This is a genomic window from Stenotrophomonas sp. HMSC10F06 (genome assembly GCF_001807865.1).
Taxonomy (GTDB): Bacteria; Pseudomonadota; Gammaproteobacteria; order Xanthomonadales; family Xanthomonadaceae; genus Stenotrophomonas; species Stenotrophomonas bentonitica_A.
Genome location: NZ_KV791279.1, coordinates 111,417 through 157,671, shown reverse-complemented (window position 1 = coordinate 157,671; position 46,255 = coordinate 111,417). Strand labels below are relative to the sequence as shown.

Annotated in this window: 39 protein-coding genes and 1 pseudogene (1 of these 40 running past the window's edge); 9 read left to right on the top strand and 31 right to left on the bottom strand. The window is 67.5% G+C overall.

The annotated features are described in order from the left end of the window. The 6 genes and pseudogenes from HMPREF3113_RS18795 to HMPREF3113_RS10100 form a co-directional block, all read right to left on the bottom strand. A pseudogene (locus HMPREF3113_RS18795) lies at window positions 1-1,874 on the bottom strand (autotransporter outer membrane beta-barrel domain-containing protein); the annotation flags it as partial. A gap of 118 nt (window positions 1,875-1,992) precedes the next feature. After that, complete coding sequence (locus HMPREF3113_RS10120) at window positions 1,993-3,060, bottom strand: acyltransferase family protein (RefSeq protein WP_070471986.1); 1,068 nt, start codon at window positions 3,058-3,060, stop codon at window positions 1,993-1,995. Continuing rightward, the gene (gene nagA, locus HMPREF3113_RS10115; RefSeq protein WP_070471984.1) at window positions 3,057-4,205 is read right to left on the bottom strand and encodes an N-acetylglucosamine-6-phosphate deacetylase; all 1,149 of its coding nucleotides are present in this window, start codon (window positions 4,203-4,205) and stop codon (window positions 3,057-3,059) included. Before nagA ends, HMPREF3113_RS10120 begins: the two co-directional genes overlap by 4 nt. Then, window positions 4,205-5,233 carry an SIS domain-containing protein gene (locus HMPREF3113_RS10110; RefSeq protein ID WP_070471982.1) on the bottom strand — a complete coding sequence of 343 codons (1,029 nt, stop codon included), beginning with the start codon at window positions 5,231-5,233 and terminating at the stop codon, window positions 4,205-4,207. Before HMPREF3113_RS10110 ends, nagA begins: the two co-directional genes overlap by 1 nt. 6 nt (window positions 5,234-5,239) lie before the next feature. Continuing rightward, a complete protein-coding gene (locus HMPREF3113_RS10105) occupies window positions 5,240-6,307 on the bottom strand; it encodes a LacI family DNA-binding transcriptional regulator (protein WP_070471979.1) in 1,068 nt (355 codons plus the stop codon). Between the two features lie 42 nt (window positions 6,308-6,349). Continuing rightward, a complete protein-coding gene (locus HMPREF3113_RS10100) occupies window positions 6,350-7,642 on the bottom strand; it encodes a sugar MFS transporter (protein ID WP_070471977.1) in 1,293 nt (430 codons plus the stop codon). Here HMPREF3113_RS10100 and HMPREF3113_RS18790 point away from each other — a divergent pair. The 4 genes from HMPREF3113_RS18790 to HMPREF3113_RS10085 all read left to right on the top strand — a co-directional run bounded on the left by HMPREF3113_RS18790 (window position 7,584) and on the right by HMPREF3113_RS10085 (window position 14,235). After that, window positions 7,584-7,856, top strand: coding sequence for a hypothetical protein (locus tag HMPREF3113_RS18790; RefSeq protein ID WP_175440342.1), 273 nt, complete (start codon window positions 7,584-7,586; stop codon window positions 7,854-7,856). The genes HMPREF3113_RS10100 and HMPREF3113_RS18790 overlap by 59 nt on opposite strands. A 153-nt stretch (window positions 7,857-8,009) precedes the next feature. Next, window positions 8,010-9,038, top strand: coding sequence for a glucokinase family protein (locus HMPREF3113_RS10095; protein WP_261798218.1), 1,029 nt, complete (start codon window positions 8,010-8,012; stop codon window positions 9,036-9,038). A 135-nt stretch (window positions 9,039-9,173) separates the two neighbouring features. Next, window positions 9,174-11,804, top strand: coding sequence for a TonB-dependent receptor (locus HMPREF3113_RS10090; RefSeq protein ID WP_070471975.1), 2,631 nt, complete (start codon window positions 9,174-9,176; stop codon window positions 11,802-11,804). A 94-nt stretch (window positions 11,805-11,898) separates the two neighbouring features. Next, window positions 11,899-14,235: a family 20 glycosylhydrolase gene (locus tag HMPREF3113_RS10085; RefSeq protein WP_070471972.1), complete on the top strand. Its 2,337-nt coding sequence runs from the start codon at window positions 11,899-11,901 to the stop codon at window positions 14,233-14,235. A 65-nt stretch (window positions 14,236-14,300) separates the two neighbouring features. Here HMPREF3113_RS10085 and HMPREF3113_RS10080 read toward each other — a convergent pair whose 3' ends face one another. Further along, window positions 14,301-14,675, bottom strand: a complete 375-nt coding sequence (locus HMPREF3113_RS10080) for a VanZ family protein (RefSeq protein ID WP_254665272.1) — start codon at window positions 14,673-14,675, stop codon at window positions 14,301-14,303. 16 nt (window positions 14,676-14,691) lie between these two features. Beyond that, complete coding sequence (locus tag HMPREF3113_RS10075) at window positions 14,692-15,876, bottom strand: class I SAM-dependent methyltransferase (protein ID WP_070471992.1); 1,185 nt, start codon at window positions 15,874-15,876, stop codon at window positions 14,692-14,694. 56 nt (window positions 15,877-15,932) lie between these two features. Between HMPREF3113_RS10075 and HMPREF3113_RS10070 the strand changes: the two genes are divergently transcribed. Next, entirely contained in the window at window positions 15,933-16,670 is a 738-nt protein-coding gene (locus HMPREF3113_RS10070; protein ID WP_070471968.1) for a pteridine reductase, read from the top strand. A gap of 58 nt (window positions 16,671-16,728) precedes the next feature. On the opposite strand, the gene folK is transcribed toward HMPREF3113_RS10070, so the two are convergent. Further along, window positions 16,729-17,220 (bottom strand): 2-amino-4-hydroxy-6-hydroxymethyldihydropteridine diphosphokinase, encoded by a 492-nt coding sequence (gene folK / locus HMPREF3113_RS10065; RefSeq protein WP_046274262.1) that lies wholly within the window; start codon window positions 17,218-17,220, stop codon window positions 16,729-16,731. An 84-nt stretch (window positions 17,221-17,304) separates the two neighbouring features. Between folK and HMPREF3113_RS10060 the strand changes: the two genes are divergently transcribed. Continuing rightward, window positions 17,305-18,039, top strand: coding sequence for a proteasome-type protease (locus HMPREF3113_RS10060; protein ID WP_070471966.1), 735 nt, complete (start codon window positions 17,305-17,307; stop codon window positions 18,037-18,039). Here the strand turns inward: HMPREF3113_RS10060 and HMPREF3113_RS10055 are convergent, their stop codons facing one another. The 4 genes from HMPREF3113_RS10055 to HMPREF3113_RS10040 form a co-directional block, all read right to left on the bottom strand. Beyond that, entirely contained in the window at window positions 18,040-19,554 is a 1,515-nt protein-coding gene (locus HMPREF3113_RS10055; RefSeq protein ID WP_019186023.1) for an ATP-binding response regulator, read from the bottom strand. It abuts the gene before it with no gap. A gap of 4 nt (window positions 19,555-19,558) precedes the next feature. Further along, window positions 19,559-19,999: a response regulator gene (locus HMPREF3113_RS10050; RefSeq protein WP_019186024.1), complete on the bottom strand. Its 441-nt coding sequence runs from the start codon at window positions 19,997-19,999 to the stop codon at window positions 19,559-19,561. Next, a complete protein-coding gene (locus HMPREF3113_RS10045) occupies window positions 19,996-21,816 on the bottom strand; it encodes a sensor histidine kinase (RefSeq protein ID WP_070471964.1) in 1,821 nt (606 codons plus the stop codon). Before HMPREF3113_RS10045 ends, HMPREF3113_RS10050 begins: the two co-directional genes overlap by 4 nt. A gap of 207 nt (window positions 21,817-22,023) precedes the next feature. Further along, window positions 22,024-22,401 (bottom strand): BON domain-containing protein, encoded by a 378-nt coding sequence (locus HMPREF3113_RS10040; protein ID WP_019186026.1) that lies wholly within the window; start codon window positions 22,399-22,401, stop codon window positions 22,024-22,026. Window positions 22,402-22,571: 170 nt separating this feature from the next. Between HMPREF3113_RS10040 and HMPREF3113_RS10035 the strand changes: the two genes are divergently transcribed. Next, a complete protein-coding gene (locus HMPREF3113_RS10035; protein ID WP_070471990.1) occupies window positions 22,572-23,612 on the top strand; it encodes an oxidoreductase in 1,041 nt (346 codons plus the stop codon). A 93-nt stretch (window positions 23,613-23,705) separates the two neighbouring features. Here the strand turns inward: HMPREF3113_RS10035 and gnd are convergent, their stop codons facing one another. From gnd to HMPREF3113_RS10000, 7 genes are all read right to left on the bottom strand, one after another. Further along, window positions 23,706-24,608 carry a phosphogluconate dehydrogenase (NAD(+)-dependent, decarboxylating) gene (gene gnd / locus HMPREF3113_RS10030; RefSeq protein WP_070471962.1) on the bottom strand — a complete coding sequence of 301 codons (903 nt, stop codon included), beginning with the start codon at window positions 24,606-24,608 and terminating at the stop codon, window positions 23,706-23,708. 3 nt (window positions 24,609-24,611) lie between these two features. Then, on the bottom strand, window positions 24,612-25,895 hold the full coding sequence (locus HMPREF3113_RS10025) for a hypothetical protein (protein WP_070471958.1): 1,284 nt from the start codon (window positions 25,893-25,895) through the stop codon (window positions 24,612-24,614). A 22-nt stretch (window positions 25,896-25,917) separates the two neighbouring features. Further along, window positions 25,918-26,544, bottom strand: a complete 627-nt coding sequence (locus tag HMPREF3113_RS10020) for a DUF2242 domain-containing protein (protein WP_070425951.1) — start codon at window positions 26,542-26,544, stop codon at window positions 25,918-25,920. A gap of 128 nt (window positions 26,545-26,672) precedes the next feature. After that, entirely contained in the window at window positions 26,673-28,850 is a 2,178-nt protein-coding gene (locus HMPREF3113_RS10015) for a carboxy terminal-processing peptidase (protein WP_070471956.1), read from the bottom strand. Window positions 28,851-29,088: 238 nt separating this feature from the next. Beyond that, entirely contained in the window at window positions 29,089-30,102 is a 1,014-nt protein-coding gene (gene lipA / locus HMPREF3113_RS10010) for a lipoyl synthase (protein ID WP_070471954.1), read from the bottom strand. An 18-nt stretch (window positions 30,103-30,120) separates the two neighbouring features. Beyond that, window positions 30,121-30,828 (bottom strand): lipoyl(octanoyl) transferase LipB, encoded by a 708-nt coding sequence (lipB, locus tag HMPREF3113_RS10005; protein ID WP_070471951.1) that lies wholly within the window; start codon window positions 30,826-30,828, stop codon window positions 30,121-30,123. Next, on the bottom strand, window positions 30,816-31,094 hold the full coding sequence (locus HMPREF3113_RS10000; RefSeq protein WP_019186034.1) for a DUF493 family protein: 279 nt from the start codon (window positions 31,092-31,094) through the stop codon (window positions 30,816-30,818). The genes lipB and HMPREF3113_RS10000 overlap by 13 nt, the downstream gene beginning before the upstream one ends. A gap of 193 nt (window positions 31,095-31,287) precedes the next feature. Between HMPREF3113_RS10000 and HMPREF3113_RS09995 the strand changes: the two genes are divergently transcribed. Next, on the top strand, window positions 31,288-32,352 hold the full coding sequence (locus tag HMPREF3113_RS09995; RefSeq protein ID WP_019186035.1) for a lipid A deacylase LpxR family protein: 1,065 nt from the start codon (window positions 31,288-31,290) through the stop codon (window positions 32,350-32,352). Window positions 32,353-32,558: 206 nt separating this feature from the next. On the opposite strand, the gene HMPREF3113_RS09990 is transcribed toward HMPREF3113_RS09995, so the two are convergent. The 9 genes from HMPREF3113_RS09990 to HMPREF3113_RS09950 form a co-directional block, all read right to left on the bottom strand. Further along, window positions 32,559-33,776: a D-alanyl-D-alanine carboxypeptidase family protein gene (locus HMPREF3113_RS09990; RefSeq protein ID WP_070471949.1), complete on the bottom strand. Its 1,218-nt coding sequence runs from the start codon at window positions 33,774-33,776 to the stop codon at window positions 32,559-32,561. A 106-nt stretch (window positions 33,777-33,882) separates the two neighbouring features. Next, window positions 33,883-35,199: a septal ring lytic transglycosylase RlpA family protein gene (locus tag HMPREF3113_RS09985; RefSeq protein ID WP_070471947.1), complete on the bottom strand. Its 1,317-nt coding sequence runs from the start codon at window positions 35,197-35,199 to the stop codon at window positions 33,883-33,885. Beyond that, window positions 35,196-36,341, bottom strand: a complete 1,146-nt coding sequence (mltB, locus tag HMPREF3113_RS09980; protein ID WP_070471946.1) for a lytic murein transglycosylase B — start codon at window positions 36,339-36,341, stop codon at window positions 35,196-35,198. The genes HMPREF3113_RS09985 and mltB overlap by 4 nt, the downstream gene beginning before the upstream one ends. A gap of 596 nt (window positions 36,342-36,937) precedes the next feature. Next, window positions 36,938-38,038, bottom strand: a complete 1,101-nt coding sequence (gene rodA, locus HMPREF3113_RS09975; protein ID WP_070425955.1) for a rod shape-determining protein RodA — start codon at window positions 38,036-38,038, stop codon at window positions 36,938-36,940. A 166-nt stretch (window positions 38,039-38,204) separates the two neighbouring features. Further along, window positions 38,205-39,317, bottom strand: coding sequence for a rod shape-determining protein RodA (gene rodA, locus HMPREF3113_RS09970; RefSeq protein WP_019186040.1), 1,113 nt, complete (start codon window positions 39,315-39,317; stop codon window positions 38,205-38,207). After that, a complete protein-coding gene (mrdA, locus tag HMPREF3113_RS09965) occupies window positions 39,314-41,374 on the bottom strand; it encodes a penicillin-binding protein 2 (protein ID WP_070471943.1) in 2,061 nt (686 codons plus the stop codon). The genes rodA (HMPREF3113_RS09970) and mrdA overlap by 4 nt, the downstream gene beginning before the upstream one ends. A 1-nt stretch (window position 41,375) precedes the next feature. Beyond that, a complete protein-coding gene (gene mreD, locus HMPREF3113_RS09960; RefSeq protein ID WP_019186042.1) occupies window positions 41,376-41,861 on the bottom strand; it encodes a rod shape-determining protein MreD in 486 nt (161 codons plus the stop codon). Continuing rightward, window positions 41,858-42,964, bottom strand: coding sequence for a rod shape-determining protein MreC (mreC, locus tag HMPREF3113_RS09955; RefSeq protein WP_070471942.1), 1,107 nt, complete (start codon window positions 42,962-42,964; stop codon window positions 41,858-41,860). The genes mreD and mreC overlap by 4 nt, the downstream gene beginning before the upstream one ends. Before the next feature lie 153 nt (window positions 42,965-43,117). After that, on the bottom strand, window positions 43,118-44,164 hold the full coding sequence (locus HMPREF3113_RS09950; RefSeq protein ID WP_019186044.1) for a rod shape-determining protein: 1,047 nt from the start codon (window positions 44,162-44,164) through the stop codon (window positions 43,118-43,120). A 275-nt stretch (window positions 44,165-44,439) separates the two neighbouring features. Here HMPREF3113_RS09950 and HMPREF3113_RS09945 point away from each other — a divergent pair, with 275 nt between their 5' ends. Then, the gene (locus tag HMPREF3113_RS09945; protein WP_019186045.1) at window positions 44,440-45,378 is read left to right on the top strand and encodes a carbohydrate kinase family protein; all 939 of its coding nucleotides are present in this window, start codon (window positions 44,440-44,442) and stop codon (window positions 45,376-45,378) included. Window positions 45,379-45,460: 82 nt separating this feature from the next. Here HMPREF3113_RS09945 and HMPREF3113_RS09940 read toward each other — a convergent pair whose 3' ends face one another. Together HMPREF3113_RS09940 and HMPREF3113_RS09935 are read right to left on the bottom strand one after the other, a co-directional pair. Next, window positions 45,461-46,033: an HAD family hydrolase gene (locus HMPREF3113_RS09940; RefSeq protein WP_083298764.1), complete on the bottom strand. Its 573-nt coding sequence runs from the start codon at window positions 46,031-46,033 to the stop codon at window positions 45,461-45,463. A gap of 35 nt (window positions 46,034-46,068) precedes the next feature. Beyond that, window positions 46,069-46,255: the final stretch of a hypothetical protein gene (locus HMPREF3113_RS09935; RefSeq protein ID WP_070471939.1), read on the bottom strand. The gene runs 545 nt beyond the window's last position; 187 of the gene's 732 nt are visible here — the last part of the coding sequence; its start codon lies beyond the right edge, outside the window; the stop codon is at window positions 46,069-46,071.

Below are 46,255 nucleotides of genomic sequence, written 5' to 3'. Positions count from 1 at the left end.
TCGGGCGCGGCCGGGTTCGGATCATCCGGCGGATTGACGTCCGGCGGCGGGGGCGGCGCGGGTGACAGCTCCGCCGGCGGGGTCCCGGCGCCCTCCGGCGGCGGGGGCGGCGGCGTGGTGACTCCACCCGGCGGCGGTGCGGGCGCCGGGGTCACGCTGGCCACCAGGGTCGAGCGCAGATACCAGTTTTCGCTGGTGCCGCCGCTGACGCCGCCCTTGAACAGGAAATACTCGTAGGCACCAACAGCGACCGGGTTGTACAACGCGAACGCGGTGGGCGCGGTGGTCGCACCGTTGATCGCCTGCACCACCAGGATGCCGTCAGCCACCGTGGACGCGCCGGTGCCGCCGGCGTTGAGGATGCCCACGCCGGTGGTGCCAGTGGCGCTGCCGGTGGAGATCACCAGTTTGTCCGACAGCGAGCTGTCGTCGCCCAGCACCGTGTTGAGGTACAACGCGCCACCGTTGCCGACATAGTTGCCCACCACGGTGAAGGTATCGCCGACGCCGCCCCCATTACTGAGATCGATGCGGCCGGCATTGGTGAGCGTGGCCAGCTGCCCGGCCACGAACGGGGCGAGGACGCCGTTGCTGCCGCCGCCGAACACCGCGCTGGTGGCATCGATGTCCAGGCTGCCCGTGCCGCTGCCGCTGTCGCCCAGCACCCACGTGCCATCGAACGTCAGCTGGGTATCGTCGCGCAGCGCCACCTGTTCCCAGTTGGTGAAGCGCGCCACGCCATTGGTCTTGACGTTGTCCAGGCCGAGCACATCGTTGCCCAGCCCGCCATCGAAAGACGGCAGCGCGCCCAAGTGGGCGTTGTTGAGGTTGCTCAGCTGCGCGACATCATCGCCTTCGCCGAAGTCGATCGCTCCGTGCACCACGCCGCCGCCGTTCCAGGTCAGGCTGTCGTTGCCGAAGCTCAGCCGGATTTCGCCGCGCACGGTGCCGCCGGTGATGGTCACCGCGTCATCGCCGCCACTGACGCTGATGTTGCCGCCGATGTAGCCGTCGGACAGCACGATGGTGTCGCGGCCGAAACCGGTGACCAGGTTGCCGTCGATGGTGCCGCCGGACATCAGGAAGGTGTTGTCGTCCAGCTTCATGTTGACCCGGCCGATACGGCCGCCGGTCATTTCGGCGTAGTCGCCATCGTCGAACGCGCCGACGATGCGGCCGCCGGTCATGCGGAAGCGGTCCAGCGCATCGCCCTGCAGCAGGGCGCCGATGCTGCCACCGGTCATCAGGAAGGTGTCGATGCCCGAGCCCTGCTGCACGGTGCCGGTCACGCTGCCGCCGCTGATCTCCAGGCTGTCCTGCCCATCGCCCTGGTCGACGCTGTCGATCACGCCGTCGCGGATCACCAACGTGTCGTTGCCCGCGCCCTGCAGCACGCCGCCCTGGATGCTGCCGCCGAGCATATCGATGCGGTCGTTGCCGGCACCGGACACGACGCCGCCGGTACTGCCGCGGATCGTGCCGCGGTTGACCAGGTAAGTGGCGCCGTTGAGCTGCAGGGCGCGGCCGGCGTTGGCGATGATGCTGCCAGTGTTGTTGATGACGTGGCCGCTGCCGGCCTGCACGGTGATCGCGTTGCCGCTGGCGACCGCGAGCTGCGCGTTGGCCAGCACGTTGATGGTGGTGTTGGACGCACCGGCAGCGGTGACGATCGCGACCGGGTCCGGATTGGGCGCTGCCGCCGAGCAGGTCACCGTCTGGTCCTGGCCGGGAGCGGGGTTGTCGCACCCCGCCCAGGCTGGCGCGGCACCGGCCAGCAGGACCGTGCCCAGTGCCCCTCCACAGCCTCGGCGCAACCACTGCGAAATACGGACGGCCAGCACAGTGCGTGACGGCGAAGCGGGCATGGAGCGCATACACCTTTCCTGTTCAACAAGAGGGGAGTAAGGCAACGGCCCCAGTGCTTCTACGCAGACCGGCGACCGTACTCTTACTGCTGCAACGTGATGGCCGGGTAAAAGGTGAGCGTCGGCGCTAGATTTTCAGGTAGATGCGGCGGCTGTCCAATGCCCACACCACGAACCACCACACCGTCACGAACAACAGCGCGCACAGCAGCGAGGCCAGCGCGGGTGTGGCCGGCAGCAGCGCCGAAATGCCCTGGTACAACCACGCCCATGCCCCGCTGGCGATCAGCAGCAGGGCCATCACCGAGGACCCGACGTAGGCGGCGATGGCGTTGACACCGAAGCGCCGGCCCAGTGCCGGCAGGCCGGCACGATCGACCAGTTGATGCGCCAGCAGCAGTGCCGCCACCGACAGCCCACCGCTCCACAGCACGAAGCTGGGGGTCCACAACTGCTTGTTCAACGGCAGCAACGGGGTGCAGAGCAGGCCCAGCAGCAGGCAGGCCAGCGCCAGGCCGCCCAACGCGCGCAGCCTGCCGGCGCGCAGCCAGCCCCCCGCGATCAGCCCCAGCAAGGTGGTGGCGATCGCCCCTGCGCTGCTGAGCAGGCCTTCGGGATCATGGCCCAGGCCGGTCAGCGCGTCGTACCGGTACAGGAACGGTGCGAACAGCACGGTATCCAGGCGACTGGCCGGGTTCTGCCACGGGGCCAGCGACTCGGCCCCCAGCAGGACCAGTGCATAGCCCGCCAACACGCCCAGCAGCACCATCCACTGCGTGCGTGCGCGGGTGCCGATGGCCAGCACACCGACCACGGCCACGCACAGGGCGATCCGCTGCAGCACACCCCACAGGCGATACGCCGGCAGTTCGAACAGCCACCACGCCAGCAGGTGCAGCAACGCCCCGGCGATCAGGATGCGCAGCGCGCGCTGCAGCACGCCACGCACCAGCGCCGGGCGCGCGGCCGGGTTGGTCGCGCGTGGCGCCAGGCTGAAGGCCATCGAGACGCCGGCGATGAACAGGAACAACGGGAAGATCAGGTCGGTCGGGGTGAAGCCATGCCACTGCGCATGCAGCAGCGGCGCGTAGACATGACTCCAGTCGCCCGGGTTGTTGACCAGCAGCATCGCTGCGACGGTCAGGCCGCGCAGCGCGTCGATCGAGCCCATCCGTCCCGGCGGCGCGGCACTCATGTGTCTTCGCGCTGCCCGGCGATCCAGGTGCTGCGCACCTGCAGGGCATCATCGAGCAGGACCAGATCGGCGTGATGACCTTCGGCGATGTGTCCGTAACGGTCATCCAGATTCAGGAACTGCGCCGGATAGGTCGAGGCCATGCGCGCGGCTTCCGCCAGCGACACGCCCAGCAGCTGCACGCTGTTGCGCACCGCCGTGGCCATGTCCAGCGCCGAGCCGGCCAGCGAGCCGGCGCCATTGCGCACCACGCCGTCGATGGCGGTGATGACCTCGCCATACAGTTCGTAGCTGGGGTCTTCCGCACCCACCGGCGGCATCGCATCGGTGACCAGCATGACCTTGCCGCGGGGCTTGGTCGCCAGCGCCACGCGCAGGCTGGCCGGGTGCACGTGCACGCCGTCGGCGATGATGCCGACCCAGCTGTCGCGATCTTCCAGTGCCGCACCCACCGCGCCCGGCTCGCGACCGGTCAGCGGTGACATCGCGTTGTACAGATGGGTGAACCCACGGATGCCGGCCTCCAGGCCCGCACGCGCCTCTTCGTAACTGGCCGCGGTGTGGCCGGCCGCCACGACCACGCCACGCTCGACCAGCGCGCGGATGCTCTCCAGCGGCACGCGCTCGGGTGCCAGCGTCAGCAGGGTGACGCCGTTGTCCAGCGAGGCGGCCAGCGCGATCTCCGCAGCATCAGGCACGCGGAACTTGTTCGCATCGTGCGTGCCCTTGCGCGCCGGCGCGATGTACGGGCCTTCCAGATGGATACCGAGCACGCCCGGTACGCCTTCGCTGATGGCCTGGCGGGTCGCAGCGATCGCCGCACGCATCACCTGCACATCGTCGCTGATCAGCGTCGGCAGCAGGCCGGTGGTGCCGAAACGGCGGTGCGCCTGGGCCAGCGTGCGCAGCGTGGCGACATCGGGGCTGTTGTTGAACAGCGCGCCGCCGCCACCGTTGACCTGGGCATCGATGAAGCCTGGCAGCAGCCAGCCACCGCCCAGGTCCACCTGCTCGTCGGCCTGGCCGAGCATCGGTGCGGCATCGGATACCAGCGCGGTGATCCGGCCACTCTCGATCACCAGCGCCAGGTCGTCGCGGAAGTCGTCGCCAGCCAGGATGCGCGCGTTGCGCAGGACAGTTTTCATCAGACGGTTTCCGTCACCTTGTTCAGATGCGGCGGCAGGTCGGGGTTGTGGCCGCGGCGCAGCGCCAGCGCGTTGATCGCGCGGTAGAAGCTCTGGATGGTCAACAGTGGCGCGCACGCCGGGTGCGGGGCGACCGGCAGCGGCAGATCGCCGCCGACATCGGCCAGCCACACCTGTGCATCGCGCGCAGCGAACTCGCTCAGCACCGCGCGGGTACCGGCGCCGGTTTCATCCGGCTGGGCAAAGGCCAGCACCGGGAAGCCCGGGCCGACCAGTGCCATCGGCCCGTGCTTGACCTCGGCCGAGCTGTAGGCCTCGGCGTGCAGGCCGCAGGTTTCCTTGAACTTCAGCGCTGCTTCCTGCGCGGCGGCCAGGCCCAGGCCACGCCCCAGCACGAACAGATTGTGGGCCGGCACCAGGCCCTCGGTCAGCGACGACCAATCGTTGTTCCAGGCCTGGCGCAATGCATCGGGCAGCGCCCGCAGCGCGGCGATCAGTGCCGCGTCCTGGCTCCAGTAGGCCACCAGCTGCAGGATCGCCGACAACGAGGCCAGGTAGCTCTTGGTCGCCGCCACGCTGCGCTCGGCACCGGCCCCCAGCGGGATCACCGTTTCGGCCAGCTGCGCCAGCGGTGAATCCTCCACGTTCACCAACGCGACCACGCGCGCACCGGCCGCACGCGCGGCCTCCGCGTTGCGCAGCAGGTCCGGGCTCTTGCCCGACTGCGAAATGACGATGTACAGCGCGCCCCGCAGTTTCAGCGGCGCTTCGTACACCGAGCCCACCGACGGCGACGCCGAGGCAGTCACCAGCCCGAGGCGCGTTTCCAGCAGGTACTTGGCGTAGGTGGCGGCATGGTCCGAGCTGCCCCGCGCGCAGGTCACCACGAACGGCGGCGGGGCCGCACGCAGGCTGGCGGCCAGCGTCTCCACGGCCACCTGGTTGCGCGCGAACTGCGCGGCGATCACATCGGCGGCCTCGGCGGCTTCGCGGTACATCAGGGTGTCGTGGGGAGCAGGCAGGGACATGGGAACTCAGGTCGTTTCGGGAGAAGGAAGCCGAGCACCCTGTGGGCGCATCGGCGCAGTGGAACCACGCACCACCAGCTGTGGCACGAAGCCCTGGTTCTGCAGCTGCAGCGGCGCGTCGTCGTAGGCATCGCTGCGCAGCTGCGCGATCAACAGCCGCGCAGCGTGCCGGGCAATGTCTTCCGTGGCCTGCTTGGCCGTGGTCAACGGCGGCCAGGACTGGCGCGAGAACGGGCTGTCCTCGAAACCGGCAATAGACAGGTCGTAAGGCACGTTCATGCCGGTGGACTTGGCCGCCGCTAGCACGCCGGCAGCGATTTCGTCGTTGGAGCCGAAAATGGCGGTAGGCGGTTCGCGCAGCGCCAGCAGCCGGCGCGCACCGCGGAAGCCGTCATCGAAGGTGTAATCACCCGGTACCACCAGGTGCTTGTCGATGCTCATGCCGTAGTCGCGCAGCGCCGCTTCATAGCCGGCATAGCGTTCGCCACTGGAGCGGTGTGAGGTGCCGCCCCACAGGAAGCCGATGCGCTGATGGCCGAGCTGGATCAGATGCTCGGTGATTTCATAGGCGGCCTCGCGGTCGTCGACGAACACACAGGCGCCATCCTCTGGATCGGCGGTGGCGGCGATGATGCGCACCAGCTTGATCCCCCGCGCGGTGAGCGCGGCCACCAGATCCTTGCGCTCGGACATCGGTGCGGTCAGCACCAACCCTGCCAGGCGCGAACGCTGCACCCAGTCGGCCAGTTCCTCGGCCAGCATCGGTGAGCTGGAGTCGCAGGGATGGATCTGCAGCCCGAACCCGGTCTCGCGGCAGGCCGCAAGCACGCCGTTCTGCACGCCGATGATGTGGTACGGATTGGGGTTGTCGTAGACCAGCCCGACCACCAGCGTGGTGCCGGTGCGCAGGTTGCGCGCGGCCGGATCCGGCTCGTAGTCCAGCTCGGCGATCGCACGCAGCACGCGCGCGCGCGTGGCCTGCATCACCGAGGGCTCGTTGTTGATGACCCGCGAGACCGTCTTCAGCGATACCTTCGCCCGTTCGGCGACATCCTTGATGGTCGCTCTGCGCATCGTCTTTTCCTGGCTGACCGGTTGAGCGTCCATGATCGCCGATCACTGCCCGTCGCGGGACAGCCCGACGCGGTGGCCGCGCATCGAATAGAACAGGATGTACAGGTAGCAGGGCACCATCAGGCCGGCGAAGACCCACTGGAAGTCGAAGTGCTGCTTGAGCACGGCAAACAGCTGGGGAATGATCGCGCCACCGGCAATGGCCATCACCAGCAGGGCCGAGCCGGTCTCGGTGAAGCGGCCCAGACCGCGGATCGCCAGCGGGAAGATGGCCGGCCACATCATTGCGTTGGCGAAACCGAGCGCGGCCACGAAGCCTACGGATACATAACCGTGGGTCAGCAGCGCGCCAATGCAGAACAGCACACCGAGCACCGCCGAGATGCTCAGGTAGCGCGACTGGGACACCATGTGCGGAATCAGCGCCAGCCCGGCCAGGTAGCCGATCAGCATCGCCCCGAGGGTGATCGAGGTGAACATCTTGGTCTGGTCCAGCGGCAGATCGAAACCGTGGCCGTAGGTGCCGATCGCATCGCCGGCCATCACTTCCACGCCGACGTACACGAACAGGCACAGCACGCCCAGCCACAGGTGCGGGAACTGGAAGATGCTGGTGCGCTCGGCCACGCCCGGCGCGCGGGCAGGCGTGGCGTTGGCTTCAGCGGTCTTCAGCTCGGGCAGTGGCGAGAACAGCACCGCGACCGCCAGCACCACCAGCAGCCCGGCCATGGCCATGTACGGCAGCTGGATCTTGGCGGCGAACTCGTTGAGCAGCACCGTTTTGGCCGCCGCGTCGGCCACCTTCACCTGGGCATCCAGATCGCCGATGCCATGCAGCACCAGCGTGCCGATCAACACCGGCGCGAGCATGCCGGCGATCTTGTTGCAGATGCCCATCAGCGCGATGCGCCGGGCCGCGGTCTCGATCGGGCCGAGGATGCTGATGTACGGATTGACTGCCGTCTGCAGCAGGGCCAGCCCGCTGCCGATCACGAACAGGCCACTGAGCGCGCCCGGGTACCAGCGCTGCTGCGCGAAGTGGGCGAACACCACTGCACCGGCCGCCATCACCAGCAGGCTCAGGCTCAGGCCCTTCTTCATGCCGGTGCGTTTGAGGATCCACGAGGCGGGCAGCGCCAGGAAGAAATACGACAGGTAGAAGACCATCAGCACCAGGAAGGCACCGACCTCGTCCAGCTCGAAGGCGAGCTTGACGAAGGTGATCAACGGACCGTTGAGCCAGGTGAAGAAGCCGATCAGGAAGAACAGCACGCCGATGATCAGGATCGAGGTAAGCACGCTCGAACGCGCGGAGGCAGCAGGCACGGCAGACATCAAGAAGGCTCCTGCATCGACGGCGCGCGATGCGGCGTCGGAAGAGTGGCTGGGAACAACGTTGTCACATTTATTCGTCTTCACCGCAGGGTTTGTCAACAGCTGGTTTCCCGCGGCTGCGGTGAATACCCCGTGCTGCATCTGCGCAAAAACCCGCTGCGGCGTGCATGACGAACGCTGGGTGGCTGTTTCCAAGCCATTTTCAAAAACATGACGGCCGTTGGATGAAAACGTTTTCCGGTGGCAGGGCCCGTTGCGGCGCAGCATCGAAAGTGTGAGGTTATCGTTGACATCGTTGTCAGAACGATTACAGACTCCGCCTCAATCGCCGGGCCAGCCCTGGCCATGCCCAACCGATGGAGTCCGTGTGACCAACGCCGCCCACGCTGTACCGGCCCATGCCCCGTCCGCTGCGATGCCGCCGTTCCTGGCCGCCGACGTGGGCGGCACGCATGTGCGGGTGGGCCGGGTCCAGGCCAGTGCGGATCCGGACCACCCGGTGCAGCTGCTGGACTACCGCAAATTCCGCAATGCCGATTACGCCGGCCTCAGCGCGATCCTGACCGAGTTCCTGGCCGATGGCCCGCGCCCGGCGCACTGTGTCGTCGCCACCGCCGGGTATGCGCGTGAAGACGGCACGGTGATCACCGCCAACCTGCCCTGGCCGCTGTCGGCGCGACAGATCGAGAGGGACGTCGGCCTGGACCAGGTCTACATCGTCAATGACTTCGAGGCCGTGGCCTACGCCGCTGCCCAGGTCGATGCCAGCGGCGTGCTGCAGCTGACCGGCCCGGCTACGGCGCCGCGTGGGCCGACCCTGGTGGTCGGCCCCGGCACCGGCCTAGGCGCGGCGGTGTGGATCCCGACCCCGCACGGCGCCGTGGTCCTGGCCACCGAAGCCGGCCAGCCGACCCTGGCCACCACCACCGAACTGGAGATGGCGATCGTGCGGCAGATGCTGCGCGAGCGCTCGCACGTCTCGGTGGAGCAAGCGCTGTCCGGACCCGGCCTGATGAATTTGTATCGCGCCCTGTGTGCGTTGAACGGCCACGCACCGACGTTGACCACCCCCGATGCGATCACCGCCGCCGCCGTGGCCGATCAGGACCCGCTCGCGCGGCAGAGCCTGGACGTGTTCTGCGGCCTGCTCGGCAGCACGATCGGTGACATGGCGCTGCAGTACGGCGTCACCGGCGGGGTCTACCTGGCCGGCGGCATCCTGCCGCAGATCCGCGATTTCCTGTTGAACAGCACCTTCGTCGAGCGGTACCTCAACAAGGGACCGATGCGCGAGGCGCTGGAACGCATTCCCGTGAAGGTGGTCGAGCACGGGCAGCTGGGCGTCATCGGCGCCGCCAGCTGGTACCTGGGACATAGGGACCACCCGAACGCCTGACGGCGCGCAGGGAAAGGCAATACGCAGTACGTGGCACCCATTGCGCGCCCCGTCCAGGGCGCGCGGCAAAGTCGTACCAGACGCAAGAAGACACGCCGTCGCCGGCGAACCATCGGATTGATGAGGAGAGACATCATGAACCACCGCAAGAGTCTGCTTTCGGCAGCCATTTTCAGCTGTCTGGTGTTCGGCGCGCAGGCGCAGGAAACCTCGATCACCCCCACCGACCTGGACACGGTCAGCGTGGTGGGCATCCGCGCCAGCCTGGAAAAGTCGCTGGATACCAAGCGCAATAACGTGACCATTTCCGAGGCGATCACCGCCGAGGACATCGGCAAGTTCCCCAGCACCAACGTGGCCGAGGCGCTGTCGCAGCTGCCAGGCATCTCGCTGGACCGTCGCTTCGGCCAGGGTGAGCGGGTCAGCATCGACGGCACCGACCCCAGCCTCAACCTGTCCTTCCTGGATGGCCACCCGGTCGCGCAGGCGATCTGGCTGTACGGCGAGCAGCCCAACCGCGGCTTCGACTACACCCTGCTGTCGCCGTTGATCCTGGGCCGCATGGAAGTCATCAAGTCCTCCGAAGCGCGCCTGACCGAAGGCAGCCTGGGCGGCACGATCCTGATGCACACCCGTCAGCCGCTGGACATGCGCGCCAATGAAGTGGCCGCCTCGATCGGCTACAGCTACAGCGACCAGGCCAGCAAGGGCAAGCCGAACGCCTCGGCGATCTACAGCTGGAAGAACGACGAGGAAACCTTCGGCATCAACGTGGCCGCGCAGCACTATGAAGAGCGCGTGGACCGCCAGGGCATGGAAGTGTTCGGGTACGCCAAGGCCTCTACCTTCACCAATGCGCCGGGCGTGGACCCGAACGCGGATGTGCCCAACTCGGTCAATGCGGCGTGGTTCCAGCAGGACCGCAAGCGCGACAGCGCCGTGGTCAACCTGCAGTTCAAGCCCACCGATGAGCTCGAGTTCAACCTGAGCGGCCTGTACATCAAGGAAAACTTCGACAACTACAACCAGTCGATGTACTCCTTCCTGACCTGGAATCCCGGCACCATCGGTGCAGTGAACCAGCTCGGCGATGTGCGCAACGGCGTGGTCAACAGCGGCCACTCCAACGCCAGTGCCACCGCCAACAGCGGCACAGTGATCTACGACAACAACGTGCGCGAATCCGAAGTGACCACCAAGGGTCTGGACCTGCGTGGCGCCTGGAAGGGCGAGGGCTGGGGCATCAGCGGCCAAGCCGGCCAGAGCAAGTCCGAGAACAAGGAGCTGGCCCAGTACTTCATCGAGCCGTTCTACAACGGTGGCTTCAGCTGGAACCTGGACAAGGGCATCACCTTCGACAACCCCGATGCGGCCCGCAATCCGGCCAACTGGGGCTCGGCCGGTGGCTGGTTCGGCAACAACGGCATCTTCTCCACCGACAGCAAGGACACCTACGCACAGCTGGACTTCAATGTGCAGTTCGACAGCATCTTCAACCAGCTGCAGTTCGGCGTTCGCCACGGCAAGCACGAAGAGAGCTTTGATCTGAACGTGTATGGCGGCGTGCGTCCGGGCACCCTGGCCGACGTCGGCACCATCGGGCTGACCGACATCCAGGGCTTCGCCGATGGCCAGGGCCGCCATATCCAGGTTGGCCGTGACAACGTGCTGAACTGGGTCAAGGGCAGCCCGCTGGACTTCGCCAACCCGGATCCGGCCAGCTATCTCAACAACAGCTGGGCGCTGGAGCAGACCAACAATGCCGCCTATGCGCAGTTGAACTTCTCCAACGGCCCGGTACGCGGCAACGTTGGCGTGCGCTACGTGGATTCCAAGACGGCCGGCAGCGGCTTCGTCTACGGCGGCACCCCCACCCTGACCGACCTGGACAGCAAGTGGCAGACCCAGACCAAGAAGGAAGACTTCCTGCTGCCCTCGGTCAACCTGGTCTACGACACCGACAGCGACTGGGTGTTCCGCTTCGGCGCCAGCAAGGTCATCGCGTGGGCGCCGTACAACCAGATGGTGAACAACACCTTCCTCAACGACACCACCCTGACCGGCAGTGGCGGCAATGCGGCCCTGTCGCCGTATGAGTCCTGGAACTACAACCTGTCGGCCGAGTACTACTTCGCTCCGCAGTCGGTGGTGGCCTGGTCGCTGTTCTACAAGAAGATCGACAACTACATCGATACCAGCGCCGTCACCGAGCGCCAGTACAACTCGATCCGCGATACCTCGCCGGCCACCTGGGCCAACATCGTGGGCACCAACGGCTGTGCGGCCGACGGCTACTGCGACTACAGCATCCAGCGTCCGCGCAATGCCGGCAGCGGCCACGTCAAGGGCTTCAACCTCAGCTACCAGCAGCCCTTCGGCGAGAGCGGCTTCGGCTTGACGGCCAACTACACCTACGCCAACGGTGAGAACAACTCCGGTGATGCGCTGCCCTACCAGTCGCGCAACTCGATCGCGTTCAGCCCGTACTACGAAAAGGGTCCGATCAACGCCCGCCTGACCTACAACTGGCGCGACAGCTATCTGGCCGGCGGCTACGTCGCAGGCTCGGCACCGGCCAGCGTGGACGACTACGCCGAACTGGGCGCCAGCTTCGGGTACACCTTCAACGAGAACTGGTCGGTCACCATCGACGCCCAGAACCTGCTCGATGAAGAGTATTTCCAGTATCTGGGCGACAAGGACCACCTGGCTTCGCGTTACAAGAGCGGCCGCCGCTACATGGCGACCCTGCACTTCAAGTTCTGATTGCCCCGGTAGTACGCTGCACACCTGAAACGGGCCCGGATCTCCGGGCCCGTTTTCACAGGTGGAACCCGAATCGCTACAAAGGAATGACCCGATGCACACCCGCACCCGTCGTACCTCGCTGTCGCTGCTGTCCTTCGCACTGGCACTCTCGCTCGCACCGCTGGCCCAGGCCACCGACGCGCAGGCACCGGACGGCCCGCATGCCCTGCCCGGTTCGCTGATGCTGATCCCCGCACCCGCCAAGGTCGACCGCCTCGAGGGCGCCGGCTACACGGTGACGGCCGCCACGCAGGTTCATGCACAAGGCCAGCCCGCGCAACGCGTTGCTACACAGTTCGCTACCCTGCTGCGTGACAGCGGTGGCCCGGCCGTGACGGTCAGCGAAGGACGCGAAAAGCACGGCATCCGCTTCGTGCTCGACGCCGCGCTCAAGACCGGTGCCGAGGGCTACCAGCTGCGTTCCGACGCGCTTGGCGTGACCGTGCAGGCCGCCACCGAAGCCGGCCTGTTCTACGGTGCGGCCACGCTCTCGCAGCTGCTCACCGGCGGCAGCGATGGCAAGCTCCCGGCGCTGCGTATCGACGACGCGCCCCGTTTCAGCTGGCGCGGCCTGATGCTCGATTCGGCCCGCCACTTCCAGAGCCTGGATGAGATCAAACAGGTGCTGGATGCGATGGCCGAGCAGAAGCTCAACACCTTCCATTGGCATCTCACCGATGACCAGGGCTGGCGCATGGAGATCAAGCGCTACCCGAAACTGACCGGCGTCGGCAGCTGCCGCATTCCGGCCGGCGATGGTGGCCGCGATCCGGTCACCGGCGCCGAGCGACCGTACTGCGGCTTCTATACGCAGGACCAGATCCGCGAGGTGATCGCCTATGCCGCCGCGCGCCATATCCAGGTGATTCCCGAGATCGACGTCCCCGGCCACGCCACCGCAGCGATCGCGGCCTATCCGGAACTCGGCACGATCGACACCCCGCTCAAGCCGCTGAGCGAATGGGGCGTGTTCCCGAACCTGTTCAACACCGACGACAGCACCCTTGAGTTCCTCGAGAACGTGCTGGAGGAGGTCATCGCGTTGTTCCCGGCCACGTACGTGCACGTCGGTGGCGATGAAGCGGTCAAGGACCAGTGGGAAGCCTCCGCGCGGGTGCAGGCGCGCATGCGCGAGGTCGGCGCCAATGATGAGATGGAGATGCAGAGCCACATCATCAAGCGCCTGGAAACCTTCCTGGAAAAGCACGACCGGCGCCTGATCGGCTGGGATGAAATCCTTGAGGGCGGCCTGCCGCCGGAAGCCACGGTGATGTCCTGGCGCGGCACCGAAGGCGGCCTGAAAGCGGCCAGCGAAGGCCACGACGTGGTGATGTCGCCGGTGACCGACATGTACATGGACTACCTGCAGACCAATTCGGAGAACGAGCCGCCGGGCCGCCCGGCGACGATTCCGCTGGCGCGCGTGTACGGCTTCGAACCGGTGCCCGACGCGCTGGCCAAGGACAAGCAGCACCACATCCTCGGCCTGCAGGCCAACATGTTCACCGAGCACACGCGCAGCTACGCGCGCCTGCAGCACAACCTGTTCCCGCGCCTTGCGGCCGTGGCCGAGACCGGCTGGTCGCCGCGCGAGCGCCGCGACTATGCGGACTTCCTGGCGCGCCTGCCGGCACAGCTGCAGCGGTACCAGGCAATGGGCATCGCCTACGCGCAGACGCCCTTCCAGGTGGAATTGGACAGCCGTGACGATCGCAGCGCCGGCACCGCAACGCTGGCGTTGAGTACGCCGCTCGGCTACGACATCCACTACAGCGTGGACGGCAGCGCGGTCACCGCGCAGTCCCCTCGCTATACCGGCCCGCTGCAGCAGCCGCTGCCGGTCGCCCTACAGGCCGCGACGTTCTTCAACGGCCAGGCGTTGGCCAAGGCTGCCAGCCGCTTCGATGTCACAGCCACGTCGCTGCTGTCGCGCACCGACGAACATCTCGCGCAGTGCCCGGGCGAGGGCCAGCTGTTGCTGCGCCTGGAAGACGACGGCCCGGCCGACGGCGAGCGTGCGATCTTCAACGTCGACATCTTCAACCCGTGCTGGCTGTGGAAGGGCGCGGATGTGGACGGCATTGCCAGCGTCCGCATTCGCGCCGGACGGATCCCGTACTACTTCCAACTGGCCCACGACGAGCCCAACCGCCGCTTCGCGCCCAAGCGCAGCGCACACGGCGAGATGGACATCCTCGGCGGGCAGTGCACTGGCAAGCCGCTGGCCAGCGTGAAGCTGCCGGCCGCACCAGGCGCCGATGGGTTCATCACGCTGGAGGCGGCGCTGCCGCGCTCGCTCAAGGGCACCCAGAATCTGTGCGTGCGCTTCACCGGCGATACCCGGCCGACGATGTGGGTGCTGGATGAGATGACGCTGTTGCCGCGCTAATTCGGGCACCGGGGTGCCGGCCAGCGGCCGGCACTACCGGTCGTGCGTCGCCGGCGTCACACGCATCAACCGCGCAGGCGCAGCAGCAGATCGCGCAGCGGGGTGAACACGATCGCCATGCCGGCCAGCACGCCAACGCTGTTGGCCAGCGCATCCATGGGGTCGGCCATGCGATTGACGGTCAAGGCACCCTGCGCGAATTCGATGCCGATGCCCAGCGCGACCAGGCCGACTGCCGCCCAGATCAGCGCCGCGCGGCGCTGGTAGATCTGCACCGCGGATGCGGCCAGCAGGAAGTAGGCGAGGAAGTGCTCCACCTTGTCGCTGTTTTCCGGCAATGGGATCGGCGGCGGCGGGATCAGGCAGACCACGATGGTCCCCAGCACCGCCAGCCACCACAGCGCCAGCCAGCATCGCGGCCAGCGCAATGGCTTCAACAGCGTTGTCGCCGTCACCTTACAGACGCCAGGTCAGATCGCCGAGTTCGAACGCCGCTTCGAAATCGACATCACGCTGGAAGCCCATCACCTGGAAGCGCTCGCCCATCTCGGTGGGCAGCGTCAGCTTCTTGACCTGATCGCGCAGGCGCACGCGGCCGATCTCATCGGTACGCGCATCGGCCTTTTCCAGCAGCGCGTCCAGCCCGTTGCCGAGCAGGAAACTGGCCTGGGTGCAGTAACCGGCCAGCTCGAAACCGGCGCCCGTGCCGGCTTCGGCCAGCGCGGTGAAGTCCACCGAGGCGGTGAGGTCCTGAAGGCCCGGCCAGCGATACAGGTCGTTGTGCACGTGGTGGCGGTAGAACGCGCGCACGGTGCCGTCGTCGCGGTCGTCCTGGTAATACTCGTTGCGCGGGTAGCCGTAATCGACGAACAGCATCGCGCCGCGCTTCAAGCCGCCGGCAATGGCCTGGATCCAGTACGGCAGTTGCGGCAGCAGTTCGGAACGGTAGCCGTCGGCGAAGGGCTTTTCGCGGTAATGCTCGACGTGGCGGACCGCGGCACTGAGCATCGCATCGGCCGGCTGCGCGCCACGCACGAAGGCGCCGTCGGCATCCAGTTCGACGGTCTCTTCATAGACCATGCCGTCGCGCGCCAGGAAGCGCGGCGTCGGCAGCGCGTCGATCACTTCGTTGGCGAAGACCATGCCATCCCAGTCATCATCGAACGGGCCGTTCAGCCATTCCACCAGGGCGAACACCGGTGGAATCAACGCCTTTTCCAGGCGCTCGCGCTGGCGCTGCCGCAGGTCCGCGCTGGGTTCCAGGATCGCGTAGCGCTCGGGCAGCGCGTCCAGTTCCAGCATGCGCTTGAGCATCACTTCGGCAAACGCGCCGCTGCCGCCACCGACCTCCATGAAGCGCGCCTGCGGCCCGAGCTGCTGCATCACCGGGGCGATCGCATTGGCCAGCGTGGCGGCGAACAGCGCGCCGATTTCCGGCGAGGTGGTGAAATCGCCGGCGGCCCCGAACTTGCTGGCACCGGCGCTGTAGTAGCCCCAACCGGGCGCGTACAGGCTCAGCTCCATGAAGCGGGAGAACGGCATCGCGCCGCCGTTGGCAAGGATTTCAGCGCGCAGCGCCGCAGCCAGCTCGTCGCTGTGGGCCAGGGCGTCGGATTCGGGGAGGGGCAGTGGGGAATGCATGGCGCGGGCGATTGCGGTGACAATGCACAGCATAGCCTGAGCAGGGAGTACCCCCGATGACCGATACCGCGCCCGTGGCGCTGATCACCGGCAGCGCGCGCCGGATCGGCGCGGCCATCGCCCGCCAGTTCCACGCCTGTGGCTGGTCGGTGGTGCTGCACGCCCACACCTCCACCAACGAGCTGCAACAGATGGCCTTCGACATGGACATGCTGCGCCCGGGCAGCGTGCTGGCGCTGCAGGCCGACCTGCGCGATGCCGAGGCCCTGCCCGATCTGATCGACCAGACCGTGGCCCAGTTCGGCCGGCTGGACACGCTGGTCAACAATGCCTCCAACTTCTACCCCACCCTGCTTGGCCAGATCACCGCCGCCCAGTGGGATGACCTGTTCGCGGTCAATGCGCGTGCCCCGCTGCTGCTGGCCCAGGCCGCCGCGCCGCACCTGCGCCGCCAGCAGGGCAGCATCGTCAACCTGACCGATCTGCATGGTACCCAGCCGATGCGCGACCACCCGGTGTACGCGGCCGCCAAGGCGGCGCTGGAAATGGTGACCCGCTCGCTGGCGCTGGAACTGGCGCCCAAGGTACGGGTCAACGCGGTCGCGCCCGGGGCGATCCTGTGGCCGGAACAGGGCAAGGATGATTTCGCCCAGCAGGCGCTGCTGGCGCGTACTCCGCTGGCCCGCACCGGCACCGTGGAGGAGATCGCCGAAGCGGTGTACTGGCTGGCCACGGATGCGGCGTTCGTGACCGGGCACACCCTGCGCGTGGATGGCGGGCGCACGTTGTCCTGAACACCCGTTGGACCGCCCCGGTAGTGCCGGCCAGCGGCCGGCACTGCCCGGTGCATGATTACGCGGGCAACAGGTCCATCGTGTCGAACGGCTCGCCGAACTGCCGGTGGGCACGCCACAGCGCCTCCAGGGTCAACCCGCTGACCGGATCGCGGAACGCCGGCGCGATATCGGCCAGCGGCTTGAGCACGAAAGCATGCTTGAGTTCGGGGCGCGGAATGCGCAGATGGCCGGGGCCCTCCACGATCAGGTCGCCGTAGAACACCACATCGATGTCCAGGGTGCGGTCGCTGAAGCGCGGGCCGCTGCGGTCGCGCCCGTGGGCGTCTTCCAGCGCATGCAGCCAATCATCCAGCGTCTGCAATGGCAGGTCGGTCTCGATCGCCACCGCATTGTTGAGGAAATCCGGGCCATCGAAGCCCACCGCGGCGGTGCGGTAGGCCGGCGAGACCGCGATCGTGCCGAAGCGCGCGCGCAGGGCCTCCACCGCGGCGTGAAGGTGCTGTTGCGGCTGCAGGTTGCTGCCCAGGCTCAGGAGCGCAGTGGTCATGGTATTCAGCGTACGTGGGGCGATTCCACACCGGGCCAACAGGGCCAGCGCATAGAATCGGGGTGCACATCATAGGACACCGACATGACCTATTGCGTCGGCATCGAGGTGGACGAAGGCCTGGTCTTCGCCGCCGATACCCGTACCAACGCGTCGCTGGACGACGTGCGCGTGCACCGCAAGCTGCACGAGTTCGAGTTCCCCGGGGAGGCGGCCTTCGTGATCATGGCCGCCGGCAACCTGGCGACCACCCAGCTGCTGATCTCGCGGCTGCGCCGTGACGTGGAAGAGCAGCGGCCGCAAAACCTGCGCGCCTACCGGCATCTGTTCGAAGTGGCCGAGTACGTGGGCCGGGTCCTGCTCGACAGCCAGGTCAAATCCAGCACGCATGAGGCGGGCCAGGACGGCATCGTGACCCAGGCGACGCTGATCCTCGGTGGCCAGATCGGCGGCGAGCACCCCGGGCTGTACATGATCTATCCGCTCGGCAATGCCATCGCGGCCTCGCCGGAAACCCCGTTCCTGCAGATCGGCGAATCCAAGTACGGCAAGCCGATTTTGGACAGGATCCTGCGCCCTCAGACCCGCCTGGAAGATGCCGCGCGCACCGCCATCGTCTCGCTGGACTCCACGATCCGGTCCAATCTCTCGGTGGGCTTGCCGGTGGATCTGGTGCTGATCCGCAAGGATGAACTGCGCATCACCCAGCGCATGCGCCTGGCCGGCGACAGCCCGCTGTATGCCGAGATCCACGGCAACTGGTCGTACAAACTCGAACAGGCCGTGGCCAGCCTCCCACGCTTTCCGTGGGAAGGCTGATCAGGCGGTTTCCAGCGCCTCGGCCACCGAACGGAATACCTGCTGCATTTCCAGCGGCTTGCGCAGTACGTGCACGTTGATGCCGGGCGGGAACACCGCCAGCGGCACGGTGACATCGGCTTCTTCCAGCACCAGCGCCGGACCGCGATAGCCCAGCGTGGCCATCTCGCCCAGCAGGTGGCTGGCCGAGAGCAGCTTGGAACCGGCATCGGCGATCACCAGCGCGGGCATGCTTTCCTGCTGCATCCAGCGCAGCGCGGCCGCGCCATCGGAGGCCAGCTGCAGGTGGTAACCCTGGCTGGAGAGCGCGTTGCCCAGCAGCGACAGGCGCGTCGCCTCACCATCCACGACCAGGATCGACTGGCCGGCACCAGCGGCGATCGGCCCATCCACGGCGTCGGCGGTGTCGGTGATCTCGCGCATCGGCAGCAGCAGATCGAAGCGCGTGCCCACACCGGGCTGGCTGTCGACGTGGATGCTGCCGTGCGCGCCCTCGATGATGCGCTTGCACGAGATCAGGCCCAGGCCGGTGCCGGTCGCCTTGGTGGTGAAGAAGGGATTGAACAGGTGCGACAGCGTGTCCGCATCCATGCCGATGCCCTCGTCGGTCACCGAGATGCGCAGCCAGTCGTCGCCATGGGTATCGGCCGCAGGGGCGGCACGCAGGGTCAGACGGCCGCCATTGGGCATGGCCTGGATGGCATTCAGGGACAGGTTGAGCAGTACCTGCTGCAGCTCGGTGTAGTTGGCATCCACCGCCAGGCCGTCGGCCACCTCCAGGTGCAGGGTGACCTTGGCCGGCAGGTTGCTGCGCAGGAGCAGCTCCACGCCTTCGAACAGGTGGACCAGGCAGATGTGTTCGCTGGGCTTGCGCGACCCGCGCACGAAGGACAGCATCGACTCGGCCATCTCATGACCACGCCGGCCGCACTCGGCGATGATGTCGGCCAGGTGGTGCAGCTGCGGGTCTTCGGTCCGCGCCTTCATCAGGTCGGGCATGATCAGCAGCGGCTGCAGGATGTTGCGCAGGTCGTGGCTGAGCCCGGCCGCCAGCAGCGACAGGCTTTCCAGCCGCTGGGCACGCATCAGCTCGGCTTCCACGCGCTGGCGGTCGATCGCGCTGCGCGCTTCGCGCACCGCACGGGCCACCGCCGAGGGCAGGCGCGCCGGCTGGTGTTTGATGATGTAGTCGTTGGCGCCCTGGTGCAGGGCCGCCACGGCGTTTTCCTCACCCATCGTGCCGGACACGAAGATGAAGGGCACCTCGGGCAAGGCAGCGCGCACGATCTGCAGCGCCTCGTTGCCGGAGAAGCCGGGCATGCTCAGGTCGGAGAGCACGATGTCCGGCGCGGCGCGCTCGAGCGCCTCACGCAGTTCCTGCGCGCTCTCCACCCGCTCGAAGCTGGCTTCCAGGCCAGCGTCGAGCATCTGTTCGCACATCAGTTCGGCGTCTTCCGGCGAATCCTCGATCAGCAGGATCCGCAGGGCACCCAACGCAGGGCCGGTCAGCGGCATGGGCTTACTCGATCTCCGGTGCCTGGTTGATCAGGCCCCAGAACTTGCCCAGGGTCTGCACGGCGCCGAAGAACTGGTCCACGTCCACCGGCTTGACCACGTACGCGTTCACGCCCATGTCCCAGCTGCGCGCCAGATCGCTTTCTTCGCGCGAGGAGGACAGGATCACCACCGGCAGCCGCTTGAGCTCCTCGGTGTTGCGGATTTCCTTGAGCACTTCCAGGCCGTCCATGCGCGGCATCTTGATGTCCAGCAGCAGCACCGCCGGCAGGCCTTCGTCGCGGTTGGCGAAGGCGCCACGGCGCAGCAGGTAGTCCATCGCTTCCACGCCGTCTTCGACGTGCACGATCGGGTTGGCCAGGCGGGCCTCCTTCAGGGCGTCGATGGCCATCTCGGCGTCGGCGGGGCTGTCCTCGGCAAGGAGGATGGTACGGAGAGCGGTCATGCGGCGGAGCCCTTGTTGATTGCGTCGAGCGCGGGTGGAAGAACGAAGTGGAACGTGGCGCCTTGATCGACCGCCGATTCGGCCCAGATGCGACCGCCGTGGCGGGTCAGCACCCGGCGGACACTGGCCAGGCCGATGCCCGTGCCCGGGTAGTCGCTGGCCTTGTGCAGCCGCTGGAACACCCCGAACAGCTTGCCGGCATAGGCCATGTCGAACCCGGCGCCGTTGTCGCGCACCGTGAACAGGTGGCTGCCGTCAGGCTGCAGCTTGTAGTCGACCTCGATCCGGGCCGGCTCGCGGTTGGAAGAATACTTGATCGCGTTGCCGAGCAGATTCAGCCAGACCTGGCGCATCATGTTTTCATCGGAAACGATGATCGGCAGCGGCGCGATCTTCCAGTCGACATGGTGCGGCACGCCGCTGCTCTCGGCCTCGCTCTGCTGGTTGGCATCGAGCATGGCGCGGGTATCGGCGACCAGCGACTGCATGTCCACCGCCTGCAGCCGCATCGCCGCCCGGCCCAGGCGCGAATAGACCAGCAGATCGTCGATCAGCGCGGCCATGCGCCGGGCGGAATTGGAAATCACGCCCAGGTAATGCAGGGACTTCTCGTCGGCCTCGTCGCCCAGGTGGCGGGTGAGCTTGTCGGAGAAGCCGGCCACGTGGCGCAACGGCGCGCGCAGATCGTGCGAGACCGAGTAACTGAAGGCTTCCAGTTCGCGATTCACCTCCGAGACCTGCTCGACCTTGCCTTCCAGCTGGCGGTTCAGTTCCTCCACCCGCAGCTGTACGGCGCGCTGCACGGTGACATCGCTGACCGTCATCAGCACCACTTCATCATCCTTGTCCGGCAGCGGCATGCGCCGCGCGTTGATCAGCATGATCCGCACCACGTCATCGGCGGTGCGCTGTTCGTGTTCGTAATCCCACAGCTCGCGGCCGCGCAGCAGCACGTCGGTCAGGCGCTGGCGGACCACCGCATCGGCCCAAGCCCCGTCGCCGATGCTGTCCAGCGGCAGCCCTTCGGCCGAGGTTTCCTCGTCCAGCCCGTACAGTTCGGCGAACGCGGGATTGTGCATCTGCACGCGCAGGCTGCGGTCCAGCAGCACGATCGGCTCGCGCACCGTGTGCAGCACCGACGCGGCACGTCCGGCCGCGCGCAGCGAGGCGCGTTCGGCGCTGAGACGATGGCGGATCTGGCGTTGCAGCAGCCACAGCACCAGGCCGAGCAGCAGCAGCTGCACCACCAGCGCCGACCAGGAAATGAACTCGCCCTGGCGCTGCTGGGCCGCGAACAGCGCCGAGCGCTTGGCGAGCAGCTGCTCTTCGGTGGCCTGCAGTTCTTCGACCAGGTTGCGGATCGGATAGCGGGTGGTCAGGTCGGCCACCAGCTGCCGCTGGTCGGCATCGGGCGCCGAGCGGGCCAGCTGCTTGGCCAGCTCCATGCGGCGTTCGAGCATGGACTGGATGCGACCGATGCGGATCAGCTGATCCGGATTGTCACGGGTCAGCTCGGCCAGCCGGGCCAGCCGCCCGGGGATATCGTCGGCCTGGGCCAGGCGTTCGCGCAGGCCAGGCGCATCGATGCCCTTGGACATGGTCAACGCGGCCGATTCGACATCGCGCACGTCGGCCTGCAATTGGTATACAGCCACGCCGACATCCTGGGTGTGGGTGACCCAGTTCATCGCATCGATGTTGTCATCGGCCAGCTTGCGCAGGGTGAGCCACGGCACCACGATGATGGCTACCGCCGCCAGGGCCAGTGCCGGCAATCGCCAGCGGTCCCAGATTTGATCACTGAACACCAGCGCCATAGTCCCTCTTCAGCTCGGTGCCACACCCGGTCCTGCCCATGCGCGTACAGCCGGCATGCGCACCGCACGGCGATGGCGAAGCGCTGAATATACTCCACCCCTTTGTGAATACGCGCTCGCTCACCTGACTGAACAGCGCGCGGGCCCGGCAAGCGCGCACAAAAAAGCGCGCCCGAAGGCGCGCTCTGTTCAACGGTGCAGCAGGACTCAGCGCTTGGCGGCGGTCGCGGCGACCTTCAGGCCAGCGGCGTCGACACGCTTGACGCCCTTGATCTGCTGGGTTACACGGACGGCCTTGTCATGCTCGGCCTGGCTGGCAACGGTGCCGGTGAGGGTGACCACGCCATTGACGGTCTCCACCTTCACTTCGGTACCCGGGACGTTCTTGCTGGTCAGCAGGTCGGTCTTGACCTTGGTGGTGATCCAGCTGTCGGTGACCGGCTCAGCCGAATCGTGGGTATCGGCGTGGGTCATCGCGGCATGATCGGTGGTCTTCGGCGGATCCTTGGCCATGGCGGAAGAGGTGCCCAGCACCATGCCCAGGGCCAGCGAAGCAGCAAGCAGATTACGGGTCGTGTTGGTCATGTTCGAATTCCTTTGCGGATGTGCAGCCAGTGTCCGTGCCGGGCCGTGGACGGGACGTGGGCGCCGCATAACGCTGCCGTGAACCACTCAGCTTCCTGCCGAACCGTTCAGATTTCCGCCGCGCACGCCCAGCCGTTACGCTGTCCTGCCCCGTTATGTTGGAGCGCACCATGGCCGCCGTACTGCAGGTGGGATTGATCGGTTATGGCTTGGCCGGCAGCGTCTTCCATGCGCCGTTGATCCTGCACACGCCGGGCCTGGCGTTGCACAGCATCGTCAGCTCGCAGCGCGACCGGTTGCTGCGCAGCTTCACCGATGTGCGCATCTGCGCGGACCCGCAGCAGCTGTTCGACGACCCGGCGGTGGATGCGGTGGTGATCGCCACGCCGAACGATGCGCATGCCCCTCTGGCGCGCGCTGCACTCGCGGCGGGCAAGCATGTACTGGTCGACAAGCCGTTCGCGCTGTCCGTTGCGGAGGCCGAATCGGTGGTGCGGGCGGCGCAGGCGGCCGAACGCGTGGTCACCGTCTTCCAGAACCGCCGCCATGACGCCGACTTCCTCACCCTCAAGCAGGTGATCGACGAGGGCCGGATCGGTCGCGTCGCCGAATGCCATTCCCACTTCGACCGCTTCCGCCCGCAGGTGCGCGAGCGCTGGCGCGAAAGCGATGCGCCCGGCAGCGGCCTGTGGATGGATCTGGGCCCCCATCTGCTGGATCAGATGCTGCAGTTGTTCGGCTGGCCCGGCGCGATCAGCGTGGACCTGATGGCGCAGCGTGAGCACGCGCTGGGCAACGACTATTTCCACGCGGTGCTGCACTACCCGCGGCACCGCGCGATCCTGCACGCCGGCTCGCTGGTGGCCGCCTCCGGCCCGCGCTTCATCGTGCATGGCGATGCCGGCAGCTATCTGAAAGACGGGCTGGACGTGCAGGAAGACCAGCTGCGCCGCGGTATCGCACCGGGTGCGCCGGGCTGGGGCCTGGACCCGCAGCACGGGCATCTGGTGCGGGTCGACGCCGATGGTCACACCCAGCGCAGCACCGTGGACAACGTGCCCGGTGATTACCGTGCGTTCTATGCGCAGTTCCGCGATGCGATGCTGGGCGTGGCAGAGGCACCGGTCAGCACCGAGCAGGCGCTGCAGCTGATGCGCCTGCTGGAGGCCGGTGCGGAAAGTGCGCGCAGCGGGCGACGGATAACGCTCTGAGGCAACGCCCTGGCTCACTTACTCTGGCCGGGGGATCCAGCGCTGGCGGCCACGGGCCGGACGATCACCTTCGCCGGCCCGCATTGGTCCGGCTTACGTGGTCTTGATCGCGTGACCACCGAACTCATTACGCATCGCCGCCAGCAGGCGGTCGCTGAAGGAATTCTTCTCGCGCGAGCGCAGGCGTTCGAGCAGGGACAGCGTGATCACCGGCGCCGGCACGTCCAGATCGATCGCCTCGGCCACGGTCCAGCGGCCCTCGCCGGAGTCTTCGACATACGGCGCGATGCCCTCCAGCTGCGGGTTGCGGCCCAGGGCATCGGCACTGAGGTCGAGCAGCCACGAGCGCACCACGCTGCCGTGCTGCCAGGCCTTGGCCACCTGCGCCAGATCGAGATTGAACCCGGTCTTGTGCTGCATCAGCGCGAAGCCTTCGGCGTAGGCCTGCATCATTCCGTACTCGATGCCGTTGTGGACCATCTTGCAGAAGTGCCCTGCCCCGCTCGGGCCGACGTGCGCCCAGCCACGGTCCTCGGCCGGTGCCAGCGTGCGGAAGATCGCCCCGATCCGCTCGACCGCGGCCTTGTCGCCGCCGATCATCAGGCTGTAGCCCTCCTGCAGGCCCCACACCCCTCCACTGGTGCCGCAGTCGATGTAGGTCACGTCCTCGCCCTGCAGCTGCTCGCTGCGGCGCATGGAATCCTTGTAATACGAGTTGCCGCCGTCGATCACCACGTCGCCTTCGGACAGATGCGGCGAGAGCGACGCCAGGGTCTGGTCAACCACGCCGGCCGGCACCATCAGCCACACCACGCGCGGCACCGGCAGCGCCGCAAGCGTCTCGGCGATCGAGGCACTGACCTCGAAACCGCGCTCGGCGGCCGCGGTACGCGCGGCCTCACCGGGATCGACACCGATCACGTGGTGTCCGCCGTGATGCAGGCGCTCGGCCATGTTGGCGCCCATGCGGCCCAGCCCAATCATTGCAATATCCATGACTCACCTTTGCTCAGCTTGCGAATGCGGTTGTGTAACAGGAGGTACCGGCGCTGCCGCGCATTGCCGCAGCTGCGCCTGGATCCAGCGCCGGTACAACGTGGTGTGCAGATTGTGCAGCCCCAGCTCGATCGCGAACGGCGTGCGCGGATTGCGATCGAGCAGGCGCGCGATGTGATATCCGATAGGACGTATACCGCGAGGATGCACGTAAATCAGGAACCCCTGGTAGAACGGATCGTCCAGCAACGCATCCAGTTCCTTCAGCAGCGGTTGCTGTTCGGCCGGCACCTCGCGCCGCCAGATCGGATCCCGCTCGATCAGCAGCCGCTCGAAGCGGCGCGGCCCCGGGCCCGGCATGCGCTGGGCCAGTGACCAGATGCGCCGGTTGATCTGGTCGTAGTAGGCAAAGCCGTCGTGCTCGCGCAGCGCGCGCGCCGCGGCATCGCTGACATCGACCACTACGAAGTTCTCGGCCTGGTTGTTGATGTCGTCCAGGTACTTCCGCTCGAACACGTGCTCGATGAAACCGGGCGTGCCGACGAAGGCCTGCCGCCCGCGCAGGGCGGTCTGCTTCGCCTTGCCATCGGCCAGGAACTCACCGGCGTGCCGGCCCAGCAGGATGCTGTCGGTCTCGTGCAGGGTCAGGAAGGTGCCGATGGAGAGCTCATCGGCCGAGAACTCGCGATCGAACGCGGCATCGCCGTACAGCTCGCGCTGGGTCGCCAACTGCGCGACCTGGCGGCCGACCCCGCATTCGGCCCGTACGCGGCCCTCGTAGAAGGTCTGCAGTGCCGCGCTGTTGGCCTCGGCCGGCTGATAGCCGCGACCGAAGCTGCGGAAGCGCTCCCAGCCCTTGGCCTGCGCGCCGCCTGCACCGAAACCGATCCAGCCCAGCTGCAAGGCCGAGAAGCGGAAGCCGTCGTTGTTCTGCAGGGCGGTGGTGGCCCGGCGCGTGGCCGCGCCCAGCTTGAATGCATACGCACAGACCGTGCCCGGGTCATCGAACAGGGTCGGCAGCCAGGCCTGGCGCTGCTGCGCCGACCACTGCCGCGGCAGCCGTACGCGCAGGTCACCTGCGGCCTGCGCCTGGCGCAGGTCGGCGCGCTCGCAGACCGGTCCGGCATGGACCACCGGTGCAGCGACGTCCGCCTCACTGAACTGCCAGCCCAGCGCTTCCAGCACGCCCTGCGCACACGACGCCGCGCTCCACGCACTGGCTGCCGGGATCAGCCCCAGCAGCACCGCGAGCGCACAGCGGTGCCAGCGCCGCGATCCTGCTGCCATGGCGCGCCGCACCCCCGCCCGCTCAGCGCAGGGAGGCCGGGGTATCGCTCACCACCGTGGCTGGCGTCGGCTCCACCGCCGCAGCGGGGGCGGTCGCCGGCGCGGCAGCCGGGCTGGGCTCGGGCACGGCCGCTGCCGGCAGGTACTGCTGCAGGCGCTCGAAGAAGCGGCGATAGAAGGTGGCGTCCTGCACGGTGCTGCTGGCCACTTTCACCAGCGAGTCGTCATTGCTGCCGAACGGCAGCGAGACCGAGCCCAGCGCACCGACGCCGACGCTGGCCGAGGTCGGGCTCTTCTTCAACGCGTAGCGGTCCTGCACCGCGCTGACGAACACCAGCGCCTGGTCACCGCGCGGCGCGCACGAAATACGCAGCACCAGCTGCTCGTGCTCTTCATCCCTGGGCTGGAAGTTCTTGTTGCCCTCCACGGCGTCATCGCCGGCGCGGGCGATCGCATAGCCCTGGCTGAGCAGGGTGCGGCGGGCGGCCTCGCAGGCCTGGGCAGGCGGGCCGGGCACCGTGCGCGAATAGGTATCGCCGGAGTCGAACGACTCACGGATCAGGGTGCTGTCGGCGGCGCGGCCGCCACAGGCGGTCAAGGCGGCGAACACCGCCAGCAGCGGGATCGAACGTACACGACGAAAGCGCATGGCCGCTCCTGCGGAAATCCAGCCTCCAAGGATAGACCCGTGCGCGTTGGCAGGAGGTGGATACGCACAGGCCGCCCCGAAGGGCGGCCTGTGGAGTTGTCACCTGTTCAGCTGGTGGCGGCCGGTGGTCAGTCCGCCCAGCGGCCCGCGGCAGTCGACTGTGGCAGGACCTGGGCCGACAGCGGGCGGTCGGCCTCGAGCAGGTTCACCGCATCGGCCAGGATCGCCGCCGACTCGCGCAGCAGCGGATCCGGGCGCTTTTCGGCGGCCTTCTCGCGGGCGGCATCCTTGACGATGTCGCGTTCGTTGCCGGTCAGGCCGTCGTCATTGCTGTCGTCGGCCAGCGGGTCCAGATCCAGGCCCAGCTGCTTGCGGATCGCCTGGCGATCGGTGCGCTGCTTGTCCTGCTTCTCGCGCTCGGCGCGGCGCTCGGCCTCGTTGAGCGAGATGTACTTCTTGGCCTTCTCCGCCCGGAACTGCTCGACATCCTCGTTCCACCACTGGAACTCCTTGTCGGCGGCGATACGCGTGTCGTGGCGGCTTTCCAGCTTGGGCAGCAGCGGGCCGAAGTTGCCGTACTGGGTGTGCGGCACCGCGGCGATGCGGGTCCACGGCAGCGCGTTGTCGTAGGTGCTTTCGCCGTACTCGCTGGCGTCCACGCTGGCCGGGAAGGCCAGATCGGGCACCACGCCCTTGTGCTGGGTGCTGCTGCCGCTGACGCGGAAGAACTGGGCGATGGTCAGCTTGACCTGGCCGAAGCGCTGGGTCTCGCCACTCGGCCACCGGTCCAGATCGACGATGTTCTGCACGGTGCCCTTGCCGAAGGTGGTCTCACCGATCACCAGGCCACGGCCGTAATCCTGGATGGCGCCGGCGAAGATCTCCGAGGCCGAGGCCGAACCGCGGTTGATCAGCACGGCCAGCGGGCCATCCCACGCGACCACTTCGCTGCGGTCGCTGTTGACGGTGACGCGGCCACCGGACTCGCGCACCTGGACCACCGGGCCCTGTTCGATGAACAGACCGGTCAGTTCGATCGCTTCATCCAGCGAGCCACCGCCGTTGTTGCGCAGGTCCAGCACCACGCCGTCGAGCTTGTCGGCCTTGAAGCCGGCCAGCAGCTTGGCCACGTCGCGCGTCGCCGACGCGTAGTCCGCGGCATTGCGGCGGCGGCCTTCGAAGTCCTGGTAGAAGGTGGGCAGCTTGATCACGCCCACCTTGCGCTCGGGCTCTCCATCCTTGGCCGGAATGGTCAGGGTCTCGCCCTTGGCGGCCTGTTCGGCCAGGCGCACCTTCTGGCGGGTCAGCACCAGGGTGTGGTGCTTGCCGTCCACGCCTTCTTCGGCCGGGATGAATTCCAGGCGGACCTGGGTATCGCTCTTGCCACGGATCTTGGCCACCACGTCATCGATGCGCCAGCCGATCACGTCTTCCAGCGGACCGGACTTGCCCTGGCCGACGCCGACGATGCGGTCGCCCGGCTTGAGCGTGCCATTGACCGCGGCCGGACCGCCGGCGATGACCTCGCGGATCACCACCATGTCGTCCTGGCGCTGCAGCTGCGCGCCGATGCCTTCCAGCGACAGCGACATCGCCTGGTTGAAGTTCTCGGCGGTGCGCGGGGTGAAGTAATCCGTGTGCGGGTCCACGGCGCTGGTGTAGGCGTTGAGGAAGAACTGGAACACGTCCTCGCCCTTCAACTCATTGACCGACTTTTCCAGCGTCGCGTAGCGCTTGTCCAGCGTCTTGCGGATCTCGGCCGGCTGCTTGCCGGCCAGCTTCAGGCGCAGCCAATCGTTCTTGACCGACTTGCGCCACAGATCGTCCAGTTCGGCGCTGCTCGCGGCCCACGGCACGTCCTTGCGGTCGTACTCGAACTTTTCATCGGTGCTGAAATCGAAATCGGTCTTGAGCAGCTTGCGCGCATAGCCGACGCGCTCGCCCACGCGCTGCTTGTAGACCGCGAACACCTGGAACGCCGGCTCCAGCTCGCCGCCGCGGATGGCGGTGGCGATGTTGGCCTCGAACGGGGCGAAGCGGGTGATGTCGGCCTGGGTGAAGAACTGCTTGCTGCTATCGAGCGATTCCAGATAGCGCTTGAAGACGTCCTTGGAGGTCGCGGCATCCAGTGCGCGCGGCCGGTAGGCGTATCGGCTGTCCGACAGCAGCCCGTAGACCAGCTTGGAGGTGGTCACCTGGTCGGGTGTTGCCGCCGAAGGCAGCGCGGGCGAATCGGCGTAGGCGGCCAGTGCCATCGGCGCGGTGAGCGCCAGGGCCATCAGGAATGCGGGGGCTTTGAATTTCATGGACTAGCTCGTGGCACCTTGCCAAGGGAGAGACTGCGTGCATTACAGACACCACGACAGTGCCGAAAGTTGCCGCGTTTGTCACCGGGGCCTTCAGCCTACCGAGGCCGTTGGAGAAATTTGTGAATACCGGCGGGATCGGCAGGCAGGCACAGGCCTGCGGCCATCCGCGGTTCAGGGCCGCGGCCGGGGAAAGACGGAGTGGATTGGCAGAACGGGCCCCGAAGGGCCCGCTGGATCAACCGGCGACGCCGGCGTCGGCCGCCTGGCGGTCGGCATGGTAGGACGAGCGCACCATCGGACCGGAGGCGACGTGGCTGAAGCCCAGCGCATTGCCGTACTCCTCCAGCGCCTTGTACTCCTCGGGGGTCCAGTAACGCAGCACCGGGTGGTGATGCGCGGTCGGCTGCAGGTACTGGCCGATCGTGATCATGTCCACATCGTGCTCGCGCAGGTCGCGCAGCGTGGCCTGGACCTGCTCCAGGGTCTCGCCGAGGCCGAGCATGATGCCGGACTTGGTGGCGATTTCCGGGTGCTGGGCCTTGAACTTCTTGAGCAGGGTCAGCGACCACTGGTAGTCCGCGCCCGGGCGCACATTGCGGTACAGGTCCGGCACGGTTTCGATGTTGTGGTTGAACACATCCGGCGGGTTGGTCGCCAGGATCTCCAGCGCGCGCTCCATGCGGCCCTTGCCACGGAAATCCGGGGTCAGCACTTCGATCTTGGTGTTGGGCGACCTGGCGCGGATGGCACCGATGCAGTCGGCGAAGTGCTGGGCACCGCCGTCGCGCAGGTCATCGCGGTCCACGCTGGTCACCACGACATACTTCAGGCCCATGTCCGCCACCGTCTGGGACAGGCTGGCCGGCTCGTTGGCATCCGGCGGCTTGGGCCGGCCGTGGGCGACGTCGCAGAACGAGCAGCGGCGGGTGCAGACCTCGCCGAGGATCATGAAGGTCGCGGTGCCGTGGCTGAAGCACTCGTGGATGTTGGGGCAGCTGGCTTCCTCGCAGACCGTGACCAGGCGGTTTTCGCGCAGCTTGGCCTTGAGGTTCTGCACGGCATTGCCGGAGGGAATCCGCACGCGGATCCACGACGGCTTGCGCAGCACCGGCACGTCGGCGAACTGCACCGGCGAGCGGCCGATCTTGTCACCGCCGATCTGTTTGACGCCCGTCTGCAACGGGGCGGCGGACGGCGTGTCGCCCTGCACAACCTGCAGGGGAATGAGGCGAGCGGTGGTTTCAGTCATGGCCTTGGTCGGCGGCGTTCACGCCGCGTCAGTCAAATCGGGTAATTCAGCGGCCGGCTCGAGGGCCAGGCCGAACTGGCGGGCCAGATGGCCCAGCAGCACCGGCGTGACGGCCGCCATGCCGGACGGTCCCCCCAAGTCTACCACCGAGGTCACCTGCAGCCCTTGATAGCCACAGGGGTTGATCCGGCGGAACGGTTCCAGGTCCATGGCCACATTGAAGGACAGGCCATGGAAGGTGCAGCCACGGCGGACGCGGATGCCCAGGGCGGCGACCTTCGCCCCGCCCACGTAGACCCCGGGCGCGCCCTCCAGCCGCTCGGCGCCGATGTTCCAGTCGCCGAGGGTGTCGATGATGGCCTGCTCGATGCGGCAGACGTAGTCGCGCACGCCGATCCCCAGCCGACGCAGCTGCAGCAGCGGGTAGATCACCAGCTGGCCGGGGCCGTGGTAGGTCACCTGGCCGCCGCGGTCGACATGCAGAACGGGAATATCGCCGGGGGCGAGCACGTGCTCGTCCTTGCCGGCCTGGCCCAGGGTGAACACCTGGTCGTGCTCGACCACCCACAGCTCGTCGGGGGTGTCCTCGGTGCGGGCATCGGTGAAGCGCTGCATCGCGTGCCAGACCGGGGCATAGGGCTGGCGGCCGAGGTCGCGCACAATGGCCGGTTGCGGCGCCCGGTCACCCGGGGCCGCAGCGGTGGCGCAGCTGGTTACAGCGTCCACTTCACTTCCGGGTGGTCGCGCAGGGCGTTGTGGGCGGCGTCGTACTGGTCGCGGTTATCCGCCTTGAACACCAGCCGCACCGACACATACTTGCCGTTGGACGAGTGTTTCCAGCTGATGCGCTCGCTCAGCACATCCACGCCGGCCAGCTCGAGCAGGCGCGGCAGTTCGCGTTCCAGGTCCTTGCCGGCTGCGCCCATGGCGCTGAGTTCGAACTGGCCGGGAAACTGGAAGCCGTGGTCGGGGTTGTCAGACTTGATCTCCATGACCGGGATTATGGGGATGCCTGCGCCCGAACCCAAGCGCTGCTTGATCGTGCGCACAGCGGCGCCGAACGGCCCGTGAAAACGCCTGTATCGCCACTGATACGCAGCAGTGCGTGCGCAGTGCTGTTCACGACATCACGCTCTGATTACGCTGTACCGGCTTAAGAAAGAATAAATCCCCGCCTGGTATCCCATGTCTCTGAAGCCCTTTGCGCTGCCGGCCGCACTCGCCGGTGTCCTGGCCCTGGCCGCGCCTGCCGCCCACGCCGCCACTCAATGCGGGCCCGATGCGATGCGCGAGCACCCGCCGCAGGTCAATTTCCGCGTCGACAACGACCTCTTCGGTGGCAAGGACCAGGACCAGGGCTATACCAACGGCGCCCAGATCACCTTCGTCTCGCCGAACCTGGTCGATTACACCGATGACCCGTGCCTGCCGCGCCTGGCGCGCTGGGTCAACAGCCACCTGGAGCGGCTGCATCCGGGCGAGTACGAACAGCAGAACATGATCTTCAGCCTGGCCCAGGGCATCTTCACCCCCACCGATTTCACCCGGAAGGACCTGATCGAGGACGACCGGCCGTATGCGGGCGTGCTGATCGGCAGCTTCGGTTACAACGCGCGTCGCGGCGACCGGTTGCAGACCACGCAGCTGGCGTTGGGCGTGGTGGGGCCGTGGGCCCAGGGCGAGGAAGTCCAGAACGCGGTGCACGAGCTGCTGGGCGATGAGAAGTTCCAGGGTTGGGACAACCAGCTGCACAACGAGCCGGTGATCATGCTCACGCACGAGCGGATGCGCCGGTGGCCGGCCGACGCCAGTGAGAACCTGGGCGGCTGGGGCTGGGATGCGATCAGCCACTACGGTGGCGCGGTAGGCAATCTGGCCACGCACCTCAATGCCGGTGGCGAGGTGCGCTTTGGTTGGAAGTTGCCGGATGATTTCGGCAGCACGCCGCTGCGCCCGGCCGGTGAGAACACTGCGCCGACGCGCGGCGGCAAGCCGAGCGGCTGGTCGTGGCATCTGTTCGCCACCACGGATGCGGCGTGGGTGATCCGCGATATCACGCTGGACGGCAATACCTTCCGCAACAGCCACAGCGTGGACAAGCGCCACGTGGTGGGGACGGCCGGTTACGGGCTGGCGGTGATGCGCGGTCGCTGGAAGTTCGCGCTGGCCCGTTACCACAGCACGCGCGAGTTCGATGGGCAGCGTGAGGCGCCGGTGTTCGGCAGCTTCACGATCAGCCGGTCGCTGTAAGCGAGCGACTGATGGTGAAGCGGGTAGCTGCCGACCGTTGGTCGGCACACCGTGACCCCAGCCCGGTATGCGAGGAGCCGGCCAGCGGCCGGCACTACCCGGATCCGCACCGGTTCACCTGGTAGCTGCCGACCGTTGGTCGGCCCATCGCCCACCCAAAAAAAGACCGGCTTTCGCCGGTCTTTTTTCAGTGCGGTGGAACCGGATTACTCCGATTCCCACCACATCCAGAAGCTGTCCCACAGGCGCTTGAAGAAGCCGGCTTCTTCCACGGCGGCCACGGCCACCAGCGGGGCCTGGGCGACGACCTGGTTGTCCAGCATCACCTTCAGGGTGCCGACCTGCTGGCCGGCGGTGAACGGCGCTTCGAGGGTCTTGGGCACGTCGATGCTCGGCTTGAGATCGTTGTAGCGGCCGCGCGGGACGCTGACCAGCATCGGCTGGGCCACGCCCAGCTGCAGCTTGTCGGTCTTGCCCTTCCACACCTTGTGCTCGGCCACGACCTTGCCCGGCTCGTACATGCGGTGGGTTTCGAAGAAGCGGAAGCCCCAGTTGAGCAGCGCCAGGCTGTCATCGGCGCGCTGCTTTTCCGAGCCGCCACCGAGCACCACGGCGACCAGGCGCTGGTCACCGCGCTGGGCCGAGCTCATCAGGCAGTAGCCGGCTTCGGAGGTATGGCCGGTCTTGATGCCGTCCACGCTCTGGTCGCGCCACAGCAGCAGGTTGCGGTTGGGCTGGGTGATGTTGCCGACGGTGAATTCCTTCACCTTGTTGTAGGCGTAGGTTTCCGGATAGTCACGCACCATCGCGCGGCCCAGCAGGGCCAGGTCGTAAGCGGTGGTGTGGTGGCCCGGGGCGCTCAGGCCATGGGCGTTGACGAAGTGGGAATCCTTCATGCCGATCTTGGCGGCGTAGCTGTTCATCAGCGAGGCGAAGGCCTCTTCGCTGCCGGCCACGTGTTCGGCCAGGGCGATCGCGGCATCGTTGCCGGACTGGATCGCCATGCCCTTTTCCATGTCTTCCAGGCGTGCGGTCTGGTTGACCGGGAAGCCGCTGTAGCTGCCGTCGGTGCCGGCGCCGCCCTCGCGCCAGGCGCGCTCGCTCATCATCACCTGGTCGTCGGTGCGGACCTTGCCGTTCTTGACCTCGGCGGCCACGACGTACGACGTCATCACCTTGGTGATGCTGGCCGGGGCCAGTTGTTCGTGCACGTTTTCACCGGCCAGGACCTGCCCGGTGGCGTAGTCCATCAGGATCCAGGCCTTGGAGACGCTGGGCTTGGGGGCCGGCGGGGTCGCCACGGTGGCCGGAGCGGCGGCGGCGGGAGCAGGCGCCGGTGCCGGGGTCGGCGCAGGGGTCTGGGCGGAAACCATGCCCACGAACAGGGTCGTGGCCATGGCAGCGGCGGCAAAGCGGAATTTCATCGGACAGCAAGCTCCTGGAGGGCGCCAAGGGGTGGATGAGGGATAACGGGCATTGTAGGTCCAAGGAGCGGCGGCACGCGCTGGCGTGCCGCGGGCAGTGGAAGGCTCAGTCCTTCACGATCTGCGGCGCCCCGAAGCCCAGACCGGCAATCCGGCCGGCAAGTTCCGAGGCGCTGGCATGGTCGGGGGCCGGCACGCGCAGGCGCCACAGGGTGCGCCCGCCACGGACGATGTCGCTGATGCTGGCCCCGGCGATGCCCGCCGAGGACAGCTGGCCGAGCGCGCGGGTGGCGTTGTCACGGCTGGCGAAGCTGGCGACCTGCAGCAGCACGCTGCCGAGCACCTGCTGGGAAAGCGTTGCACCGGGGGCCGGTGCCGGACGTGCCGCGGGTGCGGCGGCGGGCAATGCGGCCACCGCCACCGGCGCACTGTTGACGCTGGCAGCCTGGGTGGTGGCGGGCTTGCCGGTGGCAACGCGCACACCGTTGTCGCGCATCCAGTGATCGAAGTTGTCGGCGTTGCCCGGCTTGGCCGAATCGGCCACGCGGTAGCGGTACTTCTCGCCGGCCGGTTTGGCGGCAGCGGTCGCCGTGGCGGCCGGCAGCTTGCCGACCAGCGCATCCATCTCGCTGGCACTGCGCACGGCAGCGGCGGGCGCGGAGGCGGCGGCAGCCGCAGCGGCGGCGACCTCGCGGCGCTCGCGGCGGCTGGGCTTGTCGACCATCAGGTTGTCATCCCCCGGTGCCAGCGCACGCACCTCCACGTTGCCGGTGCCGCGCTGGGTGATGCCCAGGCGCACGGCGGCGGCATAACTGAGATCGACCACGCGCCCATCGTGGAACGGGCCGCGATCGTTGACGCGCACGATCACCGATTCGCCGTTGTCCAGGTTGGTCACCCGGGCAAAGCTCGGCAGCGGCAGGGTCTTGTGCGCGGCGGTGAAGGCGTACATGTCGTACACCTCGCGGTTGGAAGTCAGGCGGCCGTGGAACTTGGCGCCATAGTAGGAAGCAGTGCCCTTCTCGGCATAGCCGCGGGTCTTGTCCATCACCTGGTACTGCTTGCCCAGCACGACGTACGGCGATTTGTTGCCGATCGGCGAGCGCGGCAGATCGACCACTTCCGGCTCGGGGATGCAGGCCACGTTCGGGATGTAGGTGGGGGTGCTGTCATTCACGCCCGGCTTGTACAGACCGCCGGCGCGGTAATCGCCGCGCGTGCTGGGATCTTCAGCAGCCGCCTTGTAGGGAGAGCCTTCCGGACAATGCGCCGGACGCCCGCCCTTGCCCTGCACCACCGCGGCGGACGGCTTGCTGCTGCCGGCGCTGCTGGCACCGGGTTTCTTCGGCGCACTGCTGCAGGCGGCCAGTGCCAGTATCAACAGACCCGGGATCAGCCATCTGGAGCGTGCGATCGTGTTCATGCCGGCGGCAACTCCTGTCCAGCAATGGCCTGGGACAGCTGGTACACGGCCATCGCATACATTTTCGAGAGGTTGTAGCGGGTAATGGCGTAGTAGTTCTGGAAGCCCAGCCAGTACTGCTTGCCGGTGCTGCCTTCCAGGGTGATCGGGGTGGCGGTCAGGCCCGCGGCGACCGGCACGCTGGGCTGGTACCCGCGCTGGGCCAGCTGCGACAGCGTCCAGGTCGGCGCCCATTCGGTCGGATTGAATTCCTCGCGACCGGCCTGCAGCGTGGCCGGCACGGCCACCGGGCCACCCCGGACCCAACCGCCCTTCTTGACGAAGTAATTGGCGATCGACGAGAACACGTCGTCGTAGCTGTTGAACAGATCGCGGCGGCCATCGCCGTTGCCGTCCACCGCATAGTCCAGATAGCTGGAGGGCATGAACTGGCCCATGCCCATCGCGCCGGCGTAGCTGCCCTTGATCGCGGTGATGTCCAGCTTTTCATCGCGGGTCAGCGCGAACAGGCGCGACAGCTCGTCGCGGAAGAACAGCTCGCGGCGCACTTCACGTTCAAGCTTGGCCGGGTCGCCGCTGCGCGGGTACTTGAAGGCCAGTGTGTACAGCGCATCGAGCACGCGGTAGTTGCCGGTATTGCCGCCGTAGCTGGTTTCCACGCCGATGATCGCCACGATCACCTCGGCCGGGACGCCGGTGCGCTGCTGCACGCGCATCAACTCATCGCGGTGCTGGGCGAGGAATTTCTTTCCGCCCTCGATCCGCGCCTGGCTGATGAACATCGGCCGGTACTCGTTCCACGGTTTGACCCGCTCGGCCGGGCGCGACATCGCGGCGATGATCGGATCACGGATCTGCGCCTGGGCCAGTGTCGCCTCGATCTGCGCGGCCGGAATGCCGTAACGGGCGGCGGTATCGCGCACGAAGTTGGCGCGGGCCACCTCGAAGGGCACCGGGGTCAGATCCACCGGGGCGGCGTTGGCTCCGGCTGCCTCCGGGGCAGCTTCGGCCGGACCCTTGCTGCCCGGGTCCGGCGTGACGGGAACACCCGAGGCCTGCGGCGTCGGTGAAGGAGTCTGCGGCTGGGTCGCACAAGCGACCAAACCGAGCGTGAGCATGCAGGCCAGGGAGCGTCGAATCATCGCGGCAGGTTAGCAGGTCATGGATGAATTAAAACCCCTAAGACCATGAATCTCAACGGATTGCCCGAGTTTCTCCACTGCCGTTAAGGCCGTGTGTAGACAGGCGCATGACCTGCGCCCATTCATGTATTGCTGCGGGGCGCCACAATCGCGGCGGTACCGGCGTGCGGCACGGCCCGCCACCCGGCGGCCGGGGCAGCCCAGCAAGGGCTGCCTCGCAACGCACGTCTCACTTTTGGAGGTTGGTAGGGACGGCACAAGAGGTTCGCCGGTTGCGTCCCCATCCCCGCAGACGCAACCGGCCAAACCGGACCTGATCGGCAGCGGCGCGGCGCGCATCTCCCCAGCGCGCGCTTCGCCCCTCTGCCTGTGAGGTCAACTACTCCCCGCCAGACTCCCCCTCCGCGATGCTTGGCTCAGCGCGTCGTTGTTGGCGGGCCGCCATTGTGCAGGCCGTTTACGACAAGTCCATTGATCGAGATCAAGTCACTTCATATCTGTGCGCCACTTCTCACTTTTGCCCGCGCGCGTTGACAACGTGTGCACCTGAAACCGTTTCCCCATGGGTGCCCGCGCAACGGCTGCGCAAACCTCGCTCATGTGGCATGCACCGGCTGGTGCTGTCGTGCGGCCATGACCAGCCCGAAACTGGCCAGCAGCGAGACCGCCGAGGTGCCGCCATAGCTGATCAGCGGCATCGGCACGCCCACCACCGGCAGCAGGCCGGAGATCATGCCGCCGTTGACCAGCACATAGACGAAAAACACCAGGCCGGTGGTACCCACCAACAGGCGCGAGTAGCCACAGCGCGATTGGCTGGCGATCCACAGGCAGCGCGCGGTAACGAACAGGAACAGGCTGAGCACCACTGCCACGCCGACCCAGCCGAACTCCTCGGCCAGCACCGAGAAGGCGAAGTCGGTGGTGTACTCGGGCAGGAAATCCAGCGTGGCCTGGGTCCCCTGCCCCCAGCCTTTGCCGTGCATGCCGCCCGAGCCGATCGCGATCTTGGACTGGATGATGTTCCAGCCGGTGCCCAGCGGATCGTTCTCCGGGTACAGGAAGGTCAGCACGCGATCCTTCTGGTACTGGCGCAGCAGCCCGAACCAGGCCAGCGGCGCAGCGACCGACAGCCCGCCCAGGGCCACGGCCATCCACCACCAGCGCAGGCCCGCCAACAGCAGCGCGAACACCCCGCTGGCGGTCACCAGCGTGGCCGTGCCGAGGTTGGGCTGCAGCAGGATCAGCACGGCGGGGCCACCGATCAGCACCGCGGCGGTGAGTACCGCACGCGGCCGCGGCGGCAACGGCTGCTTGTGCAGGTACCAGGCCATCATCATCGGCAGGCTCAGCTTGAGCAGCTCGGAGGGCTGCAGATAGAACACGCCCAGGTTCAACCAGCGCTGGCCGTATTTGCCGGTGCCCACCACATACACCGCCAGCAGCGGCAGCAGGGACAGGGTGTAGATCCACGGCGACCACGCGCGTAGTTCCACCACCGGCAGCCGCGACAGCCCCCACAGGGCGGCAAGCCCGGCGCCGTAGCGCATCGCCTGCGCATGCACGGGCCCGTCCACGCTGTGCAGCACGGCCAGGCCGGCCACCATCAGCAGGCACAAGGCGCCCAGCAGCGGCAGATCCAGCGTGCGGAAGAAGAAATGGAACACGGCGCGTGCGCGCTGCAGTAGTTCGACCATGCGGACGACTCCTGTGGATGACGCGACGCACAGCAGGAGGCGACACGGCGAACAGAAAGCGGACCCGCGATGCGGGCTGGCGCGAGCGCAGGACCGTAACACGCGTGGGCACCCCAATCCTTAGCCGACACGTACCGCCGGTGCGCGGCGTACGCATCGCGCGCACTCAGCCGTAGCCGCCGTGCACCGGATTGTGGCGACGCACGGCCATCACCAGGCCGAAGCCGGCCAGCAGTGATACCGCCGAGGTGCCGCCGTAACTGATCAAGGGCATCGGCACGCCCACCACCGGCAACAAACCGGAAATCATGCCGCCGTTGACCAGCACATAGACGAAGAACGCCAGCCCGGTCGCGCCGGCCAGCAGCCGTGAATAGGTATCGCGCGATTGCGAGGCGATCCACAGGCAGCGCCCGATCACCACCAGGTACAGGGCGAGCACGATGGCCACGCCGATCCAGCCGAACTCTTCACTGAGCACGGAGAAGGCGAAGTCGGTGGTCTGTTCGGGAATGAAGTTCAGGTGCGACTGCGAGCCCTGGCCCCAGCCCTTGCCATCGAAGCCGCCCGAGCCGATCGCGATCTTGGACTGGATGATGTTCCAGCCCGCACCGAGCGCATCGCTCTCCGGGTCCATGAACATCATGATGCGGTCCTTCTGGTACGGGCGCAGCAGCCAGAACCAGGCCACCGGCGCGGCCGCGGCGACCCCGCCGACCGCCACGCCCACCCACCACCACGGCAGCCCGGCCAGCAGCAGCACGAACGCGCCACTGGCGGCGATCAGCACGCCGGTGCCGAAATCCGGCTGCAGCATCACCAGTCCGGTCGGCACGCCGATGATCACCGCACTGGTCAGCACCGTGGAGAAACGTGGCGGCAGCGGCATGCGATGCAGGTACCAGGCCACCATCATCGGCAGGCTGACCTTGAGCAGCTCGGCCGGCTGCAGGTAGAACAGCTTCAGATCCAGCCACTGCCGGCCGTACTTGCCGGTGCCCAGCACGAACACGGCCAGCAGCGGAATCATCGACACCGCGTAGATCAGGGGCGTGGCCGAGCGGATGCGCAGGATCGAGACCCGCGAAATCGCCCACATCGCGGCCAGGCCGACCGCGAAACGCGCGCCCTGCGCGAACACCAAGCCGTCGCCACCGGCGCTCTTGAGCACCGCCAGGCCGATCAGCATCAGCGCGCCCAATGCCAGGCAAAGCACCCAGTCCAGCGAGCTGCTGAAACGGACGGCCATATCGACCGCCCAGCGCAGGAAGACCTTCATCGTGGCCGCTCCGGTGCGGTCGGGGGCGCGGTGGCACTGGGCACGGGCGCGCCGGGTTCCGGCACAGGCGCAGGCGCCGGCACGCCCACCACGACCGGCAGCAGCTCCAGCGCAGCGACGGCGGCATCGCCGGCCTCGCGGGCCGCGCCATCACCACCATCGAAGGCGGTGATGCCGATCGCGGTCGTGCCGCGCTCGCTGTCCAGCGGTTCCAGGCCGTCGGGCATCTTGCCGAGCAGCCAGGCATCGAAAATCTTGCGTGCGATCGGTGCCGCCGCCGAGCCGCCGTAACCACCGCCCTCGACCGCGATCGCCACCGCGATGACCGGGTTGTCGGCCGGCGCGAAGCCCACGAACAGTGCGCGGTGGCGCAGGTGCAGCGGCAGGCTGCGCGGGTTGACCGCGGCCGTGCCACGGCGGCTGATCACCTGCGCGGTACCGGTCTTGCCGGCCATCACGTACGGCGCGCCCGCAGCCGCACGCGCGCCACTGCCGCCCGGCTGCATGGTGCCCATCATGCCCTCGCGCACCGCCTGCAGATTGCTCGGCGTGGGGCTGATCGGCTTGCTTTCACCCGGCGGCGTTGCGGTCCAGTCCGCGTCGAAGCCGGCCCGCTGCTGCATCACCAGGTGCGGCTGGCGCAGGTGGCCATCGGCGATCCCGGCCACGCCATGCACCAGCTGCAGCGGAGTGACCTTCCAGTCGCCCTGGCCGATGCTGACGTTGACCGTGTCGCCGGGATACCAGCGTTCTTTTCTCGATTTGTACTTGGCCGCCGGCGAAGGCAGGATGCCGCCGATCTCGCCGGTCAGGTCGATGCCGGTCGGCGCACCGAACCCGTAATAACCCATGTAGTGGTCAAAGCGTTCGATGCCCAGATCCAGCGCGAGCTTGTAGTAGTACGTGTTGACCGACTGGGTGATCGACTTGCGCAGATCGGTCCAGCCATGCCCGCCACGGTTGGCATCGCCCCAGCCGCGCGAGGTGCCCGGCAGATAGAACATGCCGGTGGAGAGGATCTTGTCCTCCGGCCGGCGCACGCCACTGTCCAGCCCGGCCAGGCCGATCAACGGCTTGATCGTGGAGCCCGGCGCGACGCCGCCCAGCACCAGGCGGTTGAACTGCGGCCGCGACGGGTTGTCGTTGAGCGCCTTGAAATCGGCGTGCGAGATGCCGTTGACGAACAGGTTGGGGTCGTACGAGGGCAGGCTGACCATCGCCAGCACCTCGCCGGTGCGCGGGTCCATCGCCACCGCTGCGCCTTCGAACTCGCCGAAGGCGGCGACCATCGCGCGCTGCAGATCGGCGTCGATGGACAGCCGCAGATCGCTGCCGGACTGCGCCGCGACCCGGCCGATGGTGCGGATCGCGCGGCCCTGCACGTTGGTCTCGACCTGCTCGTAACCGACCTTGCCGCGCAGCTGCTGCTCGTAATAGCGCTCCAGCCCGGACTTGCCGATGTGGGTCAGCGCGGCATTGCCCTCGCCCAGCATCTCCAGGTCTTTGTCATCCACCCGGCCGACGTAGCCGATGATGTGCGCGAACAGATCGCCATAGGGATAGCGGCGGGTCAGGTACGGCTCCAGCTCCACGCCGGGGAAGCGCCAGCGGTCCACCGCAAAGCGCGCCATCTCCTCATCGGTGACACGCAGCTTGAGCGTGACCGGCAGGAAACTACGGCGCGCCTTGCGCGACTTGTTGAAGGTCTCGATGTCTTCCGGGCTGAGCGCGAGGATCCTGGACAGGCCGGCCAGGGTGGCGTCCATGTCCTTGACCTTGTCCGGGGTGATGTCCAGGCGGAACGCCGGCACGTTCTCGGCCAGCAGCCGACCGTTGCGGTCGTAGATCATCCCGCGCCCGGGCACCACCGGCCGCGGCTTGATCCGGTTGGCCTCCGAGCGCGTGGCGTAGATGTCGTGGTCCATCACCTGCAGCTTGAAGTACCAGCCGCCCAGCCCGATCAGGCATACCAGTACGCCGAGGAAGCCCAGCGCGGCGCGGCGCCGGAACTGTTCTGCCTCGGCATGCGGATTCTTGGCCTGGCGGCGCATGTACATGTCAGCGCCCGCGTCGCCCGAAGCGCAGCGCGTCCAGCAGCACGAACACCAGCGGCCACAGCGCCATGCCCAGCAGCGGCGCCCACCAGTACGACCACGGCAGGGTCGGCTCGCCCACCACGATGTGCACCACCGCGCTGACGATGCGGTCGTTGAACAGCAGCCCGCCGATCGCCAGGATCTGCTGGGACATCGGGAAGAAGCGGATCCGCGCGCGGAAGCGCTGCAGGATGAAGGTCAGGATCACCAGCCGCAGCGCCTGCTCGCCCAGCACGCCGCCATACAGCAGATCGGCGATCACGCCGCTGGCGAAGGCGATGCCCAGCCCGACCCGGTCCGGCGTTTCAATCACCCAGTAGGCCAGCACCAGCGCCAGCCAGTATGGCCGCAGCGGCTGCAGCAGGGCCGGCAACGGCAGCAGGCCGAGCAGCAGCGCTACCACCAGACTGACCGGCAGCACCCAAGGTTTATCGCGCAGGCGGCTCATCGTTGTTCCTCCGGCGGCGTGGCGCCGGTTTCAGGCGCGGGCGCGGGCGATGCCGTGGCCCGACGCGGGACCGCCACCGGTACCGGCGCGGCCGGGCCGGGCCGGTTGGCCTGCGGCACGTTGGCCGGCACGCTCGTCGGTGCGGTGCCTGCGGGGGGAGCGCCAGCCGGTGCCGCGCTGCCCGCCGGAAGACCGTCCTGCAGCGGCGATTCCGCCGGGCCACCCGCTTCAGCGGCGTCGCGGCGCAGGTTCGGCGGAAGATGGATCGCTTCGCCCGGACGCAGCAGCAGGACGTCGCGGCCACGGTCGAGCTGGGCGGCCGGCTTCAGTTCGCCGACCAGGAAGGCATGGGTGTCGTCCGGACGCAGGGCGGTGATGCTGCCGACCGGGAAGCCGGCCGGGAAACGACCGCCCAGCCCGGAGGTGACGATCTCATCGCCGACTTCCACCCCGGCACTGAGCGGGATGTCACGCAGTTCCAGCTTGTCGCCGCGGCCGTAGACGATCAGCCGCACGCCGTTGCGGGCCACGGTCACCGGCACGGCATGGTCGGGGTCGGTGAGCAGCAGCACGGTCGCGCTGTTGCCGGTGGTGGCGATCACCTGGCCCATCAGGCCGCCGGCGTCGATCACCGCCTGGCCGACATGCACGCCATCGCGGGTGCCGGCCGCCAACACCAGGCGCTGGCGCACCGGGTCCAGGTCGATATCCAGGATCGGCGCGAGCTGCACATCCAGGCCACTGCGCTCGGCCACGTTGAGCAGTTCGCGCAGCTGGGCGTTGTCCAGCGCGGCGGTCTGCAGCCGGGTCAGGCGCGCGTTGGCGATGAGCAGCTGGTTGCGCAGCTCGCGGTTCTCGCTGACCAGCTGGCCGTGGCTGGCCGCATTGTCCTTGACCTGGGTACCGAGCCGGCCCGGCAGGCCGGCCAGCGCCCACACCGGCTGCACCAGCACGTTGGCCTGCGCGCGCAGGCGCGACAGCCAGCCGGCCTGGTCATCGAGCACGATCAGGGTGATGGCCAGGGCCAGGTAAGCGAGCAGGCGCAGCGGACTGGCGGCATCGCCCTGGCGGGAGGCTACGGGAGGACCGGCGTAAGGCGGCACAGGCGTCGACTGGGAAAAGTGTGGGTGAAGCGCGTTGCAGCACAGCGCAGCGGGAACAGCATGCGAGAACGCCCCGGCGAGGCGATGCCCGGTGAGCGGGGCTCACCGGCATCACGCCGCAGAGGCGCGTCCACGATACACGGCCGGTACGGCTTACTCCGGCGCAAAGAACTCGTTGCCGTGCATGTCCACCAGCTCCAGCGCACGACCGCCACCGCGGGCCACGCAGGTGAGCGGGTCATCGGCCACCTGCACGTGCAGGCCGGTCTCTTCGGAGATCAGGCGGTCCATGTCGCGCAGCAGGGCGCCACCACCGGTCAGCACGATGCCGCGCTCGGCGACGTCGGCACACAGTTCCGGCGGGGTCTGTTCCAGCGCCAGCTTGACCGCGCTGACGATGCCCGACAGCGGCTCGTGCAGGGCTTCCAGCACCTCGTTGGAGTTGATCTTGATCATCTTCGGCACGCCCTCGGCGAGGTTGCGGCCGGAGATTTCCATCTCGATCACTTCCGCCTGCGGGTAGGCGCAGCCCAGCTCGACCTTGATCCGTTCGGCGGTGGCTTCACCGATCAGCATGCCGTGGTTGCGGCGCACGTAGTTGGTGATCGACTCGTCGAAGCGGTCGCCACCGATGCGCACGGAGGCCGAGTAGACGATGCCGTTGAGCGAGATGACCGCCACTTCGGTGGTGCCGCCGCCGATGTCGATGACCATCGAGCCACGCGCCTCGGTGACCGGCATGCCGGCGCCGATCGCGGCGGCCATCGGCTCTTCGATCAGGAACACATCACGCGCACCGGCCTCCTCGGCCGATTCCTTGATGGCGCGGCGCTCGACCTGGGTCGAGCCGGCCGGCACGCAGACCAGCACCCGCGGGCTCGGGCGCAGGAAGCGCGACTTGTGGACCTTCTTGATGAAGTGCTTGAGCATCGCCTCGGTGTAGGTGAAGTCGGCGATGACGCCGTCCTTCATCGGGCGGATGGTGGTGATATGGCCCGGGGTACGGCCCAGCATCTGCTTGGCTTCGGCGCCTACGGCAGCCACGGAACGGGTACCACCGATGGCACGGTCCTGGCGCACGGCCACGACCGACGGCTCGTTCAGCACGATCCCCTGCCCACGCACGTAGATGAGGGTGTTGGCCGTGCCCAGGTCGATGGACAGGTCATTGGAGAACATGCCACGCAGTTTCTTGAACATCTGGGAGTTGATCCTGAGGGGTGTCGCGCCCAACGCGGGATGGCGAAAAAATGGGCAGAATTCGAGGCCGACAAGCCTAGCAATCCCCCTGTGCGCGAGCAAGGACAAATCTGGCCGAAAGCCAGCCTTCACGGCCATTCAGGCCAATCCGGACAGCCCGGGTTCTGGCCCAAAGCCGCCTCACCCGTTAACCTTTGCGCCGCAGGGCGCCGCAGGGCGCCGTTTCGTTGCCCGCCCGACGGGCCTCAAACCCCCTTCCGCATAGGCCTTACTCGATGTCCGCTTTGATCTGTGGTTCTCTTGCCTTCGACACCATCATGGTGTTTCCGGACCAGTTCAAGAATCACATCCTGCCGGACAAGGTGCACATCCTGAATGTGTCGTTCCTGGTGCCGCGCATGCGTCGTGAATTCGGCGGGTGCGCCGGCAACATCGCCTACAACCTGTACCTGCTGGGCGGCGAGCCGATCCCGATGGGCACCGTGGGCTCGGACTTCGGCCCGTACCGGGAGTACTTCCAGGGCCTGGGCATCGACCTGAGCCGGGTCAAGGTGATCGATGAGCTGTTCACCCCGCAGGCGTTCATCACCACCGACCACGACAACAACCAGATCACCGCCTTCCACCCGGGCGCGATGATGCGCTCCTACGAGAACCACGTGAAGGATGTGCCGGGCGTGACCCTGGGCCTGGTCGGCCCGGACGGGCGCGAGGGCATGATCCAGAATTCGCAGGAGTTCTTCGACGGCGGCGTGCCGTTCATCTTCGACCCGGGCCAGGCCATGCCGCTGTTCAACGGCCCGGAGCTGCGCACCTTCATCGAGCAGGCCGACTATGTCGTGGTCAACGACTACGAGTCCAACCTGCTGCAGGAGCGCACCGGCTGGGATGAAAAGGAGATCGTGAGCCGGGTCAAGGCCTACATCACCACCCGCGGGCCGAAGGGCGCGGTCATCCACACCCCGGAAAAGACCTATGACATCCCGCCGGCGCACGAGCGCCGCGTGGTGGACCCGACCGGCTGTGGCGATGCGTTCCGCGCCGGGCTGATCTACGGCATCGAGAAGGGCTATGACTGGCTGACCATCGGCCGCATGGGCAACCTGATGGGCGCGCTGAAGGTCGAGCACCCGGGCACCCAGAACCAGCGCTTCACCTTCGATGAGTTCAATGAGCAGTTCAAACAGCAGTTCGGCTACGCGTTGAACGTTTGATCAAGGGTAGAGCCAGGCCATGCCTGGCTGCTCTAGAGGTCCACCGCCTGCCGATCATGCGGCAGGCACTTGTCCGGCGCGATCAGACCGAAACCCGCTTTCCTTCCCACGCCGCCAGCACCTGCCCGCAGTCGGCCAGCTGCCAGCAGGCCATGCCCGGCCAGGGGTTGTCCGGGGTGTTGACCAGCAAGGTGCGGGTGCCGGCGGCGCGGCCGCATTCCAGGTCGAAGCGATGGTCGCCGACCATCACCACCTGGGATGGAACGGCCTGCCAGCGCTCAACGAAGTACTGCAGCCCGACCGGCGACGGCTTGGGCTCGGCTTCGTCGCGGCCGATGATGTCCTCGCGGGCAAAGACGTCGCCGATACCGATCGCCTGCAGGGTCACGTCGGCGAGTTCGCGCGCGTTGCGGGTGAGGATGCCCAGCCGGCAGCCCGCAGCGTGCAGCGCGCGGACCAGCGCGACGGCGCCGGGGGCGGCCTGCGCCTGCCCGGCCAGCGCGCGTTCGTGTGCGAGCAGCCAGGCATGCTTGGCCGCAGCCTCCTGCGGCGGCAACGCGGCGAGGTGGGTTAGGATGTCGTCGTCCGCTGGAATCGCGAGCTCGCGTTTGATGCGCTGGAAATCATGCACCGCGATGGTCAGCGTGCCGTCCATGTCGAACACCCAGTGACGGATCGCCGCAAGCCCGCTCACTTCCACCACTGCGGCATCCTGCTCGTATCCAAGCCACCGGTTTCGAACACGGCCGTGCGCGTGCCACCGGCCTTGACCGGGAACTCGATGCTGATCACCTTGGCCTTGCGCGCCAGGTTCCACAGCGCTTTCTGGTCGGTGATGAACATCGCGATCGCCTCATCTGTGTCCGGGCGCCAGGCG

Excerpts from the sequence above, each read along its gene's own strand:
- HMPREF3113_RS10020 (WP_070425951.1), bottom strand. The coding sequence starts at position 26,544 with ATGCGCTTTCGTCGTGTACGTTCGATCCCGCTGCTGGCGGTGTTCGCC.
- rodA (WP_019186040.1), bottom strand. The coding sequence starts at position 39,317 with ATGAAGGTCTTCCTGCGCTGGGCGGTCGATATGGCCGTCCGTTTCAGC.
- HMPREF3113_RS10040 (WP_019186026.1), bottom strand. The coding sequence starts at position 22,401 with ATGACCAACACGACCCGTAATCTGCTTGCTGCTTCGCTGGCCCTGGGC.
- nagA (WP_070471984.1), bottom strand. The coding sequence starts at position 4,205 with ATGAAAACTGTCCTGCGCAACGCGCGCATCCTGGCTGGCGACGACTTC.
- mrdA (WP_070471943.1), bottom strand. The coding sequence starts at position 41,374 with ATGTACATGCGCCGCCAGGCCAAGAATCCGCATGCCGAGGCAGAACAG.
- HMPREF3113_RS10000 (WP_019186034.1), bottom strand. The coding sequence starts at position 31,094 with ATGGAGATCAAGTCTGACAACCCCGACCACGGCTTCCAGTTTCCCGGC.
- HMPREF3113_RS10025 (WP_070471958.1), bottom strand. The coding sequence starts at position 25,895 with ATGGCAGCAGGATCGCGGCGCTGGCACCGCTGTGCGCTCGCGGTGCTG.
- HMPREF3113_RS10070 (WP_070471968.1), top strand. The coding sequence starts at position 15,933 with ATGACCGATACCGCGCCCGTGGCGCTGATCACCGGCAGCGCGCGCCGG.
- gnd (WP_070471962.1), bottom strand. The coding sequence starts at position 24,608 with ATGGATATTGCAATGATTGGGCTGGGCCGCATGGGCGCCAACATGGCC.
- HMPREF3113_RS10050 (WP_019186024.1), bottom strand. The coding sequence starts at position 19,999 with ATGACCGCTCTCCGTACCATCCTCCTTGCCGAGGACAGCCCCGCCGAC.
- rodA (WP_070425955.1), bottom strand. The coding sequence starts at position 38,038 with ATGGTCGAACTACTGCAGCGCGCACGCGCCGTGTTCCATTTCTTCTTC.
- mreD (WP_019186042.1), bottom strand. The coding sequence starts at position 41,861 with ATGAGCCGCCTGCGCGATAAACCTTGGGTGCTGCCGGTCAGTCTGGTG.
- HMPREF3113_RS10120 (WP_070471986.1), bottom strand. The coding sequence starts at position 3,060 with ATGAGTGCCGCGCCGCCGGGACGGATGGGCTCGATCGACGCGCTGCGC.
- mltB (WP_070471946.1), bottom strand. The coding sequence starts at position 36,341 with ATGATTCGACGCTCCCTGGCCTGCATGCTCACGCTCGGTTTGGTCGCT.
- HMPREF3113_RS09940 (WP_083298764.1), bottom strand. The coding sequence starts at position 46,033 with ATGGACGGCACGCTGACCATCGCGGTGCATGATTTCCAGCGCATCAAA.
- HMPREF3113_RS10100 (WP_070471977.1), bottom strand. The coding sequence starts at position 7,642 with ATGTCTGCCGTGCCTGCTGCCTCCGCGCGTTCGAGCGTGCTTACCTCG.
- HMPREF3113_RS10045 (WP_070471964.1), bottom strand. The coding sequence starts at position 21,816 with ATGGCGCTGGTGTTCAGTGATCAAATCTGGGACCGCTGGCGATTGCCG.
- folK (WP_046274262.1), bottom strand. The coding sequence starts at position 17,220 with ATGACCACTGCGCTCCTGAGCCTGGGCAGCAACCTGCAGCCGCAACAG.
- HMPREF3113_RS10085 (WP_070471972.1), top strand. The coding sequence starts at position 11,899 with ATGCACACCCGCACCCGTCGTACCTCGCTGTCGCTGCTGTCCTTCGCA.
- HMPREF3113_RS09945 (WP_019186045.1), top strand. The coding sequence starts at position 44,440 with ATGTCCGCTTTGATCTGTGGTTCTCTTGCCTTCGACACCATCATGGTG.
- lipA (WP_070471954.1), bottom strand. The coding sequence starts at position 30,102 with ATGACTGAAACCACCGCTCGCCTCATTCCCCTGCAGGTTGTGCAGGGC.
- HMPREF3113_RS10060 (WP_070471966.1), top strand. The coding sequence starts at position 17,305 with ATGACCTATTGCGTCGGCATCGAGGTGGACGAAGGCCTGGTCTTCGCC.
- HMPREF3113_RS09950 (WP_019186044.1), bottom strand. The coding sequence starts at position 44,164 with ATGTTCAAGAAACTGCGTGGCATGTTCTCCAATGACCTGTCCATCGAC.
- HMPREF3113_RS18790 (WP_175440342.1), top strand. The coding sequence starts at position 7,584 with ATGATCAGGATCGAGGTAAGCACGCTCGAACGCGCGGAGGCAGCAGGC.
- HMPREF3113_RS10075 (WP_070471992.1), bottom strand. The coding sequence starts at position 15,876 with ATGCATTCCCCACTGCCCCTCCCCGAATCCGACGCCCTGGCCCACAGC.
- HMPREF3113_RS10055 (WP_019186023.1), bottom strand. The coding sequence starts at position 19,554 with ATGCCGCTGACCGGCCCTGCGTTGGGTGCCCTGCGGATCCTGCTGATC.
- HMPREF3113_RS10110 (WP_070471982.1), bottom strand. The coding sequence starts at position 5,233 with ATGTCCCTGCCTGCTCCCCACGACACCCTGATGTACCGCGAAGCCGCC.
- HMPREF3113_RS09985 (WP_070471947.1), bottom strand. The coding sequence starts at position 35,199 with ATGAACACGATCGCACGCTCCAGATGGCTGATCCCGGGTCTGTTGATA.
- HMPREF3113_RS09995 (WP_019186035.1), top strand. The coding sequence starts at position 31,288 with ATGTCTCTGAAGCCCTTTGCGCTGCCGGCCGCACTCGCCGGTGTCCTG.
- HMPREF3113_RS10105 (WP_070471979.1), bottom strand. The coding sequence starts at position 6,307 with ATGCGCAGAGCGACCATCAAGGATGTCGCCGAACGGGCGAAGGTATCG.
- HMPREF3113_RS09990 (WP_070471949.1), bottom strand. The coding sequence starts at position 33,776 with ATGAAATTCCGCTTTGCCGCCGCTGCCATGGCCACGACCCTGTTCGTG.
- HMPREF3113_RS10015 (WP_070471956.1), bottom strand. The coding sequence starts at position 28,850 with ATGAAATTCAAAGCCCCCGCATTCCTGATGGCCCTGGCGCTCACCGCG.
- HMPREF3113_RS10035 (WP_070471990.1), top strand. The coding sequence starts at position 22,572 with ATGGCCGCCGTACTGCAGGTGGGATTGATCGGTTATGGCTTGGCCGGC.
- HMPREF3113_RS10090 (WP_070471975.1), top strand. The coding sequence starts at position 9,174 with ATGAACCACCGCAAGAGTCTGCTTTCGGCAGCCATTTTCAGCTGTCTG.